The organism is Hylemonella sp. GW821-FHT12C09 (assembly GCF_058807395.1).
Map to the genome: position 1 here is coordinate 1 of NZ_JBXAQQ010000005.1, position 56,699 is coordinate 56,699.

Annotated in this window: 49 protein-coding genes, 1 tRNA gene and 1 riboswitch (1 of these 51 running past the window's edge); of the genes, 27 read left to right on the top strand and 23 right to left on the bottom strand. The window is 63.8% G+C overall.

The genetic code is table 11. The annotated features are described in order from the left end of the window. Nucleotides 1-662 precede the first annotated feature (662 nt). On the top strand, nt 663-1,136 hold the full coding sequence (locus AC1RRP_RS09575; protein WP_493035544.1) for an HAD domain-containing protein: 474 nt from the start codon (nt 663-665) through the stop codon (nt 1,134-1,136). A 163-nt stretch (nt 1,137-1,299) separates the two neighbouring features. On the opposite strand, the gene AC1RRP_RS09580 is transcribed toward AC1RRP_RS09575, so the two are convergent. From AC1RRP_RS09580 to ribD, 11 genes are all read right to left on the bottom strand, one after another. Beyond that, a complete protein-coding gene (locus tag AC1RRP_RS09580) occupies nt 1,300-1,767 on the bottom strand; it encodes a hypothetical protein (RefSeq protein WP_493035546.1) in 468 nt (155 codons plus the stop codon). After that, nucleotides 1,739-3,772 carry a hypothetical protein gene (locus tag AC1RRP_RS09585; protein ID WP_493035548.1) on the bottom strand — a complete coding sequence of 678 codons (2,034 nt, stop codon included), beginning with the start codon at nt 3,770-3,772 and terminating at the stop codon, nt 1,739-1,741. The genes AC1RRP_RS09580 and AC1RRP_RS09585 overlap by 29 nt, the downstream gene beginning before the upstream one ends. Further along, on the bottom strand, nt 3,762-5,501 hold the full coding sequence (locus AC1RRP_RS09590) for a site-specific integrase (RefSeq protein WP_493035550.1): 1,740 nt from the start codon (nt 5,499-5,501) through the stop codon (nt 3,762-3,764). Before AC1RRP_RS09590 ends, AC1RRP_RS09585 begins: the two co-directional genes overlap by 11 nt. After that, the gene (locus AC1RRP_RS09595) at nt 5,494-6,792 is read right to left on the bottom strand and encodes a tyrosine-type recombinase/integrase (protein ID WP_493035552.1); all 1,299 of its coding nucleotides are present in this window, start codon (nt 6,790-6,792) and stop codon (nt 5,494-5,496) included. The genes AC1RRP_RS09590 and AC1RRP_RS09595 overlap by 8 nt, the downstream gene beginning before the upstream one ends. 288 nt (nt 6,793-7,080) lie before the next feature. After that, complete coding sequence (locus AC1RRP_RS09600; protein WP_493035554.1) at nt 7,081-7,530, bottom strand: acyl-CoA thioesterase; 450 nt, start codon at nt 7,528-7,530, stop codon at nt 7,081-7,083. 105 nt (nt 7,531-7,635) lie between these two features. Then, nucleotides 7,636-8,820 (bottom strand): pyridoxal phosphate-dependent aminotransferase, encoded by a 1,185-nt coding sequence (locus AC1RRP_RS09605; RefSeq protein ID WP_493035556.1) that lies wholly within the window; start codon nt 8,818-8,820, stop codon nt 7,636-7,638. Nucleotides 8,821-8,830: 10 nt separating this feature from the next. Further along, nucleotides 8,831-9,331, bottom strand: a complete 501-nt coding sequence (nusB, locus tag AC1RRP_RS09610; protein WP_493035558.1) for a transcription antitermination factor NusB — start codon at nt 9,329-9,331, stop codon at nt 8,831-8,833. Next, complete coding sequence (gene ribH, locus AC1RRP_RS09615) at nt 9,328-9,804, bottom strand: 6,7-dimethyl-8-ribityllumazine synthase (RefSeq protein ID WP_493035560.1); 477 nt, start codon at nt 9,802-9,804, stop codon at nt 9,328-9,330. The genes nusB and ribH overlap by 4 nt, the downstream gene beginning before the upstream one ends. 16 nt (nt 9,805-9,820) lie before the next feature. After that, complete coding sequence (gene ribBA, locus AC1RRP_RS09620) at nt 9,821-10,936, bottom strand: bifunctional 3,4-dihydroxy-2-butanone-4-phosphate synthase/GTP cyclohydrolase II (RefSeq protein ID WP_493035562.1); 1,116 nt, start codon at nt 10,934-10,936, stop codon at nt 9,821-9,823. Then, nucleotides 10,933-11,574, bottom strand: a complete 642-nt coding sequence (locus AC1RRP_RS09625) for a riboflavin synthase (RefSeq protein WP_493035564.1) — start codon at nt 11,572-11,574, stop codon at nt 10,933-10,935. The genes ribBA and AC1RRP_RS09625 overlap by 4 nt, the downstream gene beginning before the upstream one ends. Before the next feature lie 24 nt (nt 11,575-11,598). Continuing rightward, nucleotides 11,599-12,705, bottom strand: coding sequence for a bifunctional diaminohydroxyphosphoribosylaminopyrimidine deaminase/5-amino-6-(5-phosphoribosylamino)uracil reductase RibD (gene ribD / locus AC1RRP_RS09630; RefSeq protein ID WP_493035566.1), 1,107 nt, complete (start codon nt 12,703-12,705; stop codon nt 11,599-11,601). Nucleotides 12,706-12,943: 238 nt separating this feature from the next. Between ribD and AC1RRP_RS09635 the strand changes: the two genes are divergently transcribed. The 8 genes from AC1RRP_RS09635 to AC1RRP_RS09670 all read left to right on the top strand — a co-directional run bounded on the left by AC1RRP_RS09635 (nt 12,944) and on the right by AC1RRP_RS09670 (nt 22,625). Continuing rightward, nucleotides 12,944-13,414: a type IV pilin protein gene (locus AC1RRP_RS09635; protein ID WP_493035568.1), complete on the top strand. Its 471-nt coding sequence runs from the start codon at nt 12,944-12,946 to the stop codon at nt 13,412-13,414. Then, on the top strand, nt 13,405-13,941 hold the full coding sequence (locus AC1RRP_RS09640; protein ID WP_493035570.1) for a GspH/FimT family pseudopilin: 537 nt from the start codon (nt 13,405-13,407) through the stop codon (nt 13,939-13,941). Before AC1RRP_RS09635 ends, AC1RRP_RS09640 begins: the two co-directional genes overlap by 10 nt. 1 nt (nt 13,942) lies before the next feature. Further along, nucleotides 13,943-14,380, top strand: coding sequence for a type IV pilus modification protein PilV (pilV, locus tag AC1RRP_RS09645; RefSeq protein WP_493035572.1), 438 nt, complete (start codon nt 13,943-13,945; stop codon nt 14,378-14,380). Nucleotides 14,381-14,424: 44 nt separating this feature from the next. Beyond that, a complete protein-coding gene (locus tag AC1RRP_RS09650; protein ID WP_493035574.1) occupies nt 14,425-15,585 on the top strand; it encodes a PilW family protein in 1,161 nt (386 codons plus the stop codon). A gap of 29 nt (nt 15,586-15,614) precedes the next feature. After that, complete coding sequence (locus AC1RRP_RS09655) at nt 15,615-16,205, top strand: pilus assembly PilX family protein (protein WP_493035576.1); 591 nt, start codon at nt 15,615-15,617, stop codon at nt 16,203-16,205. An 83-nt stretch (nt 16,206-16,288) separates the two neighbouring features. After that, nucleotides 16,289-21,220, top strand: coding sequence for a pilus assembly protein (locus AC1RRP_RS09660; protein ID WP_493035578.1), 4,932 nt, complete (start codon nt 16,289-16,291; stop codon nt 21,218-21,220). Between the two features lie 9 nt (nt 21,221-21,229). Beyond that, on the top strand, nt 21,230-21,937 hold the full coding sequence (locus AC1RRP_RS09665; RefSeq protein ID WP_493035580.1) for a hypothetical protein: 708 nt from the start codon (nt 21,230-21,232) through the stop codon (nt 21,935-21,937). Nucleotides 21,938-22,073: 136 nt separating this feature from the next. Next, nucleotides 22,074-22,625 carry a GspH/FimT family pseudopilin gene (locus AC1RRP_RS09670; RefSeq protein ID WP_493035582.1) on the top strand — a complete coding sequence of 184 codons (552 nt, stop codon included), beginning with the start codon at nt 22,074-22,076 and terminating at the stop codon, nt 22,623-22,625. A 1-nt stretch (nt 22,626) separates the two neighbouring features. On the opposite strand, the gene nrdR is transcribed toward AC1RRP_RS09670, so the two are convergent. The 3 genes from nrdR to AC1RRP_RS09685 all read right to left on the bottom strand — a co-directional run bounded on the left by nrdR (nt 22,627) and on the right by AC1RRP_RS09685 (nt 25,346). Next, nucleotides 22,627-23,076 (bottom strand): transcriptional regulator NrdR, encoded by a 450-nt coding sequence (gene nrdR / locus AC1RRP_RS09675; RefSeq protein ID WP_493035584.1) that lies wholly within the window; start codon nt 23,074-23,076, stop codon nt 22,627-22,629. Between the two features lie 9 nt (nt 23,077-23,085). After that, complete coding sequence (gene glyA, locus AC1RRP_RS09680; protein WP_493035586.1) at nt 23,086-24,330, bottom strand: serine hydroxymethyltransferase; 1,245 nt, start codon at nt 24,328-24,330, stop codon at nt 23,086-23,088. A gap of 35 nt (nt 24,331-24,365) precedes the next feature. Further along, nucleotides 24,366-24,505, bottom strand: a riboswitch (ZMP/ZTP riboswitch). A 37-nt stretch (nt 24,506-24,542) separates the two neighbouring features. After that, entirely contained in the window at nt 24,543-25,346 is an 804-nt protein-coding gene (locus tag AC1RRP_RS09685; RefSeq protein ID WP_493035588.1) for a transglycosylase SLT domain-containing protein, read from the bottom strand. Nucleotides 25,347-26,207: 861 nt separating this feature from the next. On the opposite strand from AC1RRP_RS09685, the gene AC1RRP_RS09690 reads away from it, so the two are divergent. After that, nucleotides 26,208-28,667: a DUF349 domain-containing protein gene (locus AC1RRP_RS09690; protein ID WP_493035590.1), complete on the top strand. Its 2,460-nt coding sequence runs from the start codon at nt 26,208-26,210 to the stop codon at nt 28,665-28,667. A gap of 18 nt (nt 28,668-28,685) precedes the next feature. Here AC1RRP_RS09690 and AC1RRP_RS09695 read toward each other — a convergent pair whose 3' ends face one another. From AC1RRP_RS09695 to AC1RRP_RS09725, 7 genes are all read right to left on the bottom strand, one after another. Beyond that, the gene (locus AC1RRP_RS09695) at nt 28,686-29,492 is read right to left on the bottom strand and encodes a M90 family metallopeptidase (RefSeq protein ID WP_493035592.1); all 807 of its coding nucleotides are present in this window, start codon (nt 29,490-29,492) and stop codon (nt 28,686-28,688) included. A 4-nt stretch (nt 29,493-29,496) separates the two neighbouring features. Then, entirely contained in the window at nt 29,497-30,303 is an 807-nt protein-coding gene (locus AC1RRP_RS09700) for a UDP-2,3-diacylglucosamine diphosphatase (RefSeq protein WP_493036061.1), read from the bottom strand. Nucleotides 30,304-30,317: 14 nt separating this feature from the next. After that, complete coding sequence (locus AC1RRP_RS09705) at nt 30,318-30,824, bottom strand: peptidylprolyl isomerase (protein WP_493035594.1); 507 nt, start codon at nt 30,822-30,824, stop codon at nt 30,318-30,320. Between the two features lie 8 nt (nt 30,825-30,832). Further along, nucleotides 30,833-31,426, bottom strand: a complete 594-nt coding sequence (locus tag AC1RRP_RS09710) for a peptidylprolyl isomerase (protein WP_493035596.1) — start codon at nt 31,424-31,426, stop codon at nt 30,833-30,835. Then, nucleotides 31,423-32,709, bottom strand: a complete 1,287-nt coding sequence (locus AC1RRP_RS09715) for a L,D-transpeptidase family protein (RefSeq protein ID WP_493035598.1) — start codon at nt 32,707-32,709, stop codon at nt 31,423-31,425. The genes AC1RRP_RS09710 and AC1RRP_RS09715 overlap by 4 nt, the downstream gene beginning before the upstream one ends. Before the next feature lie 53 nt (nt 32,710-32,762). After that, entirely contained in the window at nt 32,763-33,821 is a 1,059-nt protein-coding gene (locus tag AC1RRP_RS09720) for a nuclear transport factor 2 family protein (RefSeq protein WP_493035600.1), read from the bottom strand. Between the two features lie 79 nt (nt 33,822-33,900). After that, nucleotides 33,901-34,419, bottom strand: coding sequence for a tetratricopeptide repeat protein (locus tag AC1RRP_RS09725; protein ID WP_493035602.1), 519 nt, complete (start codon nt 34,417-34,419; stop codon nt 33,901-33,903). A 133-nt stretch (nt 34,420-34,552) separates the two neighbouring features. Between AC1RRP_RS09725 and cysS the strand changes: the two genes are divergently transcribed. From cysS to AC1RRP_RS09755, 6 genes are all read left to right on the top strand, one after another. Continuing rightward, entirely contained in the window at nt 34,553-35,929 is a 1,377-nt protein-coding gene (gene cysS, locus AC1RRP_RS09730; RefSeq protein ID WP_493035603.1) for a cysteine--tRNA ligase, read from the top strand. Continuing rightward, on the top strand, nt 35,911-36,570 hold the full coding sequence (locus AC1RRP_RS09735; RefSeq protein ID WP_493036063.1) for a DNA-3-methyladenine glycosylase family protein: 660 nt from the start codon (nt 35,911-35,913) through the stop codon (nt 36,568-36,570). The genes cysS and AC1RRP_RS09735 overlap by 19 nt, the downstream gene beginning before the upstream one ends. A 51-nt stretch (nt 36,571-36,621) precedes the next feature. Continuing rightward, the gene (locus AC1RRP_RS09740; RefSeq protein ID WP_493035605.1) at nt 36,622-37,599 is read left to right on the top strand and encodes an acetyl-CoA carboxylase carboxyltransferase subunit alpha; all 978 of its coding nucleotides are present in this window, start codon (nt 36,622-36,624) and stop codon (nt 37,597-37,599) included. A gap of 36 nt (nt 37,600-37,635) precedes the next feature. Beyond that, nucleotides 37,636-38,580 carry a tRNA lysidine(34) synthetase TilS gene (gene tilS, locus AC1RRP_RS09745; RefSeq protein ID WP_493035607.1) on the top strand — a complete coding sequence of 315 codons (945 nt, stop codon included), beginning with the start codon at nt 37,636-37,638 and terminating at the stop codon, nt 38,578-38,580. Nucleotides 38,581-38,683: 103 nt separating this feature from the next. Beyond that, a complete protein-coding gene (locus AC1RRP_RS09750) occupies nt 38,684-39,952 on the top strand; it encodes an aspartate kinase (protein WP_493035609.1) in 1,269 nt (422 codons plus the stop codon). A 49-nt stretch (nt 39,953-40,001) separates the two neighbouring features. Then, a tRNA-Ser gene (locus AC1RRP_RS09755) sits at nt 40,002-40,094 on the top strand. A gap of 200 nt (nt 40,095-40,294) precedes the next feature. Here the strand turns inward: AC1RRP_RS09755 and AC1RRP_RS09760 are convergent. Next, nucleotides 40,295-40,702 (bottom strand): RNA-binding S4 domain-containing protein, encoded by a 408-nt coding sequence (locus tag AC1RRP_RS09760; RefSeq protein WP_493035611.1) that lies wholly within the window; start codon nt 40,700-40,702, stop codon nt 40,295-40,297. 49 nt (nt 40,703-40,751) lie between these two features. Here AC1RRP_RS09760 and AC1RRP_RS09765 point away from each other — a divergent pair, with 49 nt between their 5' ends. From AC1RRP_RS09765 to AC1RRP_RS09810, 10 genes are all read left to right on the top strand, one after another. Then, nucleotides 40,752-42,227 (top strand): sigma-54 interaction domain-containing protein, encoded by a 1,476-nt coding sequence (locus AC1RRP_RS09765; protein WP_493035613.1) that lies wholly within the window; start codon nt 40,752-40,754, stop codon nt 42,225-42,227. Nucleotides 42,228-42,376: 149 nt separating this feature from the next. Next, entirely contained in the window at nt 42,377-43,585 is a 1,209-nt protein-coding gene (locus AC1RRP_RS09770) for a substrate-binding domain-containing protein (RefSeq protein WP_493035615.1), read from the top strand. 150 nt (nt 43,586-43,735) lie between these two features. Further along, nucleotides 43,736-44,500 carry an ABC transporter ATP-binding protein gene (locus AC1RRP_RS09775; protein WP_493035617.1) on the top strand — a complete coding sequence of 255 codons (765 nt, stop codon included), beginning with the start codon at nt 43,736-43,738 and terminating at the stop codon, nt 44,498-44,500. Continuing rightward, on the top strand, nt 44,497-45,222 hold the full coding sequence (locus AC1RRP_RS09780) for an ABC transporter ATP-binding protein (protein WP_493035619.1): 726 nt from the start codon (nt 44,497-44,499) through the stop codon (nt 45,220-45,222). Before AC1RRP_RS09775 ends, AC1RRP_RS09780 begins: the two co-directional genes overlap by 4 nt. An 85-nt stretch (nt 45,223-45,307) precedes the next feature. Beyond that, a complete protein-coding gene (locus tag AC1RRP_RS09785; RefSeq protein WP_493035621.1) occupies nt 45,308-46,285 on the top strand; it encodes a branched-chain amino acid ABC transporter permease in 978 nt (325 codons plus the stop codon). Between the two features lie 10 nt (nt 46,286-46,295). Further along, complete coding sequence (locus AC1RRP_RS09790) at nt 46,296-47,387, top strand: branched-chain amino acid ABC transporter permease (protein WP_493035623.1); 1,092 nt, start codon at nt 46,296-46,298, stop codon at nt 47,385-47,387. Nucleotides 47,388-47,413: 26 nt separating this feature from the next. Further along, the gene (locus AC1RRP_RS09795; RefSeq protein ID WP_493036065.1) at nt 47,414-48,556 is read left to right on the top strand and encodes an ABC transporter substrate-binding protein; all 1,143 of its coding nucleotides are present in this window, start codon (nt 47,414-47,416) and stop codon (nt 48,554-48,556) included. Between the two features lie 28 nt (nt 48,557-48,584). Further along, a complete protein-coding gene (locus AC1RRP_RS09800; RefSeq protein WP_493035625.1) occupies nt 48,585-49,454 on the top strand; it encodes an alpha/beta fold hydrolase in 870 nt (289 codons plus the stop codon). 65 nt (nt 49,455-49,519) lie between these two features. After that, entirely contained in the window at nt 49,520-50,176 is a 657-nt protein-coding gene (locus AC1RRP_RS09805) for a glutathione S-transferase family protein (protein WP_493035627.1), read from the top strand. A 177-nt stretch (nt 50,177-50,353) separates the two neighbouring features. After that, complete coding sequence (locus AC1RRP_RS09810) at nt 50,354-55,018, top strand: PAS-domain containing protein (RefSeq protein WP_493035629.1); 4,665 nt, start codon at nt 50,354-50,356, stop codon at nt 55,016-55,018. Here the strand turns inward: AC1RRP_RS09810 and hemH are convergent. Then, nucleotides 55,015-56,106, bottom strand: a complete 1,092-nt coding sequence (gene hemH, locus AC1RRP_RS09815; protein ID WP_493035630.1) for a ferrochelatase — start codon at nt 56,104-56,106, stop codon at nt 55,015-55,017. The genes AC1RRP_RS09810 and hemH overlap by 4 nt on opposite strands. A 19-nt stretch (nt 56,107-56,125) precedes the next feature. On the opposite strand from hemH, the gene AC1RRP_RS09820 reads away from it, so the two are divergent. Beyond that, a protein-coding gene (locus AC1RRP_RS09820; protein WP_493035632.1) for an HAD family hydrolase crosses the window boundary here: on the top strand, nt 56,126-56,699 show its 5' portion. Its footprint extends 161 nt past the window's final position; only the first 574 of its 735 coding nucleotides appear in the window; it begins with the start codon at nt 56,126-56,128; its stop codon lies off the right edge, out of view.

The following is a 56,699-nucleotide window of genomic DNA, read 5'->3' on the forward strand; positions in this document are numbered from 1 at the left end:
TCCTTCTTGTCCTCGTCATTGATATCTCCTGAACACATCATGTTATTGAATGTGTCCGGGGAATCGGGGGAAGCCCAGTGGGTTCTCTACGCCCCTTCGCAGAGCCCATAAAGCCAATGTAAAGGCGACTTACTAGAAGCCGGACGCGGTCCAGCGGCGTTTGATTCGAGTCGGACATACGGATTCAAGAATAACTGAGTGCCATTAGCATTTTCTCCGATTCGGCGGATGTGATCTGAGCGGGCGGCTGCGCTTGAATCCAGCTTGACATACAACAGATGAAGTCGCTAAGGGTGAGCCAACTACCGGCTCAGGACGCTTGCTTCCCGGCAAGCGAAAAAGTTAGTTGCGACTCTTGTCAGGAATCGAGCCTAGGCGGCAAGGGTTCTCGGTCCGGGATAGCGGTCAATCGCTGGCATGACATGGGTACCCACGGCGATCTCCAGTGACAGTGCGGTTGAGCGATCGCTTCGCGCTCTGAACCAGCCGGCCGGGCTGAGATTTGCCAAATGACCGGTACTGCCGTCAGGGGTCATTGGCGCTCCTAAACTAAGTGACGGCAGCCAGCCTGAAGAAGACGTCCAGGGGATCCACTAACCCGGTAGTATGTATGACTAAAAGGATGTGATAGCTAACCAACCCGCTTTCCTATAGAGACTGGAATGCTCACCAACCTCTACCTCTTTCTTGACTTTGATGGCGTTCTGCATCCTGAAGGCGTAGGCCCTGAACTCGAATTCTGTCATCTTCAAGGTTTCGAGAACCTGATGCGGCAATACCCTCAGGTGCGGATCGTCTTCTCTTCCTCGTGGCGCCTACACCTACCGTTTGAAAAGCTGATTTCTTTCTTTTCGAGTGATCTCCAGAGTCGAATTGTTGGCGTAACCCCGCATCTTCAGGAATTGGAGAGCAAACAAGGACACCGCCAAAGGGAATGTGAGCAATGGCTAACGTCAAACGCGCCTGGAGCCGCCTGGTTGGCTGTGGATGATCGCGCAAGCTACTTCGACGCCGTCTGTCCTCAGCTGGTTTTATTACCTCATATCCATGATGGAGGGACTGGGTTGGAGGGTGAAGCCCTGGTTTTGCTTCGGCGGCGAATAGACAAAGAGATTGGCTGCCTGGGGAGGTCCTAGCTCTGGACGCAATGATGACCGTTTTTAGGCTGACAGCGGCCGTTGAGCAACGTCCGCTTTGCAGCACTGCGCTTTGGCAAGGTGTCGAAACGACGATGGCACGGATACCTCATCGTTGGCGCCTACGTCAGCGAATTGGCTCGGATGGACCTTGACTATATTTTTATGGAGCCCCACGAGGGGTGCTTTTGGGCGAGCTCTTGGTTTGTGGAAATACTCCGACTCTCGATTGCAGGTCATTCATGCGCTCTTCTAAATCCCTCAATCTCCGGGTCAAGATGCCAATCTGCGCATTTGCCTCAACCAGCAGCCCGGCGGCAGCATCGCGTTGCTTTTTGAGGTCGGCTATCGTCTCCCGTGCGGCACGGCTGTGCTGTCGCTGTTTGAGCAGCTTCTGTCGCTCCGACTCCGGGAGTTCGCCCCCATGAGCCGCCAGGTAGTTCTGAATCTCGGCGACAAGCGACGGGAATCGGGACTTGCGAAGCGCAGATGGATCACACCCGGCTTCCTTTGCGACGTTGTTTTGGCTCACCCGGGTACCTGCTGGTAGCACTTTCGGCATACCGACTTTCAGGCGCTCAAATGCCGCGCAGAAATTGGCTTCAGCGGTCTTCGTTTTTGACGATTTCATAGTATTTCCTTATGGCACGCTTCTCTGCTTGCAGGCGTTTATGCCGTGGACTGTCAAGGTGAACGATCTTCAACTGATCGTCGATCACCTTTTCATATGTCATGATCTCGCGCTCTTTGGTGATATCCAGCAAAAGGTCGGGGCAACCCTTGCCGTCATCTCCCCCAAGGCAATGCGCGATGGCTTCATGCCCGCCATAAGGACAAGTACTGTTCTTGACGCAGAACCCTGCGCGTATGCACCGCGCGCCGATCTTGCCCTGCCGTGCCGCCTTGTCCAAATCAAGCGCTTCCGTGTCCTTAATGAAAGTGACAATCGCGACCTTTCTCTCTGGACCGAGCGGACTAATAAATTGGGGTGACTGCAATTTGCGAAGCTCCCGTCCGTATTCCTGATACATTGCCTTGAGAAAGAGTGTTCGGGTCTCTTGGTTTAGGTTCAATCGCGAATGATTGCGACCGTAGTAAAGGGTCATCACGCGAGTCTGGTGTTTCAACAGGAGCTGCAGGGATGGTTCGTCCACTAGGCCAGAGGACAGCATGTTGACCGCTCCGGTACGACGCAATTGGTGCCACCCGAAACGCCACTGTGCCCCTAGCTTGAATTCGTCCGAATTCAGGCTCGGAGTGATCAAGCGCACAGTTCGCAGGTCCTCTCTAGTGAGGGTGAGTTCCTTGGCATCAAATAACTGAGGATAGGATTTCATCAATTCCGAATAGCTCACCGCTCTTGGGCGTATGCGGTATGAATTGCTCTTTCCCCGGCTCCATGGTTCGTATTGATACGAGATCAGAAACGGGTTTGCCTTGTCGGCAGGCGTCAGGCCAATGCCGTCACGCTCGCTGGCGCACTGCATTCGCATCCCAGCAATATGTGTCATCGCCTCAACAGCCAACTCTGCGCTCCCGCTAACCGGCCAGCGGGCATCGGCATCCGGATCCGTCTTGGTCGTCTCGCCCCGTACCATGTAAATGTCGCCAAACCTCTCGTCCTTCTCTACCACGAGACAGTCTGCGCGCAGGTTCCAGCCTTCTTCGATTCGCATCAGCGAAAAGTTGAGCAGGTAGGACAATCCTGCCTTGGAGACCAGATCTAGGTATTGCGAAAACATTGCAATCTGCTTTTCCCCCTTCTCGCCGGTGAAGGGGCCAATCCACTTCTCAATCATTTTGGTGACGCCGAACCGGTCAGCTGTCAGCTTGAATGCGCCGTGAAAGTGGCACCCCTTTCGTCTATTTCTATCGCGAACCTGAAATGGTGACCTCGAACCGTCTGCCTTTGCATTGACCGCGCGCTTCAGTGACCCGTAGTTTGTCGCGTGGACATCGAGGCAAAACGCAAAGCACGCCGCCACCTGCTCCCGATGGGCAAGATACTCAGTCAGGCATTCGCGAATGCGAGAGACCTGATAAGACCAGATTCGTGGCGGGATATAGGGGGTCTGTTCCTCGTGGTGCTCGGGTGCGAGAGCAGCCAGCCGCGCTAACCCGTCCTTGTCCAACAAACAAAACCCGAGGTCATCGCGCGCATCCAAAAGTTCGTGCAGGACGGTAACTGCGAAGTCGAAAGATGATGGAGCCAGTGCCCTTGCTACCTTGTCGAGTACCCTCGGGAAGCGCATGAGGTCTGTCGCCACAATGCCTTCTTCGGTGCACGTTACGAAAATGGGCTTGATCACCGTGATCTTATACTTCAGCGAGTGTGCATTTCTACAGCCTTGGTAGCCGAATAGGAACCACGCTGCACACTGTCGCAAGATATCGCCGTTGGGCTTGTCCGTGCGCGCGCCCCTAGTCTTGCCATCCCCAAAATTCAGTTTTAGCGGTTTCCCGGCCCAGACATCGAGTGGCCAGACGGAATCGCTAAAGACGCATTGCGCTACTCCATTGGCATCCCGAATTGGTGACCAATCGGGGGGCGGCGGCCAGCTCGGCGGCCGAAAGTTTCTTGCCACCATATGCGCCAGTGGCCAATCGATCTGCAAGCCCAGTTGTTCAAGCTTCACGGTCGTTGCTCCCTGCCTGTCCATCTTCGATCATCCCAGCCCAGTCGGGGTGATATCGGCCTTCCGCAATGCGTAACTCCGCCTCCATGACCCACGCTGCCCGCTTCGAGTTGGAATCACGGATAAATGCCAGTTTGGCTGTCAGGCGGTCAATGGCCAGTTCGGCGGGGTGCTGAGCCAGTTCCTTCTTCGACTCGGGCTGTCGGTGGGATGCAAGCTCATAGGACTTGAGCAACCGGTAACTTGTCAGCGACCACACGTGATCCAGGCTGTCGATGTCCCGCTGGTGGGTACAGAACAGGCAGCCGGCTGGGGTCAGGCAGTCCGGCTTCGTGGCGGTTGCTGGAGCATCTGGGATCGACTCGGGTTCGCTGCCCTTGCAGGAACCTGGCCCTACTGCTGCCAGCGCTGGATCGTGCTTGGTCCAATAGCCTTTGATCTGCACCATAGCCCTTTGCAGGCTTGGTTTCTCATAGAAGCCGATCAGAGTTTTCTTGGCATGCTGTTTCTCCTCAGCCGTTAGGTCGGGATCGTTTGTACGTCTGAGCATCCAATTGACGTTAGTGTTGCGCAGAGCAGTCGGCGGCAGGTACTTGATGCCGGCGCGTTGGCAGCGCTCTTTGATCATGTCAAATTGGGGTGGTGTCTCGCTGTGGCGCCCATATCCGATCAGCGGAAACAGCAGGCCATCGGGATCATCCGGAAAGATGGTCGCGCGCCATTTCAGATAGCGATCGAAGACCTTACGATACGCCGAGTAAATCTCGAACACCACTGGTCCCCAGCGCCGATGCTTGTAGGTACGCACTTCAAAGCCATGTGTCGAGGGTTTGAACTTCCATTGATCCATGCGTACTTGATGCACCTGCGCCAGATTGATGGTCGGTTGCCCCATGAGCATGAACATCTCGCTCATGATGCGAAGATTGACTAGGGGATACCGAGTGCGCAGCGTGCGATCCGCTTCATATTCCTTGCGCTCCTTCGCTGACCTTTTCGCCAAATAATTCGCATGCCTAGAGTACTTGGGGTTCGGCGCTTTACGGGTCTCAGGCCGTTTTAATCCCGACCATTCCTTCAGCACCTTGCCATTTCGTAAGCCGATGCTTAGCGGCAACGGTCCCCAGACTGCATCGACACTGAGGCTATCCGCAATATCCAGTAGAAAGTGGCCGAACGCAAAGGTGTCCTCCAAATTCTGCTTGTCGGCCTTGGCGCTAACCGCGCGTAGGCCGCGTTTGGTTCTTCGCAATCGAGTCGTCTTGATGATGGGCTTATTCCGCCCGAGCACACGATCCACGATCGATCCCACAAGTTTCCCTTGGCTGTAGGCTGTTCTCTCGCTAAATCCTTCTCCGACCATCACACGTTGCAACAGTGCGTCGGTCCAGTGCTGGTAGCTGCTCGCGAACGATTCCAAATCGAGCGGGTTGCCGGTCTCATCGGCCCAGTGAAAGAAAACCCTAAGCGTGGTAAACCGCGTCTTTACAGTAGGTCGTCTGCCACCACGCCCTAGATAATTTGCGAGCGTCTCATGTATACGTTTGACCAGTTCGATGCGTTCCACCAAGGGGCGACCTAGTTCCCCGGCATCAATCATTCTGTCGACCACCCTGGCGTTCGAGCCTGCGCCTCCCTTGTATAGCAGCCAGCGCAAGTCCCAATGTGTTTCGTTCCTGCCATAGGTAATCGCGGGAAACGTCAGGTCGGGCAGATGAAATTCAAGCAAGGTCGCTCCCTCGGCGCGATCTCAGGCCGAGAAAGGCTTCGGTGAATTCGTTGGCGACCTCGATCTTGATAGGGGTCTGCTCGACGAATTTGATGTAACGGAGGGTTGTCTCGATGTCCTTGTGAAGCATGGCGTCGCTGACAAACGTCAAGACGGCCTTGGGGTCATATCCCTTCTCCAACAGGGTCACAGTGAGCCACGTGCCAAAGGTTGCCCGCGTCATGTGGAAGTGGAAGTGCTTCATGAACTTCAAACCAGCTTGTGTCGCTGCTCGACGCAAGTCGACCATCGCTCGGCCAATTGCCGTGCCCGACGCGGACTCACGGTCCGCGTAACGATGACCAAAGCGCGTCAGAAAGATGAGATCCCTGTTCCCTTGTGGTGCAAGGACTTCGCGTTTGAGGCGGCGCGGATCGGTCGCATAGTCGGACAGTGCATGGAATAGCCAGTCAGGGACCATGATGCGGCCCTGCACATCGAACTTGGTTGCCACGTAGGGCTTGTGACCGGGTCCCACGGCGAGGTAGATGAAACCGGGAACGGCCGGGTCAGAAACCGCGTTCTCGAGCGTACCTTTTTTCAAATCAGTAATGGTCTCAATGCGGGCACCCGAGTAGAAACCGAGCTGAAGCATTAGATTCAATTCGGCGCTGGCATGGCCCTCATGCTGCGTGAAAGACAGCAATTGGTCCATTTGCTCCTTGGTGATCGGAGTCAGCCCATCCTCCAGCCGCAGGCCGTGCCGCGCCCGATTGGGAATTGCCAGGTCGGTACTGGAGAGCAGCATCGTGCGTTCGAAGCCAACAGCGTCGTGGAAACGGTGTACGACCTGCCGCTCCTGCCAAAGGGGCGCATCCCGACCAATGAAGTCGTTGACGCGAGCATACCGATAGAAATGGATCGTGGCGTTCATGCGCTGGCTGGCGGTCGACGGGGCGAGCAAGCCATACTTGTCGCGCATCTCAATCAGTTTTTTGCGCCACCGGATCAGTACGCGGTCACGCTCCAGCATGGGGAAATGCCGCCAGTCCAAGCCCTCGGCCTCCAGCCATTCGGCGTACTTGTGCAAGTGCCTCAGATTGGACTGAACAGTCTTGAGATCAGTTTTGCCCGAGGTCGCACGTTCGTGTGCCCACAGATTTGCCTCTACCCAAGGCGTGCCATCGGCCCAGAACAGTTGCGGCAGGTTCCTGGTTGGTCGACAGGCGGTATCGTGCTCCCAAGTCACCTCGCCGTCATCCGCGACAGTGTGTCGATGTGGCTCATAGTCAATCAATTCCAACGAGGCCATCAGCCGGTCTGCCCCACCTGTGTTTAACGCACTAGCCTCTACAAGGTGGAAGTGCTGATCTTGAATCGCACCGCGATGTCGGCTGGCCGGGTGCTGCGATCCGCCCTGAGTGTTCGCACCTCGTCGACCGATACACAGCGTTGATTCGCGCCCGCCGAGGACAACTCGCCCGCCCATCGGCTCGCGCCCGTGGACGGCCCTACGGGTTCGTGAGTTCCCCACCGCTCCCCGACACTGACGCGCTTGTGCTGGACAACCCTTCTGGTTGCGCACACGCCGCTTGCCTTGCTATTTTTGTTCAATTGATTGTCCCAGTGCACGATCAAGATCCAGAGGAATCTCAGGTCGCCCTCGCTGGTTCAACGCTGTTCCAGTCACGATGGCGCTTAGCATGAGCCGGTTGTCTGGTTTCCGATAGATTGATTGATTGAATTGAAGGCGAATACGACCCTTGCGGTTGAGCGAAGTTCGAACTAAGAAGGTATCTCCACTGGTCAGAGAGGCCCTGAAGTCCGCTTCAATCCGAGTGACCACCAAACTGACGCCCTGTCGAGACAGTTCTCCAAACTTGATGCCGAGACTCATAAGAAACTCGTGTCGCGCGTGTTCCAAGTAGTTGAGATAGACCGCGTTGTTGACAACATGGTCCATATCACACTCGTAATCCCGGACCTTCAACTCAAGATCAGACACCTTCTCTAATGTGGTCGAAGCCTGATGGGGTGATACGATGAACATGTCCACATCGTAGCATCACGCAGCTGTGATGTCCATGCCTATATCACGCTCGTATCGGTGTCTTCCCAATAGACGCGGATCGGCAGTTCGTAGGCCATGCGGTTCCTAGCGGAGGAGTTGCCGCAAGCGCCCGACGGCAGCTTGCAGCTGGGGCAGGGCGCTGGCCGTGGAGAAGCGGATGTAGTGCTGCGTTTCGGCACTGCCGAAATCACGCCCCGGCGTGACGGCCACATGGGCCTGCTGCATGAGGGCGAAGCTCAGCTCCCAGCTGTCCTTGACGCCCAGCGTTTGGCAGGCCTGGGTGCAGTCGGCCCAGGCGTAGAAGGCGCCGTCGGGCATCACGGGCACCTTCAGGCCCAGTGCGTCCAGCGCCGGGATGAAGAAATCGCGCCGGGCCTTGAACTCAGCGCGGCGGCGTTCGTACTCGGCCAGGCTGTCGGCTTCGAAGCAGGCCAGCGCGGCGTGCTGCGCGATGGTGCTGGGGCAGATATAGAGGTTCTGCGCCAGGCGCTCGACCACAGGTACCAGCTCCTCGGGCAATACCAGCCAGCCCAGGCGCCAGCCCGTCATGCTGAAGTACTTGCTGAAGCTGTTGATGGAGATGATGTTGTCGTCGATCGACAGTGCGCTGTGCCCGTAGCGTTCGTCGTAGCTCAGTCCCAGGTAGATTTCGTCGACGAGGGTGATGCCGTCGTGCTCCTTCACCACCGCGTGGATGCGGCGCAGCTCGGCCGGATCAATGGAGGTGCCCGTCGGGTTGGAGGGCGAGGCCAGCAGCACGCCGCGCGTCTGCGGGCCCCAGGCCGCGCGCACCTGCTCGGCGCTGAGCTGGAAACGCTCGTCCGGCCCGGTGGGGATGAGCCGGGCGCTGCCCTCGGCAGCGCTGACGAAGTGCCGGTTGCAGGGGTAGCTCGGGTCCGGCATGAGGATCTCGTCGCCGGCCTCGACCAGGGCCAGGCAGGCCAGCTGCAGGGCGGCCGAGGCGCCGGCGGTGACGACGATGCGGCTGGCCGGCACGGTCAATCCAAAGCGTTGCGCGTACCAGGTGCTGATGCGCTCGCGCAGGGCAGGCAGGCCGGTGGCGTCGGTGTACTGGCTGCGGCCGGCGCGCACGGCGCGTTCGGCGGCGTCCTGCACCAGGGGTGGCGCCGTGAAATCGGGTTCGCCGATGTTCAGGAAGATCATGGGCGCGCTGCCTTGCGCCGCTTCGCGTGCCAGGGCCGAGGCGGCCTTGGCCACTTCCATCACGTAGAAGGGCTCGATTTTCTGGGCGCGACCTGCGATTCTCATGCGCCGGGTGTCAGCTCTTGGCCGGCTGGGCCTTGCCGCTGGCGCGATCGGCCGTCACCTCAGCAGCGCGCAGGGCGGGTGCCAGGCCATTGAGCACGCCGTTGACGTACTTGTGACCATCGGTGCCGCCGAAGGATTTGGCGAGCTCGATGCATTCATTGAGCACCACGCGCCAGGGCACATCCAGGCAGTGTTGCATCTCATAGGTCCCGATCCACATGACGGCGTGTTCGATGGGCGAGAGTTCGGCCAGCTTGCGGTCCAGCAGCGGGGTGATCAGGCGGTCGAGTTCCTCGGCCTGCGCCACGCAGCCGTGCAGCAGGGCGTCGTAATGCGCGGCGTCGGCCTTGGAAAAACCCGACAGGTCGCGGGTGAAGATGTCGATCTCGCTGGTCTCGTTGCGGCCGACCAGGTGCTGGTACAGGGCCTGCAGCGCGAATTCGCGGGCGCGGCTGCGGCCGGACTTGGCAGCGGATTTGCGCGGGGCGCCGGTGGCGGGAGCGGCGCTCATGCGACGTCTTCCAGCAGGTTGGCCATCTCCACGGCCACGCGGGCAGCGTCGCGGCCCTTGTCGGTCTGGCGCGCCACGGCCTGGTCCATGTTTTCCACCGTCAGGATCGCGTTGGCGATGGGCAGCTGGTAGTCCAGCGCGACGCGCGTGACGCCGGCGCCCGATTCGTTGGCCACGAGTTCGAAGTGGTAGGTCTCGCCGCGGATGATGCAGCCCAGGGCGATGAGTGCGTCGTAGCTGTTCTTCTCGGCCAGGGCCTGCAGGGCCAGCGGCACTTCCAGCGCGCCGGGCACCACGAGGTGGTCGATGTTCTTGGTCAACACCCCCAGCGCTGCGAGTTCGGCACGGCAGGCCTGGGCCAGGGCGTTGGTGATGCCTTCGTTGAAGCGGGCCTGCACAATGCCGATGGCCAGCTTGCGGCCGTCCAGCTTCGGATCGGTGGGTTGAAGATTGCCTTTGTCAGCGCCAAACATGTTGATTTCCTTGGTGTTATTTCTGCAGGTAGCCGGTGACTTCGAGGCCGTAGCCGACCATGCTGGGCAGGCGGCGCGGGTTGCCCATGAGGGTCATCTTGTGCACGCCGCAGTCGCGCAGGATCTGCGCCCCCACGCCATAGGTGCGCAGGTCCATGCGGCCGCGTTCGGGCCCGTGGCTGGAACGCGCCGTGCCCTCGAACTGGGCCAGCAGTTGCTCGGCGCTTTCGCCGCAGTTGAGCAGCACGACCACGCCCCGGTCTTCCGATGCGATGCGCTGGAGGCAGGCGTCCAGGCTCCAGGAATGCATGGTCCGGCCGATTTCCAGTGCGTCCAGCACCGAGAGCGGCTCGTGCACGCGCGCCAGCACCGTGTCCTGTGCACTCCACTGGCCGCGCACCAGGGCCAGGTGCACGCCCTGGCTGGGCTTGTCGCGGTAGGCGTGGGCGGTGAAGTCGCCGAAGGCGGTCTTGATGGGGCGGCTGCCGATCTTCTCGATCAGCGATTCGTTGCGGCTGCGGTGCTCGATGAGGTCGGCGATGGTGCCGATCTTCAGCCCGTGTTCGGCCGCGAAGGCCTGCAGGTCGGGCAGGCGGGCCATGGTGCCGTCGTCCTTCATGATCTCGCAGATCACGGCGGCGGGCGAGCAGCCGGCCATGGCCGACAGGTCGCAGCCGGCCTCGGTGTGGCCGGCGCGCATGAGCACACCGCCGTCCACGGCCTGCAGCGGGAAGATGTGACCGGGCTGCACCAGGTCTTCGGGCTTGGCGGTCGGGGCGACGGCGGCCTGTACGGTGCGTGCGCGGTCGGCGGCCGAGATGCCGGTGGTGACGCCGGTGGCGGCTTCGATGGAGACCGTGAAGGCGGTGCTGTAGACCGTGCCGTTGCGCGCGGCCATGGGCGGCAGGCGCAGGTATTCACAGCGTTCGCGCGTGAGGGTCAGGCAGATCAGGCCGCGGCCGAAGCGGGCCATGAAGTTGATCGCTTCGGGGGTGACGTGGTCGGCCGCCAGTACCAGGTCGCCCTCGTTCTCGCGGTCTTCCTCGTCCACGAGGATGACCATGCGGCCGGCGCGCATCTCGGCGACGATGTCTTCAACGGGCGAGATCGCCACGGGTGCTTTGGGGCTCATGTGCTTGCTTTCTGCGGGGTGGTGCCGGCGGCGAGCATGCGCTCGACGTAGCGGGCCACGGTATCGATTTCGAGGTTCACGCCCGAGCCCGCCTTGAGCGTGCCCAGGCTGGTGTTCTGCACCGTGTGCGGGATCAGGTTGATGCTGATTTCGCAGCCATGGCTGTTGTCGGCGACGCGGTTGACGGTCAGGCTCACGCCGTTGACGGTGATGGAGCCCTTGTAGGCCAGGTACTTTGCAAGTTCGGTCGGGGCCTGGATGCGCAGCTCCCAGCTTTCGCCCACCTGGGCGAAGTGGCTCACCGTGCCCACGCCATCCACATGGCCGGAGACGATGTGTCCACCCAGGCGGTCGCCGGCGCGCAGGGCTTTTTCCAGGTTGACCTGCGCGTCCTGGTCGAGACCGGTGGTCTTGGCCAGCGATTCGGCCGAGATGTCGATGGTGAACTGCTGCCGGGGAAGGTCCAGGCTGGTGACCGTCATGCAGGCGCCGTTGAGGGCGATGCTGTCACCCAGACCGACATCGTCCAGGAAAGCGGACGGGCAGGTGATCGCGAGGCGCTTGCCATGCTGTAAAGAGCTTCCCAGGTCGTGACTGGCGACGATGCGCCCCACGCCGGTGATGATGCCGGTGAACATCCCGCTATTTTCGCAGGGATTCGGCTAGAAACTGTCGCGCCCGGGAATTCTTGCCAATACCCGCAGATCAGGCCCGACCAGGGCGGTTTCGCGGTATTCCAGCGCCACAGCCTGAGCAAGCTCGCCCAAAGGTCCGATATTCACCATGCCCCGGCCGGCGCCCAGCAGCTTGGGGGCCAGGTAGACCAGGAATTCGTCCACCAGGCCTTCGCGGACCAGGGAGCCGTTGAGCTTGTGGCCGGCTTCCACGTGAAGTTCATTGATCTCACGCACGGCCAGGTCCTGCAGCATGGCGGCCAGGTCGACCTTGCCGCCGGGGCCCGGGCAGTGGACCACGGTGGCGCCCCGGGCCTGCAAGGCCGCCTTTTTCGCCTCGTCCGCTACGGCGGCGTAGATACAGAGCTGGCGTCCGGGGACGAAGAGCCTGGCGTCCAGCGGGGTGTCGAGCCGACTGTCCACCACCACCAGATGGGGCTGGCGCGGGGTGTCGACCAGGCGCACGTCCAGGCGCGGGTCGTCCTCCAGCACGGTGCCGATGCCGGTGAGCACGGCGCAGGCGCGGGCGCGCCAGGCGTGGCCATCGGCACGGGCCGGCTCGGCCGTGATCCATTGGCTGGTCCCGTTCTCCAGCGCGGTCTGGCCATCCAGCGAAGCGGCAATTTTCATGCGCACCCAGGGCGTCTTGCGGATCATGCGGCTGAAGAAGCCGATGTTGAGTTCGCGCGATTCCGCAGCGCCCGGGCCAAGCTCCACGGCCACACCCGCCGCCCGCAGGCGCGCAAAACCCTGGCCAGCCACCTGGGGGTTGGGGTCCTGGAGCGAGGCGACCACCTTGCCTATGCCGGCCGCCACCAGGGCGTCGCAGCAGGGGCCGGTGCGTCCCTGGTGGGCGCAGGGCTCCAGCGTGACGTAGGCTGTGGCGCCCCGGACCGTGTGCCCACGAGTCTTGGCGTCGTTCAGAGCCATGATTTCGGCGTGGGCGCCTCCGGCGCGCTGGGTATGGCCCTGGCCCAGGACCTGGCCGTCCGGGGCGACGATGACGCAGCCCACGCGGGGGTTGGGGGAGGTCAGGCGCAGGCTCTGGGTGGCGAGATCAATTGCCGTGGCCATGGCCTTGGGGTGTGGTGTCATGGCATGGTCGTCAGGGTCCCCGGGTTAGGGGGCTGGGTCCTTGTTGTGAGGGGGGCGGTGCCGGCAGACCCCGTCCCCAGCCGTTCAGCGACTCAAGGCCGCCATTCGTCACTTCGGTACGGGGTTCATGGTGCCGGCCACCTATTATGGTGCGTAAGTTCCCTTGCGTGACTGTTCTGCTGGTCGTCGGCAACGGGTGGCACTGGTCGGTTTGACTCAATTTTGCTGGAGATTCTCGATGCTCTCTCTCTTTACCCTTGCCGAGCGAGTAAACCACCGCCCCCAGGCGCGTCGCCAAACGGGTTTCACGCTGATCGAGGTGCTCATCGTCGTGGCCATCATCGGGATTCTGGCCGCTGTTGCCTTGCCGTCTTACAACGATTACGTGACGCGCGGAAAAATTCCGGAGGCGACGTCTCAGTTGGCGGTGACGCGGGTCCGGCTGGAGCAGTTCTACCAGGACAATAAAACCTACGCCGGCGCCCCCGATTGCCTTCAGGTGACGACCAAGTACTTCACCTTTCAATGCACGACACCAGGTTCGGCAACCGGCTATGTTTTACAGGCGACGGGTGTGGGAACCATGGCTGGTTTTGCCTACAACATTGACCAGACCAATCTCAGGACCACGGTCAGTGTTCCTGCCGGTTGGGCGTTGCCCAATCCCAATACCTGCTGGACGGTCAGAAAGGGGGGGGTGTGCAACTAAAACCTCTCCAGGCCGGTTTTACCCTGATCGAGTTGATGGTCGCCATCACCATACTGGCCATGCTCTTGGTCGCGGGGGTGCCCAGCTTCAGTGCATTCATCCAGAACAGGAAAATCCGCACGGCGGCGAGTGCTGTCCAGGATGGGCTGAATGTCGCCAAGTCCGAGGCGGTCAGGCGCAACACGAACATCAGCTTCGCCTTGGATGCTGCAGGCGGCTGGGTCGTGGGTTGCACGACGGTCACGGGGGCCGATTGCCCCGCATCGATTCAGGCCCGTCCTTCGGGCGAAGGCTCTGCTGGCATCGCGACGACCGCGACCAACCTCACCTTCAATGGCTACGGCAGGGCATCCTCCCTGGCCGCGGGAGCGAACGCCACCATCGATGTGAGCAATCCGCTGGGGGCTTGCGAGGCCGCGGGCGGCACCATGCGCTGTCTGCGCGTCGTGGTCACCCCGGGTGGGCAGATCCGCATGTGTGATCCCAAGTCGACGATATCGAATCCAACCTCCCCACAGGCGTGCTGATATGCAATCTCAGTCGTTTTCACCCAAGCGCATGCCGGCATCGCAGTCGGGCGTGATGCTGATCGAGGTCATGATCGCGATCCTGATATTTGCGCTCGGGGTGCTGGGCATCGTGAGCCTCCAGGCGGCCTCGGTGTCGCAGATTTCAGATGCCAAGTACCGTTCGGATGCGAGCTTTCTGGCCAACCAGCTCTTTGCCACGATGTGGGTGGGTGACCGGACGGTTGCGACCTTGCAGAACAATTTCAATACAGGCAAGCCGGCTTACGTGACATGGAAGAACAAGGTGACAGGTTCTCTCCCCGGGGTCGCGAGCAAGGCGCCTGATGTCGTGGTCTCGAACGATGGCATCGTCACGGTGACCATCTCTTGGCTGCCTCCGAGTGCGCCGGCTGGCACTGAGCACAACAAGTACGTGGCGGTCGCCCAAATCAGATAGGGGAAGATCAATTGACACGCTCTCAGTCAGTCACCATGCGTCGCATGGCCGGTTTCAGCCTGGTGGAGATCCTGGTGGCCATGGTCATCGGCCTGATCGCGACGCTCGTCGTGATGCAGGTGTTTTTCGGCTCCGAGGCGCGCGGTCGTTCGGCCGCTGGCAATGCAGATTCGCAGAGCAATGGGGTCATGACTTTTTATCAGATGCAAAGTCATATCCAGAAGGCGGGGTATGGCCTGGACTCCGTAGGGCTGTACAACTGTCTGGTGTCCTGGACGCCAGCCTCGGGAGCGCCTATCGACAAGGCCATCACCCTGGCCCCTGTGTCGGTGAATCCTGTGGGCACCAAGGCCGGGGTGAAATCAGCGCTCCTGCCGGCGGGCGACGCCAACACCGATACCTTGCTGGTGGTGTACGGCAATGGCAATGGTCAACCCCAGGGCAACCCCATCATCGACAAGTTGGGGGTGGTCTACACCATGCAGATGCCGGGTTCGTTTGCGGTGGGTGACCGGGTCATCATGGCCCTGGATACGGCCCCAGGATTTTGCGGCACCACGGTCCTGAATATCGATCGTGTGGCTGCGGTGGACGCCACCACGGTCACGCTGGTGACGGGAGACGCGGGTGTTGCCATGTTCAATCTGGGCAAGGGGCCCAATGGCGCCAACGTCACCCCCACCAGTGCCAACCCCAGCAATGGGCCGTCGATCCTCGCCTACGCAGTGCGCAACGGAAACCTGACGGTATGTGACTTCACGGTCCATGACTGCAGCCTGGCAGCGAACGCAAACTTGACGACGGTCTGGGTGCCCATTGCCAGCAACATCGTGAGCATGCGCGCCACCTACTGGAACGACACCAGTGGCGCCTGGGACGGCAGTTCCAGCACGAGCAATCAGACACAGCCCGCAACTGCATGCCTTTGGGCCAAGGTCAAGGCCATCAGTCTGGTCCTGGTGGCCAGGAACACGGAGCGCGACAAGGACGTGGTGACCACCACCACCTTGAATGGCGTGAGCGCGGCTGATGCCAATATGCCGGTCTGGGATCAGGACGGTGTGGCACCGCTGGTCGCCAACACAGGGGCTTTGGGTCCGAATGCGGCCGCCGATGAAGAGTGGAAGCACTACCGTTACAAGACGTTCCAGGCGCTGATTCCATTGCGCAACGTGAACTGGATGGGGAGGCCCACAGGATGCTAAATCACCCAATTCGCCGCCGCGACCGCTCCATGGGACACCAAGCCCAGTCGGGTGTGGTGCTGGCCATCATGCTGATCGTCCTGGTGGCCATGACCCTGGCGGCCATCTCCATGGTGCGCTCGGTCGACACCACCAATTTGATCGCAGGCAATCTTTCCTTCCAGCAGGCGGCGACCCATTCAGGAGATACCGGCGTGGAGCTGGCGTCGACTTGGCTGGCTGCCAATGCGGCGGGTGTGGTCCTGGAGACAGACGATCCGACCAATGGCTATGTGGCTGCCGGACTCAAGATCGCCCCCGATCTGACGGCCAATCCGCCGCAGTCATGGAATGATTACTGGGTCAACACCCTGGCTGCGCGTGCGGTGAAGGCGAACCAGGTGGATGCAGCGGGCAATACGGTGTCCTACATCATCGATCGCATGTGCAACAACGCCGGGTCTGCAACCGGTGGTGCTTCCTGCGTCGGCTCACCGGCGGTCACGCTGGCTTCCGGCAACAGTGAAGAGGCGGGCGAAAAGCAGCTCAATGCCTCGTCCGGTGTGTATTACCGCATCACGGTCCGGGTCGATGGGCCCAGAAATACCGTCAGTTATGTGCAGGCAGTCGTGTCCATGTAGTGACAGGCAAGGCCGGAGTTTCATCGATGAGCAGGCTCAAGGTTTCCGGTGTCCGATAGGGCGCCAGCAAAGGAGAAGTTTTCATGGCAATCAACCAAACAAGCAAAATCGCCAGCAAGGCGGCGGTGCTGGCTTTGCTGGGCTTGGCGGCGGCAGTTTCGGGGGCGACCGATATTTCGACGGTTCCTCTGAGCACCTACGCCGCCACTTCCTCCACCGATATCAAGCCGAATGTGCTGTTTATCCTGGACGACTCGGGAAGTATGGACTGGGACTTCATGCCCGACAATACCAATTCTGGTACCCAGTTCCGGTTCCGGAATTCGAGCTTCAACGGCATGGCCTACAACCCGGCCATCGTGTACAAGCCGCCGATCAATGTCAACAGCTCCGGCATCACCGACACGACGACCTACAAGAACATGACCGGTGTGGATACAAGCTCCGGTGGTGATGGGACCGCAAGCTCGGCCTCGCCCAACTGGAAGTCGGTCAAGAACGATGCGTATGGCGTACAAAGCACGAGCACGGACGACCTGTCCGCCCCGTCCAGCAGCAGGCTCTATTTCTACACGACAATTCCCGGGGAGTACTGCAAGACTGCCAGTTTGCGGGAATGTCAGACGGCGACCGCTCCATCGACGACCTACCCGTTTCCAGCTTACGTGCGCTGGTGCGATTCGACGGCGCTGACCAATTGCCGCGCGGCCTATGAAAGCGGCACCTTCTCCAATGTCCGCATGCCCTCGCCCCGCACCGGGACGGTGACCATCACGAGCGCGTCCACTGGCATAGTCACCGGTATCACGGTCGATTCGAAGCAGATCATGGCTGCTGCAACGGCGTCATCGTCAACAGCCAGCACGGTGGCGAGCCGCATCGTTGCCCAGATCAACGCCTGTACCTATGCGATTTCCGGGAATTGCCAAATCGTCGGTTATTCCGCCAGCGACAACGGCAGTGGTGTGGTCACCATCACGGCGCCGTTGCAGACCTCCAGTTCGCCCGTCGTGACATTCACGGGGACGGTCGCCTATACAACGGCGGCCTTCAGTCCGGGCACAGTCCCCGGGGAAAACCTGCGCACCACGATCACCTCGAGTGTCACCAGCTATCCCTATCCTGGTAGTACCACGAGGGCGTCCTCGCGTACCGACTGCGCTGGCACCACCTGCACCTTCCAGGAGGAGATGACCAATTACGCTAACTGGTGGACGTATTACCGTACGCGCATGCAGATGATGAAGACGGCCTCCAGCAATGCGCTCGCGGCGATCGACAGTGCGGCCGATATTGCTGCTGGTAAATCCAGATTCCGCCTGGGTTTCATGACCATCAACAACAACAACACGACCGATTTCGTCAACCTGGGCGAGTTCACGGGGGCCCAGAAGTACGCCTGGTACCAGAAGCTGATCAAGGCCAACCCCAACAACAGCACGCCCTTGCGTGAAGCCCTGTCGAAGGCGGGTCGCCTCTACGGGGGGCAGCTCACCACCCTCAATGGTGTGACGGTGACGGACCCGCTGCAATACTCCTGCCAGCAGAACTTCACGATCCTGTCCACCGACGGCTTCTGGAACGGCAACGCTGGCTACAAGCTGGATGGGAGTACGGCCGTAGGCAATCAGGACGGCGGCATGTCCGCCCCTTACGGAGATGGCGCAACGGTCCAGCTGCAGTCCCGCACCAGCACCTTGCAGACTGCCGCAGGCGCGCGCTACAGCCAGTCGACCAGCAACCTGCAATCGCGCACGTTGTCGAGCCAGGCGGCGCCTTTGCATCGGCAACGTACCTCGGCCGATAGTGGCGCAACCTGGACGGCCTGGTCTGATGTGACGTCTTGCACCATCGACACATCGGGCACAACCAGGACAGATTGCCAGTTCCCGACCAGCACATCGTCGGATAGCGGCACAAGCTGGACCAACTGGACTTATCTGGGCACGAATACGGCCTGCGTGGTCGACAATTCAGGCGGTAACCGACGGGCCTGCTCAGGAAGCGTGGCCGTCTACAGCAACTGGGGCAATGTGAGCACCTGCACGGCCACGGGGGGGGTTGAATGTCAGTACACGGCCTGGTCGACGGCTGTTCCCGTGGGCTCGTGTACCGCGGTGGCCAGGGACACGACCTCGCCTCACACGGTCGGGACTGCAGTCCAGTGCACGGACAACGGCACGACATTGACCTGGACGAATGCCACCAATACCTGCACGCAGTCGAGCACGACGAGCTGCCGTTACACCGCTTGGACCAGCTGGTCCAACACGACCTCGTGTACCGCGGTGGCGCAGGATACCGGGCCCACTTTCACTGTGCTGTCCGCACGCGGGTGTCAATCCCTCGCCACTGGTGGAACGTCGGATACCTTGGCAGACGTGGCGGCGTATTACTACGCCACCGACCTGCGCAGTGCGACCGCCACCGGCGCTGATGCGACGGGCACATGTACCGGCCCCATCATCTCGCCGAACACGACGCCCAATGACCTGTGTGCGGATAACGTCCCTGTCAATGGCCTGGATACGGCCAGGACGCAACACATGACGACATTCACGCTGGGCCTGGGGGCCCAGGGCAAGATGGTTTTTGCCCCCACGGATGGTTCCAATTACTGGAACGACACCAGTGGCGACTTCTATGACGTCAAGAACAAGACGACAGCCTCTCCCAGCACCGGCATCTGCTCCTGGCTCCCCAGCGGCACCTGTTATTGGCCCACCCCTGCTGCCGACAGCAATGCCAATATCGATGACCTGTGGCATGCGGCCATCAATGGCCGCGGCACCTACTTCAGCGCCAAGGATCCATCTTCTCTGGCGAGCAGCCTGACCAGTCTGCTGGCCAAGATATCGAACACGCCTCGCCCCGGTACTGCAGCGGCTGCGGCCAGCAGTAACCCGAACGTGAGCACCAGCGACAACTATGTGTTCAGCTCTTCGTACCGGTCGGTGGACTGGTTCGGCGAACTGGTTCGCCAGCAGATCACGACGGCGGGCACACTGACGGCACAGAACTGGTCCGCCATGCGCTTGCTGGATTGCGCGACCACCCCGTGGTCAGCCAACACGATCTATACCACTGGTAAAGTTTACCGTCAGGGTGGCAATTGCCATTTGGTCATGGGGGACTACACTTCGGGCGCGAGTTTTGATGGCTCGGCTACCGGGGTGGATGGGCAGAGCACGCGTCTGCTGAAGGAGGATGAAGCCTCTTCGACTTCCGGTGCCGTGACGGCGAAAACATCGCGCACCATTTACACCAACAGCGCGAGTGCCTTGATACCGTTCGAATGGACGAACCTGGTCACTGCGGGGCTGGATGGCAACTTCTCGCAAACCTACCTGACGGGCCGCCTGTCCCAGTTCTGTGCTTCGGGTGCCGATTGCCTGAGCAGCGCGAATCAGGCCAGCGCCAGTGGATCGACCCTCGTGAACTATCTGCGTGGTGATCGCACCAACGAAAAGACCTACTACCGGGAAAGGGCCCATGTGCTGGGTGACATCGTGGCCTCGGAGGCGCGTTACGTAAAGGCGCCTTTGTTCAACTACGTGGACCCCGGCTACAGCGACTTCAAGACCCTGATGAAGACGCGCGCCGGCGCGGTTTATGTCGGGGCCAATGACGGCATGCTGCACGCATTTGATGCCACCAACGGGCAGGAGCTGTGGGCCTATGTCCCGCGCCCTGTCCTGCCGAATATGCATGCCCTGGCCGACAGGAATTACTCCACCACCCACCAGTTCTTCGTGGACAACACGCCTGAGGTCGGTGAGATCTCCGTGCCCTGTACGCCGGTGTTCCCGGCGACCACCTGCAACCCATGGAAAACGATCCTGGTGGGGGGCTTGAATCGGGGTGGGAGCAGCTATTACGCGCTGGATATCACCGATCCAGCCAGCCCGAAGTTCATGTGGGAGTTCACGGCCAGCAGCATGGGCTACAGCTACGGCAACCCCCGGATCACCAAGCTCAAGGATGGGACCTGGGTTGTGATGCTGACCTCCGGCTACAACAATGCCGATGACAAGGGCTACCTCTATGTGGTCAATGCGCAAACCGGTGCCCTGGTCCGGACTTTCACGGCCGACCCGGGAACGGGCAAGAAGGGGAACCTCGCGCGCATCAGTGCCCATGCCAAGACCGCTGATACGAACAACACGGTGACTGCGGTTTACGGTGGCGACATTCTGGGTAACCTCTGGCGCTTTGACGTGAATGGCGACATGGGTGCCAGCGGATACGACACGCAACTGCTGATCAACGTCGTGGATGCCAGCGGAAATCCCCAGCCCATCACGGCCAAGCCGACGGTTTCCACGGTGGATGGCCAAACCGTGGTGTATGTCGGCACCGGGAGATTCCTGGGGGTTTCTGACATCAGCGATCCGCAGTTCCAGTCTTTTTATGCGGTGGTCGACAGTGGCGGCAGCACGACCTTGACGACGCCGCGTACCTCGGGCAGTGGCTTCGTCAAACAGGTACTGTCCGATGGCACATGCCCCACAACGGCGCCTTCCTCGGTCTGTGCGCAAGGACAGACGGTTCGCATGTCCACGTCGAACCCCGTGGACTGGACTTCGAACAAGGGCTGGTACATGGACTTTCTGGGTGCCGGTGAGCGCGCCAACACAGACCCCAGCCTCGGTCTCGGGACCCTGCTGTTCACAACCAACCTGCCTTCCTTGACCTCGGGCAGCGTGTGCGGTGACCCCAGCACATCGGGCGCGAAAAGCTTCCTGTATTCCTTGGATTACAAATCGGGGGGCGCTGTAACCAACTCTTCGGGGGTTGCTGGTGTGTCCTTGGGTGATGGCGCAGTGACCCGCCCGGTCATGATCCTGATGGCCGACGGCACGGTACGCGCGCTGACGCGTGTGTCCAACGGCCTGTCGAGTGGGGATAGCAACAGTACCGACCAGGGGCAGACCGTGATTACCACGCCGCCGATCTACAAGGGCGCAGGAAGCGGCCTGAGGCGCGTATCCTGGCGCGAACTGACGATGCAGTAGTGAGCTGACTTGGCACCGGCGGGGTTGATAACGGGAGAGACTGGACGCATTGACATCCTGAAGGGGGGGCTTGCGCTCCTGGCTCGGCATCGCATCAACCTGCTGGCCCTTGCGCTGTCCTGCCTGTTCCATGCGGTGCTGTTCTGGGGGCTTGGAACCGAAGTCCTGAGCGGCAGCGCACTTTTCGGTCTGCGCTCTTCCTCGACGGTCGTTCGCTTCGCCCGCATGCCACTAGACGATGCCAGCATGAAGGTCGGGGAGCGTCGGTCCGAACCATCCGCCCCGGACAGCACAAAGCCTGGGCCGGTGGAGAAGCCCCAGGCTTCCGATGATTCAAAGCCGGCCGATCAGGGCGCTGCCCAGCGTCTCTCGTCCGACCCGATGCCCGTGCTGGGCGGACCCTTGCCGGAGCTTCACTATTTCTCCCCCGACGAGTTGTCGGTCAAGCCCCAGCTCATCAGCGACACCGAGGTCTCCGGGCCTACCTTTATCCCTGACATCCTTCCACTGCCGGTATTGGTGCAGCTCCTGATCAATGAGCAGGGTGGGGTGGACAAGGTCATTTTGGGCGAAAACTTCCTGTCTGATGTCGCCAGGAAATACATCGTGGAATCTTTTTCGGGCATGAGGTTCAGCCCGGGCATGCTGGGGGCGCTTCCTGTGAAATCCCAGTTGCAGATCGTGGTGAACCTGGATCCGGCCATTCCCGTCAACTAGAGCCCCCGGGCCATCCTCGGCCTCAGCCTGGGGATTTTTGATTGAAGGCATCCCCAATTTTGGGGATGCCTTTTTTCTTTGGCATGAATTAACTTACGTCCAGCTGCAACGGCCTCGTTGTTGAAGGAGGGTGCTCATGGTGTCCTGTCAGACTGCTAAAGGGTATTCGCTGCCTGAGGTGATGGTGGTGATGCTGGTGTTCTCCTTGTGCATGACGCAGGCGGTCCCCGCCATGTCGAGAGTGGTGGACAACGTCCGGATAAAAACCGGGGTGTCTGCGTTCATGGACAGCCTGCACCTCACCCGTTCCGAGGCCATACGGCGTAACGCGCGCGTTGTATTGTGCAAATCGGTTTCCGGGAGCGCTTGCACGCCAACTGGCGCATGGGAGAGTGGCTGGATCGTATTTCAGGACGCGAATGGCAACGGGGTGGTCGATCCAGGCGAAGAGGTGCTTCGCAGAGAAGCCTCGTTGCCGTCGGGCTTGCGGATCGTCGGCAACACTACAGTCGATGACTACGTGGCGTATACGGGGCTGGGGAAAACCACCCTGAACTCAGGCGCGTTTCAGGCTGGCACCATTACGGTGTGCCAGCCATCGACACAGAGGGTCGATGGCTACCAGATCGTTATCAACAGCTCGGGACGAGCGCGTGTCGCCAGGGCAGCGTTGAACGCGTGCCTTTGATTCAGCGCCGCACCTCATCCACCAGCGTCTTGAACTCGTCGATGTCTTCGAAGCTGCGGTAGACGCTGGCAAAGCGCACATAGGCCACCTTGTCCAGCTTCTTGAGTTCGCGCATCACCAGCTCGCCGATACGGGTGGATGGCACTTCGCGGAGGCCAAGATTGAGCAGTTTCTCCTCGATGCGCTCAATGGCGCTGTCGATCTGTTCGGTGCTGACGGGCCGTTTGCGCAGCGCCAGCTGCATCGAGGCGATGAGCTTGCCGCGCTCGTACTCGATACGCCGTCCGTCCTTCTTGACGATGGACGGGAAATTGACGTCAGGCCGTTCGTAGGTGGTGAAACGCTTCTCGCAGGCGCCGCACTGGCGGCGCCTGCGGATGAAATCCCCGTCCTCTGAAATCCGGGTCTCGACGACCTGGGTTTCAGAGTTTCCGCAGAAGGGGCATTTCATCGGGGGTGCTTACTTGTAGACCGGGAAGCGGGCGGTCAGGGCGTTGACCTTGGCGCGCACGGCAGCGATGTTGGCCTCGTCACGCGGCTTGTCCAGCACGTCGGCAATCAGGTTGGCCGTCATGCGGGCTTCCTCGTCCTTGAAACCACGCGTGGTCATGGCCGGCGTGCCGACGCGCACACCGCTGGTGACCATGGGCTTTTCCGGGTCGTTCGGGATGGCGTTCTTGTTGATGGTCATGTGGGCGGCGCCCAGCACGGCTTCGGCTTCCTTGCCGGTGATGCCCTTGGAGCGCAGGTCCACCAGCATGACGTGGCTTTGCGTGCCGCCGCTGACGATGCGCAGGCCGCGCTGGGTCAGGGTTTCGGCCACGATCTTGGCGTTCGTCACCACCTGTTGCTGGTAGGTCTTGAAGCCGGGGTCCATGGCTTCCTTGAAGGCCACGGCCTTGGCGGCGATCACGTGCATCAGCGGGCCGCCCTGCAGGCCGGGGAAGATGGCGCTGTTGATGGCCTTCTCATGCTGGGCCTTCATCAGGATGATGCCGCCGCGCGGGCCGCGCAGGCTCTTGTGGGTGGTGGAGGTCACCACGTCGGCGTGCGGCACGGGGTTGGGGTAGACGCCGGCGGCGATCAGGCCGGCGTAATGGGCCATGTCCACCATGAAGATGGCACCCACGTCTTTCGCCACCTTGGCGAAGCGCGCGAAGTCGATGTGCAGGCTGTAGGCCGACGCACCGGCGATGATGAGCTTGGGCTTGGATTCGTGCGCCTTCTTCTCCATAGCGTCGTAGTCGATCTCCTCCTTGGCGTTCAGGCCGTAGGACACCACGTTGAACCATTTACCCGACATATTGAGGGCCATGCCGTGGGTCAGGTGACCGCCTTCTGCCAGGCTCATCCCCATGATGGTGTCGCCGGGCTTGAGGAAGGCCAGGAAGACGGCCTCGTTGGCGGAGGCGCCGCAATGCGGCTGCACGTTGGCGGCATCGGCGCCGAAGATGGCCTTGACGCGGTCGATGGCCAGTTGCTCGGCCACATCCACGTGTTCGCAACCGCCGTAATAGCGCTTGCCCGGGTAGCCCTCGGCGTACTTGTTGGTGAGCTGGGTACCTTGTGCGGCCATGACAGCGGGCGAGGCGTAGTTCTCGCTGGCGATCAGCTCGATGTGGTGTTCCTGGCGGGCGTTCTCGGCCAGGATGGCGGCCCAGAGTTCGGGGTCGGTTTGTTCGACGAGGATGTTGCGGTTGTACATGGCAGTCGGAAAAAACAGGTGTCCCCCGCTGGGGTGGGGGCTGCCCAGGCGAACGGCTGAACACGGGACAAGGCTTGTTGCCTCATCCCGTGGCACGCTTCCCGGTGGTCTGTCCACGTCAGCGCCACCCGACCCAAGGGGTAGGGCACACCTATCGCCAGTCGCGTGCCCGGCTAGTGTAGCGGAGAGCAGCGACCGGGCCGATCCGGAGGTCAGGAGTTGAGCAGGACGACGGTCTCAGTCGTCGCCGGTTTGGCCGGCGCCGTCACCGGGATGGGCTGGACGGTCTGGGTCGGGACGGCGCGCCCGGAGGCCACCTGGACCAGGCGCGCATGCTCGGCCAGCACCTTGGCAGCGTAACCGCCATCGTCCGGCAGGTTGGCGGCGCCGACGTAGATGCGCAGGCCCCCTTCGATGGAGCCGGCGCGCCGGACATATTCCTGCAGGACCAGGGCGCCGACACGCAGGTTGGCGACCGGGTCAAAGGCGGCCAGCTTGCCGCCGAAGGCCTCGTACTTGTCGCTGTGCACGCGGGTCATGACCTGCATCAGGCCCTGGGCACCGACCGGGCTCTGCGCAAAGGGGTTGAAGCTGGATTCGATCGCCATGACCGAGAGCAGCAGCAGGGGGTCGATGTCGATGCGGCGGCCGATCTCATAGGCCTCCATCACCAGCGCCGAAACCGGCTCCGGCGCGACACGGTATTTCTTGCTGAGCCAGTAGGCCACTGCAGCCTGCTGTTTGGGCAGTTCATGCGGGTGGGCCGCCGTGGCGCGCTCGACGGCCACGGGCTCGGGCTCGATACCGCCGGTTTCGAATTGGCGGTTCTGCAGCCAGTCCATCAGCTGGACTTCTCCCGCCTGGCGGAGTTCCGGGCGGGCGACCAGGGCAATGGTGGCAAAAAGGACAGCCAGCCCCAACAGCGCAAAGCTGTTGTGGATGGTGGCGAAGAAGACTTGGGAGATATGGCGCGCGACGGATCGCAGGCCCTGGCCCATTTCTTGAAACGCTGTCATAGCACTTCCTCATCTCGCGTGGTGCCGGATCTGGGGCTGTGAGTTGTTCACAGAACCAGACCGCAGTCAGCACGTCTGGGTTGGTACGCCATCTGGATCGGCCTGGCGACGTGTTGCCGGCATGTGATCCGATGTAGCCGGGGTCGGCAGCGGAGTGGGGTAATCCCTAGTTCAGGGTGAAACGAATTGTAAGACCCCATATATAACCAGTCAAGAATATCAATTTAATTAACATTAAATGCATAACAAACCGATTTCAAAGCAAAGATGCTTCAAGGTAATCCATATAAATCAATGACTTACATAATTGACATCAAAAACAGCCTTAGCTCTACTGTATTTTGTAACAGTGCCTCTCCGTCGTTTTCGAGTTCCTTGGCGAGGGTCGTCGGGTGGCAATCAGGACAGAGGATTTCATTGATACGGTGATTTGAATCCCGTGGCGGGCGAACTAGAGTGAGGAGGCCTGTCACATCAGGCATCTCTGCTGGAAGTAGCCGGCACACACCTTCAGGGTGCAGGTGCCAGCGCCAAACTGGCAATCAAATGGAAGCAATCTCTTGCTTCCTTCGCATTGCGGGACTCGACTCTCCCCTTTGCGATACCCAGACGGCATGGGCTTGTAGCCCGCCGTCAGGCCCGGCGGGCTGGCTCATGGCCACCCGGCCGGGCTTTCTGCTTGTGGGGGCAAAAATCCGCGAAGCGGATGCAAATGACGGCGACAATCAGCCTCTTCATTTGCCACCCCGAGTCTGTGCCGTGTCCCCGTCTTCTTCTGCCCAACGCAACGATACCCAAGCCCTCGATGAACTGACAGGCGGTGCTTTTTCCGCGCCTACGGCGGGGGAGCGTGCTGCCCGCGTGCGCACCTGGCTGCAGAGCATGCCAGCTGCGGATCAGATGCAGCTGGTCTACCGAGAACTCAGCGTCAAGGACAAGGGGGCGGCCAAACTCCTGCGCGAGAAGCTGGACGAGCTCAAGCGCCAGCGCGACCAGGAGGGCATGGCGGCCGACTGGGCACAGAAGGCGCAGGCCTTGTTGGACGCTGCCAAATTGAACCTGGCCGACGCCATGGCCTGGCAGCGTGATGCCGCCAAGGCCGGTGCGCCGCTGAGCCGGGAGCCGCTGGCCACCCTCAAGACCCGCCTGGCGGACCGCGTGAAGGCCATTGAGGATGTGCAGCACCGTGCCCAGGTGCAGCGCGAGGCCGCTGTGCTGTTGGCCCAGCGCATCGAGGTGCTGTCCACCAAGTCCTGGGTCGACGCCCAGGCGATCGCCGAAAGCCTGGCGACTGACGTGAATCATTGGCAGGCCGAAGCGGCAGCGCTGCCGGGTGACCCGCATTGGACCAGCATCGACCTGCGTTTTGCGCCGCAGTTGGAGGCCTCGCGTGCTCAACTGGCCCTGGTCTGGGAGGCTTTTAGCGCGGCGCTGGCCCAGGCGCGGGCAGCGGCGACCGATCCGGCCGCGCCTCTGCCCCAGGTGCCGGTCTGGGCCGATGAGTTGCGCAAGGCCCGCGGCCTGCCGGTCGAGGCCGTGTCGCCGCCGTCCAAGCCCAAGGTCGACCCCGAAACCCGTTCCCAGGCCATGGCGGCCGTGCGCGAGGTGCTGGGCCGGCTGGAAGCAGAAGTGGCGCAGGGCCACGGCAAGGCCAGTGCGGGCGCTGCCAATGCACTGCGCCAGGCGCTGAAAGAACACGGCCGTCATATAGACAGTCATCTGGATCGCCAGGCCCATGCCGCCTTGGGCGCTGCCGGTGAACTGGAAGGCTGGCAGCGCTGGCGTGCCGACCAGTTGCGCGAAGAGCTGGTGGGCAAGGCTGAGGCCTTGCTCAAGCGACCTGAAGGCCAGGCCCTGGGCGGGCGCAAGATGCAGGAGTCCTTGCGCGAACTGCGCGAGCTATGGAAACAGACCGACCAGGGCGGGGTGCCCAACCACGCACTCTGGAAGCGTTTCGACGAAGCCTGCAACCAGGCTTACAAGGTGGTCGAGGCCTGGCTGGAGAAGGTCAGGGCCGAGTCGGCCGAGCACAAGGCCAAGCGCCTGGCCCTGATCGAGGAGCTCAGGTCCTGGGGGGCGGCCCAGGCGGCTGTACCTGCCATTGACTTGAAAGCCTTCAACCGTGAGCTCCACCAGTTTGCCGAGCGCTGGCGTGAAGCCGGGCATTTGAGTGAAAAAGCGTTTGCCGAGATGCAGCCACAGTGGAAGGCCGCCATGCATGCCGCCGCGGCGCCCCTGGAAGCCGCCCAGCAACTCAGCTTGAAGAACCGGCACGCCATGATCGAGGAGGCGACGCAGCTCGGTGCTGCGCCCATGCTGCGCATCGATGCCGTCAAGGCGCTGCAGCAGCGCTGGCAAGCCGAGGCTCATGCCGTCCCGCTGGAGCGGCGCCAGGAGCAGAAGCTGTGGGACGCTTTCCGCAAACCGATCGACGAGGCCTTCGCACGCAAGAGCGCGTCGCGCGAGCAGGCGGTTGCGACCATGAGCGAACACGACAAGGGCGTGTTGCAGGCGTCCCAGGCGCTGGATGCGGCCAATGCCAGTGGCGATGCGCAGGCCATCCGCGCCGCCATGGTCGCGCTGGAAGCTGTGATCAAGGGGGCAGGGCAGGCGCCTGAGGCCGCTCCGCAACCGTCTCCCGCGACGGCGAGCGAAGAAGCCGTATCCCCGGCAGCCGCGCCCGTTCAGCCGCGCAAGCCGGTGGTGGCCGTGCGTGGCGATGACCGTCCGGGCATGAAACGCACCGAGCCGGCAGCACCCGCCGGGCGGGCACGACCCGGGGAGCGCCGCGATGCGCCCCGCCGTGACGAACGCCGTCCCGAGCGCGAAGGCCGGCGCGAGTTTGGTCGCGAGCGGGAAGGTCCGCGCCTGGGGGATGCCGCTTTCCGCGCCCAGCGCGATGCGCTGGACCATGCGCAGGCCGCCCTGAAGAAACTCGCGGTGCAGGCCCATGGTGAGGCGCTCACCCACTTGCTGGCGGCCTGGGAGCAGCGCGATGCGGCCCAGCTGCCGACAGTGGCCGAGATCGGTGGGCGTGTCACGCCGGCGGTGCGCAGCCTGTGGACCCAGGCGCTCTCCGCCGCAGCATCGGCCTCCGCCGACGAAACCCTGCTGCGCCTGGAGATTGCGGCCGAGGTGCCGACGCCAGCTGAACAACTGGACGCGCGTCGCGCCCTGCAGTTGCAGTTGCTGACGCGGCGCAATGATCCGACACCGGTGCAGACCTGGGGACAGGACGTGGCGCGTGTGCTGGCAGCTGCTTATGACGCCGGCCAGGCGCGTCGCCTGCAGCAGGCACTCAAGGCCTTGCTCAAGCGCTGAAGAGGCTCCCCGGCCTGCTCAGCGACCGGGCCGGAAGTAGGCGTCGAAGAGCGGCAGCAGCGTGCCGAACTCGTGCCCGAAGCGCGCGCGGTTCACGAAATAGGCTTCGCTGGCGACCGCGAAGAATTCGTCAATGGCTTCGGCCCCGTAGGGGTCGAGCCATGTGGGTTCGCTGCCAAAGCGTTCGGCCTTGATCACCGCCACACGGAAGGCGTCGTAAGCCGTTTGCAGCGTTGCCAACCAGTAGGCGCGTGCAGCCCGGGCGCTGGGCTGGCCCAGGAAGCCGGCCGACAGAGGCGGGCAGCCGTCGGCCACGCCGTCGCGCAGATCGAGCTTGTGCACGAACTCGTGGATGACCACGTTGTAGCCGGTCTCGCTGGACGCGGATATCACGTCGTGCCAGCTCAGCATCACGGGGCCCTCGTGCATGGCCTCACCGGCCAGGGCTTCCTCATACAGGTGCACCACGCCGTGCTCGTCCACCACCTCGCGCTGCGCCACGACCTCGGCTGGATGCACCACGATGCCGACGAAGTCGTCGTACCAGCGCAGCGCCCGGTCGCCGGGGCCGAAATGCAGCACCGGCAGGCAGGCCTGGGCGGCGATGGTGAGCGCCATGGCATCGGTGATGTGCAGGCCCTGGGCACCGTGGAATTCCTTGTCTTCCAGGAAGAGGGCGCTCAATTCGCGCAGCCGGATCAGTTCGGTACTGGCGAGCGTTTCCAGAAAGGAGCAGCCGGCCAGGGTCTGCTGCCAGAGTGCGTCGGGGATGGGCTTGCGCGGTCGGCGCTCGCGCCCGATCAGTCGGGTGAGCCACGCCCACATGGTGTCAGGCGATGTCGTTCGCAGGCAGCCGCAGCACCTGGACGGTTTCCGCCGGGCCGGATCGCTGCATGCGCAGCACTTCGGCGCGTGGCGGGCTGGCGCCGGCGTCCCAGTCGCTGAGCACGCGCCGACTCAGGCCTGGCCCCAGATCATGATCCGCCGGCCGGTGGGTGTGGCCATGGATGAGCTCTGGCGCGGCGGCGGACGCCAGCCAGCGGCGAGCCAGCGGCGCATCGACGTCGGCATAGGCGATGCCGCTGCGCTTGCGGCCTTCGCTCTGCTGGCGCATGCCGCGTGCAATGGCGCGCCGTTCGGCCAGCGGTTTGGCCAGGAAGGCCTGTTGCCAGGCGGTGGTGCGCACCTGGGCGCGGAACTGCAGATACTCTGCATCGTCCAGGCACAACGCATCACCATGTGTGAGCAGCCAGCGCTGCTCGCCGAGGACCAGTACCGTCGGATCATCGAGCAGGGTGAAGCCGCCAGCGCGGGCGCAGGCGTGACCGAGCAGGAAATCGCGGTTGCCGTGCATGAAGTGCACGGCACAACGTCCCGAGGCCGAGAGCATCACCTCGATGCAATGCCGCTCGAAGCGCGCATCCTCGTCTTGGTCCTGCTGCCCGTCATCGCCGACCCACACTTCGAACAGGTCGCCCAGAATGAACACTGCATCTGCGCGTGTCTGCGCCATGTAGCGTTCCCAGGCCTGCAGGGTGAGGGGGTCGCCGACCTGCAGATGCAGATCGGAAATGAAATCGACCACCCGCCAGCGCGCCGGTGCGTGCAGCTCGGCGAACCGGGGGGTGGGCATCATCATGCGGCCCGCGATCAGAGCGCGACGGCCTTCTCGATCACCACATCGTCCTTGGGGACGTCGCCATGGAAGCCTTTTTGGCCAGTCTTGACGGCGGCGATCCTGTCCACCACGTCGGTGCCGGCGACGACCTTGCCGAACACGGCGTAGCCCCAGCCCTGGGCCGAGGGGGCGGTGTGGTTAAGGAAGCCGTTGTCGGCGATGTTGATGAAGAACTGCGCCGTGGCCGAGTGCGGATCATTGGTGCGCGCCATGGCCAGGGTGTACTTGGTGTTCTTCAGGCCATTGTTGGCTTCGTTGTCGATCGGCTTGTCCGTGGCCTTCTGGGTCATGCCGGGCTCGAAGCCGCCGCCCTGGATCATGAAGCCGGGAATGACGCGATGGAACACCGTGCCGTCATAGTGGCCCTTGTTCACGTAAGTCAGGAAATTGGCCACGCTGTTGGGCGCCTTGGCGGCGTCGAGTTCGATCTTGATGGTGCCGAGGCCGGCGATGTGGAGTTCGACTTGGGGATTGCTCATGGTGGATCTCAGGGCAGCACGGTGGCCGCGTTGATGGTGATGGGGGTCTGGGGCACGTTCTGGTGCATGCCTTTGTCGCCGGTGGGCACGGCACTGATCCTGTCGACGACATCCATGCCTTCAACGACCTTGCCGAACACGGCATAGCCCCAGCCTTGCTGGGTGGGCGCCGTGTGGTTGAGGAAGGCGTTGTCAGCGACGTTGATGAAGAACTGCGCGGAAGCCGAGTGCGGATGCGGTGTGCGCGCCATGGCCAGGGTGTACCTGTCGTTCTTCAGGCCGTTGTTGGCTTCGTTTTCAATCGGCTTCTCGGTGGGCTTCTGTGCCATGGCGGCGTCAAAGCCGCCGCCCTGGACCATGAAGCCGGGGATGACGCGGTGAAAAACCGTGCCCTTGTAGTGGCCCTTGCGCACGTAGGCCAGGAAGTTCTCGACGGTTTTGGGCGCCTTGGCCGCATCCAGTTCGATCACGATGTCGCCAGCGCTGGTGGCCAGCTTGACGCGCGGCGATTTGGCCTGTGCCTGCACCGCACCGGCGAACAGCAGGCAGGCGCCGGCCAGCAACAGGCCACGGCGCAGCCCGGAGAAAAAAGTCAGACTCATCCAATGATTCCTTCAAAGAAAATTTTCCATTCACTGCCCTGGCGCACCCAGTACTGGCGTTTGGTCGGTCCGCTGCGTTCGCCGTCGGCGACTTCACCGAAGGTCACGACCATGGTGTCGTTGGCGTCAGTCCAGCGCAGGTAGGACAGGTCCTTGAGCTGGATGGGTTTGCCACGGGCCTTGTCGACCTCGCTGCGCAGCGCCGGCACCCATTCCGCCAGGGATTTGTCGTAGCTCTTGAAGTCAGGCGTGTAGAAGCTCAGCAACTGATCCAGGTCGCCGCGCGACTTGGCGCTGCGCCAGGCGCCCAGTGCATCCTCGAAAGGTTTGCGCTCGGCTTGTACGCTGTGCGGCGCAACCCACTCCAGCCTGGGCGAGATGACGACCGGCGTGGTGCGGATCTCGACCGTGCGGCTGAGAAACGCCAGATCAGGGTTGGACAGGACCACGCAGCCGTCGGAGGCCAGGGGCGCGCGTGAGAACTGGTTGGGTGGCGTGCCATGCAACCAGATGCCACGACCGGTCTTGCCGCGCTTGCTGTCGAGCACGTTGGGGTAGTTGATCGGCAGCGCCCCCGAACCGTAGAAGTCGCTCAATGACTTGGGGTCGAGATTGCTGATGATGAAGTACACGCCCAGTGGCGTGCGGGCATCGCCTTCGACCATCTTTTCGATGCCTGACTTGCCGACCGAGATGTAGAAATCGGCCACCAGTTTGAGTTGCTGCGGGGTGTTCTCGAAAAGGTACAGGCGGGAGCGCGAGGCATCGATGGCGATGGCGTGGCGGTTGCGCGGTGACAGGGCCAGGAATTGCGAGGGAATGGCGCCGACGGGCGGCCGTTCGCGCAAGGCCTTGATGCGCATCTGCGACTCATGGCGCAGGTCGCTCAGGGTGGTGCCAGCGTTGCCGCTGGCCAGGGCCGCAGGCACATCTCCGAAATCGCGCACGGGTCGGGCCTGGGTCGTCAGCAGGTCGCCGTAGACCAGTTGGGCCAGCTGGAAGTTCGGATGGTCGCGAACCAGGTTTTCGGCGCGCTCCAGGGCTTCCCGCGTGTAACCGGCGCCGGTCAACCTGTAGATCTCGATCAGGCGGGCCTCCGCCGCACCATTGACCTGACCGGCACCAGAGGCAGGTGAGGACATGAGCGCTGCCTGCATGGGCGTCTGCGGCGCAGCCATCGCCACGGTTTCGCCGCGCGACCGTTCGCCACGGGCGCTGGCAAGCGCCACGAGAACGATGGTGGTACCCAGGAGCAGCAGCAGAGGGCGAGAGCCTAGTTTCATGTCAGTACGGAATGTGTCCAGCGCAGCGGTGCCGAGGCCTGTACGTCGGGTTCTCAGCCGCCGCTGGATTCCTTGACGATCAGCCAGCGGTCGCCTGCCCTGACCAGTTCGAGCGTCTTGCGGCTCAATACCGCCAGTGCGTCGGCCTTGTAGTCCTGGCGGAATTTTGCCACGGCGCGGTTGCCTTTGACAGTGATTTGCAATTCCAGAAGGTTGACCGAAATGCGCGACTTGCCGGTGATGCGCAGTCTGCGGTCCTGTTCCCAGGCGCTGCGGCTTTGCTGGCCAGGCGTTTCGAAGCTTTTGTCGTAGGCCGCGAGATACTGGGTCATGTTCTTGTCGGTCCAGGCGCGAGCCCAAGCGCGCACGGCCAGTTCCACGTCGCGGTTGCTGTTGTCTGCAGCAGCAGGGGGCTGCGGCGGCGTGGCGGAGGGGGGTGGCACTGCTGCCGTTGCGGCTGCAACTGCGGGTTTGGTCGGGGCGGGGGCCACGGCCGCGACGGCTGGTTTGGTCTGCGCGGGCGCGACGGGCTTGCTCGCCGCTGTGCTGGGGGCGGCTGCCAGCACGGGCCGCGTCTGGCTGGCGGGTGCGGGGGAGAGTTCCCGGATCAGGGCCAGGCGGGCCGGGCCGGCCTGGGGGGCGCCGTCAAGCTGCAAGGCCTTGCTGTAGGCCTGGCTGGCCAGGCGGGCGTAGACGTCCGCGAGGTTCTCATGCGCGGTGGCGTAGCTCGGATTGGTGCGCAAGGCCTTTTCCAGCGCGATGCGGGCCTTGTCGTATTGCCCCTGGGCGGCATGGATGACCGCCAGATTGTTGTAGGGCTCGGGCAGCTCGGGATGGTCTTCGCTGAGCCGCGTGAAGGTGGCGATGGCATCGGCCGGCCGGCCCGATTCACGCTGGATCACGCCCTTGAACAGGCGCATCTGGGGGTCGCGCGGCTGGGCGGCGAGGTGGCGATCCACCAGGGTCTGGGCCTCGGCCAGTTTGCCCTCGCGCAGCAGCTGCGCCACGTCACTGTAGTCGTCGGCGTGTGCTGCACCCAGGGTCAGGCTGGTGGCCAGGGCCAGCAGGCGAACCAGCAGCAGAGTGGAAGAATGGGCACGACCGGGCTTCATGAACTGGACGAATTGTAGAGGGACAGGCCCCGAATGATGGCAGACAGCCGGACCGGCTGCAGCCGGCGAGAGGGGCGGATCACGGGCAGCTGGCACCCAGGGTCGCCAGTCGGGCCCTCAGGCCACTGTTGGTGGCATCGAGCTGCAGTGCCTTGCAATAGGCCTGCTGGGCGAGCCGGGCGTGGACGTCCCCCAGGTTTTCATGCGCCGTGGCATAGCCGGGATTGGCGCGAATCGCCATCTCGAGTGCGATACGTGCCTTGTCGAACTCGCCCTGCGCCGCGTGGATGACGGCCAGGCTGTTGTACGGCTCGGGCAGTTCCGGGTAGTCCTCGGTCAGCCTGGTGAAGGTGGCCAGCGCTTCAGCCGACTGGCCCGATTCGCGCTGGATGACCCCCTTGAAATAACGCATCTGGGGGTCGCGCGGCTTGGCGGCCAGGGCGCGGTCGACCCGGGCCTGGGCCTCGGCCAGTCGACCGGCGCGCAGCATCTGGCCGACCTCGCTGTACTCGTCGGCCACGGCCATGCCCGAGCCCAGGCAGGCGCTTATCGCGAGCAGGCGTAGCAATGCAAGAAGATGGGCGCGACCGGGCTTCATGAGGGCTGTGCTAGGGGTGGGGCATACCCGGTCCGGGGAAGCTGGCCGGGGCTTTATACTGCGTTCGATTGTAGCCCCCGTCCTAGTCCTCTGCCGGCGCGCCTGCCCTTGCGCGACGGTTTCTGATTGATCCATGAGTCTGCGCATATACAACACGCTGTCGCGTGCGCTGGAGCCTTTTATCCCGCTGGAAACCGGCCATGTCCGCATGTACGTCTGCGGCATGACGGTCTACGACCTGTGCCACCTGGGCCACGCCCGCGCCATGGTCGCCTTCGACGTGGTGCAGCGCTGGCTCAAGGCCAGTGGTCTGCGGGTGACCTATGTGCGCAACGTCACCGACATCGACGACAAGATCATCAAGCGCGCGCTGGAGAACGGTGAAACCATCCGTTCCCTGACCGACCGCATGGTCGATGCCCTGCACCAGGATGCCGACGCACTGGGCATCGAGCGCCCCACGCATGAGCCGCGCGCCACCGAGTACGTGCCGCAGATGCTCGGGCTGATCGGCACGCTGGAGCAAAAAGGCCTGGCCTACCGTGCCGGCAATGGCGACGTGAACTATGCCGTGCGCAAGTTTCCCGGCTACGGCAAGCTCTCGGGCAAGTCGCTGGACGAACTGCGTGCCGGCGAGCGCGTGGCCGTGCTCGACGGCAAGGACGACCCGCTGGACTTCGTGCTCTGGAAATCAGCCAAACCGACCGAGCCAGCCGAGGCCAAGTGGGACAGCGCCTACGGCCCGGGCCGCCCAGGCTGGCACATCGAGTGCTCGGCCATGAGCTGCGAGATGCTGGGGGAGACCTTCGACATCCACGGTGGGGGTGCCGACCTGCAGTTCCCGCACCACGAGAACGAGATGGCCCAGAGCGAAGGCGCCACCGGCAAGCCGCTGGCCCGCTACTGGATGCACAACGGCTTCGTGCGCGTGGACAACGAAAAGATGTCCAAGTCCCTGGGCAATTTCTTCACCATCCGCGAGATCCTGGCCAGGTACGACCCGGAGACGGTGCGCTTTTTCATCATCCGCGCGCATTACCGCAGCCCGCTGAACTACAGCGACGCGCATCTGGACGATGCGCGCGGCGCCCTCAAGCGTCTGTACACGGCCCTGCACGCGGTCAAGCCCGCGACCGTGCAGATCGACTGGCTCGACGCCCATGCGGCGCGCTTCAAGGCCGCTTTGGACGAGGACTTCGGCACACCCGAGGCGGTGGCCGTGCTGTTCGAGCTGGCAACCGAGGTCAACAAGACGGGCTCGGCGCAACTGGCCGGCCTGCTCCAGGCCCTGGGCGGCTGCCTGGGGCTGTTGCAGGACGATCCCGAGGCCTTCCTGAAGGCCGGCACGACCCTGGACGAGGTGGCCATCCAGGCCCTGATCGCACAGCGGGCCGCCGCCAAGCAGGCCAAGGATTTCGCCGAGGCCGACCGCATCCGCAAGGCCCTGCTGGAGCAGGGCATCGTGCTCAAGGATTCGCCGGCCGGCACCACCTGGGAGGCAGCCCAGTGAGCCCGGCACTCGCCCCCAAGGTCTACACCCCCGACTACTGGGAAGAGGCCTGCAAGCACCTGATGAAAAAAGATCGGGTGATGAAGCGCCTGATCCCGCAGCATGGCGACGCCTGCCTGCAGACCCGGGGTGACGCTTTCACCACACTGGCGCGCAGCATCGTGGGCCAGCAGATCTCGGTCAAGGCGGCGCAGACCGTCTGGGACCGGTTTTCGGCATTGCCCCGGCGCATGACGCCGGCCAACGTGCTCAAACTGAAGGTGGATGACATGCGCGCTGCCGGCCTGAGCGCGCGCAAGGTCGAGTACCTGGTGGACCTCGCCCTGCATTTCGACAGCGGCGCCATCCGTGCGCCGGCCTGGAAGGACATGGACGACGAGACCATCATCACCGAACTGGTGGGTATCCGCGGCATCGGCCGCTGGACGGCCGAGATGTTCCTGATCTTCCACCTGATGCGGCCCAATGTGCTGCCGCTGGACGACGTCGGCCTGATCAACGGCATCAGTCGCAGCTATTTCTCCGGCGAGTCCGTGAGCCGCAGCGACGCCCGCGAAGTGGCCGCCGCCTGGGCACCGTTTTGCAGCGTTGCAACTTGGTATATTTGGCGCTCGCTCGATCCGCTACCGGTCGAGTATTGAAGTCTGGGGCCCGGGCTTCGGGAGCGGGCACATAAAACAAGGAGTTTCTCCATGGCCAAGAAGACATTTCTCGATTTCGAACAGCCGATTGCCGAGCTCGAAGCCAAGATCGAAGAGCTGCGTTATGTGCAGACCGAATCCGCTGTCGATATCAGCGAGGAGATCGACCAGCTCAGCAAGAAGAGCCAGCAGCTGACCAAGGACGTCTACAGCGACCTCAATCCCTGGCAGATCACGAAGATCGCCCGTCACCCCGAGCGTCCCTACACGCTGGACTACGTCAACGAGCTGTTCACCGACTTCGTCGAGATGCATGGCGACCGCCACTTTGCGGACGACCTGAGCATCGTGGGCGGCCTGGCGCGTTTCAACGGCACGGCCTGCATGGTGATCGGCCAGCAGAAAGGCCGTGACACCAAGGAGCGCGGCCTGCGCAACTTCGGCATGAGCAAGCCCGAGGGGTATCGCAAGGCCCTGCGTCTGATGAAAACGGCCGAGAAGTTCGGCCTGCCAGTCTTCACCTTCGTCGACACCCCCGGCGCCTACCCCGGCATCGACGCCGAGGAGCGTGGCCAGTCCGAGGCCATCGGCCGCAACATCTTCGAGATGGCGCAGCTGGAAGTGCCCATCATCACCACCATCATCGGCGAGGGCGGCTCCGGTGGCGCGCTGGCGATCTCGGTGGGCGACCAGGTGCTGATGCTGCAGTACTCGGTCTACTCGGTGATCAGCCCCGAGGGCTGCGCCTCCATCCTCTGGAAAACTGCCGAGCGCGCGCAGGATGCGGCCGAGGCGCTGGGCATCACGGCGCACCGTCTCAAGGCCCTGGGCCTGGTCGACAAGATCGTCAACGAGCCGGTGGGCGGCGCGCACCGCGACCCCAAGCAGATGGCGGCCTTTCTCAAGCGCGCCCTGGGCGATGCCTATCGCCAGGTGGCCGACCTCAAGGTCAAGGAGCTGCTGGAGCGCCGTTATGAGCGTCTGCAGAGCTATGGCCGCTACACCGACACCAAGACCAGCGGTAAGTAAGCCCCCGTCCTGCGCGGCCCGGCGGCGGGTGTGCGCATGACGCGCAGCCTGGTCCAGGCTGTGCAGGACTTTCAGCCTGATCTACCCCTCGCGGTGGCCTACAGCGGCGGTGCCGATTCCACAGCGCTGCTGCTGGCCTGTGCCGAGCGCTGGCCGGGGCAGGTCAGCGCCATCCACATCCATCATGGCCTGCAGGCCGCAGCCGACGGCTTCGAGTCGCATTGCCGCGAGGTCTGCATCCGTCTGGGCGTGCCCTTGCTGGTGCAACGCGTTGATGCCCGCCCTGCACCCGGCCAGAGCCCCGAAGAAGCCGCCCGCAGTGCCCGCTACGCCGCCCTGCGCCAGTCTGCCGAGGCACACGATCCGCCGATCCGGCACATCGCCCTGGCCCAGCATGCCGACGACCAAATCGAAACGCTGTTGCTGGCGCTGAGCCGCGGCGCCGGCCTGCCGGGCCTGAGTGCCATGCCGGCACAGTGGGAGCGCGACGGCATCTGCTACTACCGGCCGTTGCTGGAGGTCAGCGGTGCCGAGTTGCGACGGGGCTTGCGCGCGCGTGGCGCAAGCTGGGTGGAGGATCCGACCAACGCCGACGAGCAGTACACACGCAACCGCATCCGCGTCCGCCTGCTGCCGGCGCTGGAAGCGACCTTCCCCCAGTTTCGCGACACCTTTGCCCGCAGTGCCGCCCATGCGGCCCAGGCTCAGCGTCTGCTGGACGAGCTGGCCGCCGAGGACCTGACGCGTGTGGGGGCGCCGCCGCAGATCCTGGCCGTGCAGCAGTTGTCCCGGGAGCGCCAGGCCAATGTGCTGCGCGCCTGGCTGCGCAACAGCCATGCCACGACCCCCAGTGCGGCGCAATTGCAGGAGTTGCTGGACCAGGTGGGTGCCTGCACCACGCGTGGCCACCGCATCCACCTGAAGGTGGGGAGTGGCTTTGTGGAACGACAGGGACCGGTGCTGACTTGGTACAATCCCTAGGGGTTGCCCCTGGCGGTGTTGCCGCGGCGGCAGCTCACTCACCCTAGTAGATACCGGCGCTTCGCCACCCAGGCGGGGCCAGCCATCCAATCCAGATATTTCAATGGCACTGATCGTTCACAAGTACGGCGGCACGTCCATGGGCTCGACCGAGCGCATCCGCAATGTCGCCAAGCGCGTCGCCAAATGGGCCCGCGCCGGTCACCAGATGGTGGTGGTGCCCTCGGCCATGAGCGGCGAAACCAATCGCCTGCTCGGCCTGGCCAAGGAGCTGGCGCCCGCGAAGTCCAATGAGGCCACCAACCGCGAACTCGACATGCTGGCCGCTACCGGCGAGCAGGCCTCCAGCGCACTGCTGGCCATCGCGCTGCAGGCCGAAGGCATGGCTTCGGTGAGTTATGCCGGCTGGCAGGTGCCGATCAAGACCAACAGTGCCTACACAAAGGCACGCATCGAATCCATCGACGACCAGCGTGTGCGGGCCGATCTCGCCCAGGGCAAGGTGGTCATCGTGACCGGCTTCCAGGGTATCGACGAGCAGGGCAACATCACCACGCTGGGCCGTGGCGGCTCCGACACCTCGGCCGTGGCCGTGGCGGCGGCCATGAAGGCCGACGAGTGCCTGATCTATACCGACGTCGACGGCGTCTACACCACCGACCCGCGTGTCGTGCCCGAGGCTCGCCGCCTGCACACCGTGAGCTTCGAGGAGATGCTCGAGATGGCCTCCATGGGCTCCAAGGTGCTGCAGATCCGCTCGGTGGAATTTGCCGGCAAGTACAAGGTGCCGCTGCGCGTGCTCTCCAGCTTCACGCCCTGGGACATCGACATCAACGAGGAAGCCAAGTCCGGCACCCTGATCACCTTTGAGGAAGACGAGAAAATGGAACAAGCCATTGTTTCCGGCATTGCATTCAACCGCGACGAGGCCAAGATTTCCGTGGTCGGCGTGCCCGACAAGCCCGGCATCGCCTACCAGATCCTGGGTGCCGTGGCCGAGGCCAACATCGAAGTCGACATGATCATCCAGAACATCAGCAAGGATGGCAAGACCGACTTCAGCTTCACCGTGAACCGCAACGAGTTTGCGCGTGCCATGGACCTGCTCAAGGACAAGATCGTCCCGGCGCTGGGCGCCTCGGAGGTACTGGGCGACACCAAGATCTGCAAGGTCAGCATCGTGGGCATCGGCATGCGCAGCCACGTGGGCATCGCCAGCAAGATGTTCCGCTCGCTGAGCGAAGAGGGCATCAACATCCAGATGATCTCCACCAGCGAGATCAAGACCTCGGTCGTGATCGACGAGAAGTACATGGAACTGGCCGTGCGCGCCCTGCACAAGGCCTTCGACCTAGACCAGCCCGCGGCCTGAAATTGCGCTGATCGAGGGCGGGATTCATGCGATAATCCCGCTACCTTTTGGAGACGTGACCGAGTGGCCGAAGGTGCTCCCCTGCTAAGGGAGTATGGGGTGTAGAGCCTCATCGAGGGTTCGAATCCCTCCGTCTCCGCCAAAAGAAAAGCCCCGCCTCGTGCGGGGCTTTGCTTTTGGCGGAGACGAGAGGGTGAGAACCCTCTGGTTCGTCCAGAAACAGTCTGGGGGACTGTTTCTGGACGTGCGAAGCACGGGGGCGCAGCCCCGAGAAATTCGCGCAAGACGAATTTCGAGCAATCCCGCGTTGTTCCGGTAGAGATCGGTGGCCAGCAAGCCGACTCACGAATCCGCGGAAGCGCTCCACCGTTCCCCCCACCCCGCCTTGTCCATCTGGCGCCGATCCCGCTTGGTCGGCCGCCCTTGCTCAATGCTGAGTGCAGGCTCTGCGGCAAGACGGTGCTGCTCGGCCGCCGCTTCGCGCGCCAGCCGGCTGGCCTCGGTTTCTTCATAGAGCTGCTGCGCCACGGGAGCCGGGCCGCGCTGGCCGCTCAGGCCTTGCACCTTGACGATGTGGGTGATGGCGCCCTGGCGCACGCTGACCAGGTCGCCGGGTCGCACCTCGCGCGCCGGCTTCACGTTCTGCTCGTTGACCAGCACGCGCCCCCTGTCGATCTCCTCAACGGCCAGCGAGCGGGTCTTGTAGAAACGCGCCGCCCAAAGCCATTTGTCGATGCGCAGAGCGTTCATCAGGGAAAGCGGGGAGAGCGAAACATGCGGGTCACTGTACCATTGCCGCATGGAAAAAAAGGACGTCCTGCCGCGCGATGCCCAGAGCATCCTGGAGCTGGCCGCCCGCTCCATGTTCGACCTGTTTGCCAACGCCAGCGAGGGCATGCTGCTGGTGGACCGCCAGGGCAAGGTGGTCTGGATCAACGAGCAGTACAAGCGTTTCCTGCCGGCTCTTGGGTTTGCGCGGGTCGAGGATTTCGTGGGCCATCCGGTGGCCAGCGTGGTGCACAACACGCAGCTGCACCATGTGCTGGAAACCGGCAAACCCATCCTGATCGACCTGCTGAGCAATCGCGCCGGCACCTTCGGCGTGAGCCGCATTCCGCTGCGCGACAGTTCGGGCGAGGTCATCGGTGCCCTGGGCATCGTGCTGTTCGATCATCCCGAGACCAATCTGCAGCCGCTGATCAACAAGTTCGCGGCCTTGCAGCGTGAACTGGATGACGCAAGGCGGGAACTGGCCAGTCAACGCAGCAGCGGCCAGCGCCGTGCCAAATACACCTTTGCCAGCTTCGTGGGGGGCAGCCCGGCCGTGGTGGAACTCAAGCGCCTGGCGCGCCGCGCCGCGCAGTCGGGCAGCCCGGTGCTGCTGCTGGGCGAGACCGGCAGCGGCAAGGAGCTGCTCGCGCACGCCATCCATGCCGTGTCCTCTCGTCCCAACGGACCCTTCGTGACGGTCAACATTGCCGCGGTACCCGACACCCTGCTGGAGGCCGAGTTCTTCGGGGTGGCGCCAGGGGCCTACACCGGTGCCGAGCGCAAGGGTCGCGACGGCAAGCTCAAGCTGGCCGACGGCGGCACGCTGTTCCTGGACGAGATCGGCGATATGCCTCCCGGCCTGCAGGCCAAGCTGCTGCGTGCCCTGCAGGAAGGTGAGTTCGAACCCCTGGGCTCCAACCGGCTGCTGCGTTTCGAGGCCAAGGTGATTGCTGCGACCTCGCGCGACCTGGTCCGCCTGGTGCGCGAAGGCAAGTTCCGCGAGGACCTGTACTACCGTCTGAATGTGCTGCCCATCCGCGTGCCGCCGCTGCGTGAACGCCGTTCCGACATCCCGGCGCTGGTTGAGGCCCTGGGCGAAGAACTGGCCCAGCGCAGCGGCCTGCCGCAGCCCGAGTACACGCCCGAGGCCATGGACCTGCTGACAGCTCAACTCTGGCGCGGCAATGTGCGCGAGCTGCGCAATGTGCTGGAGCAGGCCGCCTTGCTGGGCGACTCCAGCCGCATCGACGGCGAACGGATCACACGGGTGCTGCGTGAAACCGGGATCGAGCAACTGGAAGCGCCGCTGTCGGCCGCGGTACCGGCCCGTGCTGCGCTGGGGGGTGGGGTGCGGCCACTGGCCGAGCAGGTTGCGGAGCTAGAACGTTCGGCCATCGCTGCAGCCATGAGGGCCTGTGGCGGCAACAAGGTCGCTGCAGCCAGGATGCTGGGGATCTCGCGTGCCACGCTTTATGAGCGCCTGGAAGCGAGTGTCTTGAATTAAGGCAGATGTATTTATTTCAGACAATTAAACGTCTGGAATCAATACATTTGATGCGCAGCGTAAAGAAAAAATCCAATGAAATCAATAGTTTGTGATGTGGCATGGTATCTGCAAGGATGAACCCATACCATTCACATGAGGAGACCTGTATGCAACGTCGTCAATGGATCATCCGCAGCGGCCTGATCGGCGCCACCCTGGCCGCCACCTTCCTGGCGGCTGGCGTCCACGCCCAGGGCAAGGACATCCGCATCGCCCACATCTACAGCAAGACCGGTGCGCTGGAAGCCTATGGCAAGCAGACCCAGACCGGTTTCATGATGGGCCTGGACTACGCCACCGGCGGCACCATGACCGTGGCCGGCCGCAAGATCGTCGTGCTGGAGAAAGACGATCAGGGCAAGCCGGACCTGGGCAAGAGCCTGCTGGCTGCCGCCTATGGTGACGACAAGGTGGACCTTGCGGTCGGCCCCACCGCCTCGCCCGTGGCCCTGGCCATGCTGCCTGTGGCCGAGGAATACAAGAAGATCCTTCTGGTGGAGCCCGCCGTGGCCGACTCCATCACCGGCGACAAGTGGAACAAGTACATCTTCCGCACCGGCCGCAACAGCAGCCAGGACGCCATCGCCAACGCCGTGGCGCTGGACAAGCCGGGCGTGAGCATCGTCACCCTGGCGCAGGACAATGCCTTCGGCAAGGACGGCGTCAAGGCCTTCCGCGAAGCAATCAAGAAGGCCAAGCTCGTGCACGAGGAGTTCCTGCCGCCGGCCACCACGGACTTCACCGCCGGCCTGCAGCGCGTCGTGGATCGTCTGAAGGACCAGCCGGGACGCAAATTCGTCTGGGTCGTCTGGGCCGGCGCCAACCCGCCCTTCAACAAGTTTGCGGAACTGGAGCTGAAGAAGCGCTTCGGCATCGAACTGGCCACGGGCGGCAATATCCTGCCGGCCATGGTGGCCTACAAGCAGTTCCCGGGCATGGAGGGCGCGGCCTACTACTACTTCGGCATGCCCAAGAACCCGGTCAACGAAGCCATGGTTTCGCGCCACTACAGCCAGTTCAAGACCCCGCCGGACTTCTTCACGGCCGGCGGTTTCAGTGCGGCCATGGCCGTGGTCACGGCACTCAAGAAGAGCAATGGCGATACGGCCACCAACACGCTGATCGCCACCATGGAAGGCATGAGCTTCGAAACGCCCAAGGGCAAGATGACCTTCCGCAAGGAAGACCACCAGGCCATGCAGAGCATGTACCACTTCAAGATCAAGGCCGATCCGGCTTTCGCCTGGGGTGTGCCCGAGCTGATCCATGAGATCAAGCCGGAAGAGATGGCCATCCCCATCCGCAACACGCGCTGATCGAGTGCCCGGCTACTGCGCGCGCCGATGGCGGCGTTGCGCAGTGCTCGAAATCCTCACGTACCTGAGTACGTTCCGGTTGCTGCGCGCTGTGCGCCTTGCCCTCGACACGCTCGCTACGCCGCTCCCTCAATCGAGACTCTATCTATCATGCTGGAAACCCGCGATCTCACGATCCGCTTCGGCGGACACGTGGCGGTCCATGCCGTCTCGTGCAGCTTCGCGCCGGGCACCTTGACGGCCATCGTCGGACCCAACGGCGCGGGCAAGACTACCTATTTCAACCTGATCTCGGGCCAGCTGACGGCTTCCGCGGGGCAGGTGCTGTTGGGCGGGCGTGACTTGTCGCGTCTGCCGGCTTCGGCGCGCACGCGCGCCGGCCTGGGGCGAGCCTTCCAGCTCACCAATCTGTTCCCGAACCTCAGTGTGCTGGAGAACGTGCGCCTGGCCGTGCAGGCCACGCTGGACGGACCGCACCGCCGCGGCCTCAATCTGTGGAGCATCTGGAGCGCCCATGCGCGCCTGAACGCACGGGCGCACGAGATCCTGTTGTCGGTGGCCATGGCCCACCAGCAGGACGTGACGGTGGCCAGCCTGCCGCACGGTGACCAGCGCAAGCTGGAGGTGGCGTTGCTGATGGCGCTGGACCCGCAGGTCTATATGTTTGACGAGCCCACGGCCGGCATGAGCCATGACGAGGCACCGGTGATCCTCAACCTGATTCGCAAGCTGAAGCAGGACAAGACCAAGACCATCCTGCTGGTGGAGCACAAGATGGATGTGGTGCGCGAACTCGCCGACCGCATCATCGTGCTGCACAACGGCACGCTGGTGGCCGACGGCGAACCGGCCGCGGTGATGGCCTCACCGGTGGTGCAGGAAGCTTATCTGGGCGTCGCCAAGGAGCCCGCATGAGCGATATCCTGCTCAAACTCGAAGGCGTGCAGACCCACATCGGGGCTTATCACATCCTGCATGGTGTGGATCTGCAGGTGCCGCGGGGCCAGCTCACCCTGTTGCTGGGCCGCAATGGCGCCGGCAAGACCACCACGCTGCGCACCATCATGGGCCTGTGGTCGCCCTCGCAAGGCCGCATCACGTTCGACGGCCAGGACATCACGGCCCTGCCGACGCCGGCCATCGCTGCGCGGGATATCGCCTACGTACCGGAGAACATGGGCATCTTTGCCGACCTCACGGTCAAGGAGAACATGCTGCTGGCCGCGCGTCGGGCGCGTCGCGCCGCCGACATGGATGAAGCGCGCCTGCAGTGGATCTTCAAGCTGTTCCCCGCCATGGAGAAGTTCTGGAACCATCCGGCGGGCAAGCTCTCGGGCGGACAGAAGCAGATGCTGGCGGTCTCACGCGCCATCGTCGAGCCGCGTCGCCTGCTGATCGTGGACGAGCCCAGCAAGGGCCTGGCGCCCGTGATGATCGACAACATGATCGCAGCCTTCCAGCAGCTCAAGGCCGGTGGCGTGACCATCCTGCTGGTCGAGCAGAACATCAACTTCGCCAAGCGCCTGGGCGACAGCGTGGCCGTGATGGACAACGGTCGGGTGGTCCACGCCGGCACCATGCAGGCCCTGGCCGGGGACGAGGCATTGCAGCAGTCGCTGCTGGGCTTGGCGCTATGAGCACGAGCGCCGCAGGGCCGTCCCAAGGTGCGAGCGCCCCCATGGTGGGCAGCGCAGTACACAGAGTGAAAAGTGTGGGGGCACCATGAAAGACTTCGACTACAAGCCCCTGCTGCTGGTGCCGCTGCTGGCGCTGGCCGCACTGCCGCTGGTCGGTTCGGGCTCGACCTGGCTCAGCCTCACCGTGGCAGGGCTGGCCATGGGCATGATTGTTTTCATCATCGCCTCGGGCCTGACGCTGGTCTTCGGCCTGATGGACGTCCTGAACTTCGGCCACGGCGTCTTCATTGCGCTGGGCGCCTTCGTCGCCACCACGGTCCTGGGCCTGATGGGCGACTGGACCGGTTCGCAGGAGCTGTGGCGCAACCTGCTGGCCGTGCTGCCGGCCATGGTGGTCGCCATGCTCGTGGCGGGCGCGGTTGGCCTGGCCTTCGAGCGCTACATCGTGCGGCCGGTCTACGGCCAGCACCTCAAGCAGATCCTCATCACCATGGGCGGCATGATCATCGGCGAGGAACTGATCAAGGTGATCTGGGGTCCGCAGCAGATTGCGCTGCCCTTGCCTGAAGCCATGCGTGGCGCGGTGCTGCTGGGGGATGCGGCGGTCGAGAAATACCGCCTGATTGCCGTGGTGGTCGGCCTGGCGGTGTTCGCCGCGCAGGCCTGGACCCTGTCGCGCACCAAGATCGGCCTGCTGATCCGCGCCGGTGTGCAGGACCGCGAGATGGTCGAGGCCCTGGGCTATCGCATCCGCCGCCTCTTCGTGGGCGTGTTCGTCATGGGCAGTGCCCTGGCCGGCCTGGGCGGCGTGATGTGGGGCCTGTACCAGCAGAGCGTCATTCCGCAAATGGGTGCGCAGGTCAATGTGCTGATCTTCATCGTCATCATCATCGGCGGCCTGGGCTCCACGGCGGGCGCCCTGATCGGCGCGCTGCTGGTGGGCCTGATGGCCAACTACACCGGCTTCCTGGTGCCCAAGGTGGCCTTGTTTTCCAACATCGCGCTGATGGTCGCCATCCTGCTGTGGCGACCGCAGGGGGTCTACCCCGTGGCCAACCGTTAAGGAGCAACACATGTTTGCTCGACTCATCTCCAACGATCTTCCGCGCAGCCGCATCCTGGCTGTCGTGCTGGTCCTGCTCCTGCTCGCGCTCGCTGTCGCGCCTTTCATCGTGCCCGGCGTCAAGGCGCTCAACGTGGCGGCCAAGATCCTGATCTTCCTGGTGCTGGTCGCCAGTTTCGACCTGCTGCTGGGCTACACCGGCATCGTCAGCTTTGCGCACACCATGTTCTTCGGCATCGGTGCCTATGGCATCGCGATCGCCACGACCCATCTGGGGCCCACCTGGACGGCGCTGGGGCTGGGGCTGCTGGCCGCGCTGGCGCTCACGCTGCTGCTGGCCCTGGTGATCGGCCTGTTCTCGCTGCGCGTGCGGGCCATCTTCTTCGCCATGATCACACTGGCCGTGGCCGCGGCCTTCCAGACCCTGGCGTCGCAGCTGTCGGAGTTCACCGGCGGCGAGGACGGCTTGAGCTTCAAGCTGCCGCAGGTGCTCTCACCCAGCTTCGAATTGTTCGAAGCACCCGTGCTCGGCACCATGGTCGACGGCAAGCTGATCTCCTATTACCTGCTCTTCATGGTGGCCCTGCTGCTGCTGCTGGCTCTGCTGCGCATTGTCAACTCGCCTTTTGGCCGCGTGCTGCAGGCCATCCGCGAGAACGAATTCCGCGCCGAGGCCCTGGGTTACCGTGTCGTGGTCTACCGCACGCTCTCCAGCGTGCTCTCGGCCCTGTTCGCCTGCCTGGCCGGTGCCATGCTGGCGCTCTGGCTGCGCTACAACGGGCCGGACACCTCGCTTTCCTTCGAAATCATGATGGACGTGCTGCTGATCGTGGTGATCGGCGGTATGGGCACGATCTACGGCTCGGCCATCGGTGCGGCGCTGTTCGTGGTGGCGCAGAGTTATCTGCAGGACCTCTTGCGTCTGGGCAGCGAGGCCGCCGCCGGCATGCCGCTGCTGGCCGCCTTGCTTTCCCCCGACCGTTGGCTGCTCTGGCTCGGTCTGCTTTTTGTCTTGTCGGTTTACTACTTCCCTACCGGGGTCGTGGGACGTTTGCGGGCACGCAGCCTGCGCAAAACCAAAGCGGGTCCTGAGCCCGCATAAAACAGAAGGAGACAAGCATGTTGGGAATGTCATCGGGGGCCGCGCATCTGCGGCGTGGAATGGCCTGCCTGTTCTTTGTGCTGGCGGTGACGCCGGCGGTGCGGGCGGCCGAGCTGACGGTGGTGCAGGTCGCCCCCTTGAGCGGGGTGCTGGCCAGTACGGGCCAGCAGATGGTGCTGGGTGGCAGGATCTATTTCGAATGGGTCAATGACAACGGCGGCATCCATGGCGCGAAGATCCGCCATGTCGTGCAGGACGACGGCTACAAGGTGGACGAGACCGTGCGCCTGACCCGCGAGGCTCTGCAAAAGCCCGATGTCATCGCGCTCTTCGGCTTTGCCGGAACCGCCAATGTGGCCAAGCTGCTGAGTGACGGCGTGCTGGAGACCGGTGGCGCGCCCCTGGTGGCGCCTTATACCGGGGGCGAGGCCCTGCGCAAACCTTTCAATCCCTACATCTTCCATGTCCGTGCGGGTTATGCCGACGAGGCCGAGCACATGGTCAACCAGGTCGTCACGCTGGGCATGACACGCATCGCCGTGATGTACCAGGACGATGCCTTCGGCAAGGCCGGCCTGGCCGGCGTGGAGGAGGCGGCAGCCCGGCGTGGTCTGAAGCTGGTGGCTGCGGCGCCTTATGAACGCAACACCGACCAGGTGCATGGGGCCGTGCGCGTCATCGCGGCAGCCGAGGCGCAGGCGGTCATCATGATTTCGGTGAATCGCTCCACGGCGGCCTTTGCCAAGCAGTACCGGGCGGCGGGCGGCGGGGGCCAGCTTTTCAACATATCTGTGGTCGACCCCGCCGAGCTGGTGAAGCTGGCCGGCGTGCAGGCTGTGCACGGCCTGGGTATTTCGCAGGTGGTGCCGTACCCCTACATGGCCAACAAGCCGGTGGTGCGCGAATACCAGGCGCTCTTGCAGAAGTATGGCCAGGGGCAGGCCCCCAACTACACCAGCTTCGAGGAATTCCTCGGGGCCAAGGTGCTGGTGGAGGGTTTGCGCCGGGCCGGGCCCAATCCGACGCGGGCCCGTCTGATCCAGGCGCTGGAGACCCTCAACAGCTTCGACCTCGGCGGCACGCGGGTGAGTTTTGCGCCGGGCAACCGGGTCGGGTCGCGTTATGTCGAGGTGACCGTGATCGGCGCCTCGGGCAAGCTGCTGCGTTGACCGGCATTCAGACACAGGGAGATCTCGCATGACACCGGCATCCCATTACGTCCGCTGCGCCGGACGTGAAATCCACTACACCGAATGGGGTGCCGGACAAACGCGCACCGTGATCGCCTGGCACGGCCTGGCGCGCACCGGGCGCGACATGGATGAGTTGGCCGAATACCTGAGCGTCCAGGGCTACCGCGTGATCTGCCCTGACACCCTGGGCCGTGGCCTGAGCCAATGGAGCCCTCAGCCGCAGCTGGAATACAACCTGGCCTTCTATGCGCGCCTGGCGGCCGATCTGTTCGAACAACTGGGTATCGCCTCGGCGCATTGGGTGGGCACCTCCATGGGCGGGGCCATCGGCACGGTGTGCGCCGCAGGCCGCCTGCAGCCTCAACTCAAGGCCCGCATCCGCAGTCTGGTGCTCAACGACAATGCCCCGCAGCTGGCCGACGCCGCCATCGCTCGCATCCGCGCCTATGCCGGCAGTCCGCCGGCTTTCGAAACGGTCTGCGAGCTGGAAGCGTTTTTCCGCCAGGCCTACCAGCCCTTTGGCTGGCTCAGCGACGCGCAATGGCGGCGTCTGACCGAGACCTCGACGCGCCGTCTGCCCGATGGCCGGGTGACCCCGCACTACGACCCGGCCATGGTGCAGCAGTTCGTCCATCACCCGGATGACTACCTGCTCTGGGAGCATTACGACCTGATAGACACCCCGATGCTTATGCTGCGCGGGGCAGAATCGGATCTGGTGCTGCGCGAGACGGTGGAGCACATGCGCACCCGGGGCCCGGGCCGTAGCGGCCGCCTGCAGGTGATCGAGGTGCCGGGCTGTGGCCACGCGCCGGCGCTCAATGTGCCCGGTCAACTGGATGCCGTGCTGGATTTCATTCGCCGCCACGACTGAGCTGCAGGCGAGATCCGGGTCCAGGGGCTTGGGCACAATGCGGGCTGTCCAATTGAGGAGGCTTCATGGCATTGACAATCTACGGCATCCAGGCGTCCCGCACGGTCCGGCCGCTCTGGGTGGCCACTGAACTCGGCCTGGCGTTCGAGCACGTGCAGACGGATTACAGGGCGGGCGCCACGCGTACGCCGGATTTTCTGGCGCTCAACCCGAACGGCCATATTCCGGTGGTCGTGGACCACCGGCCCGAGGGCGATGTGACGGTCTGGGAGAGCATGGCCTGCGCGCTCTACATTGCGCGCCAGCATGGTCGCCCCGATGGTCTCAACCTGGTACCGGCCACGCCGCGCGAGGATGCCGAGGCCCTGCGCTGGAGCTTCTGGACCGTCACCGAGGTGGAGAAGGATGCACTCACCGTGCTCATGCATCGCCTGGTGATGCCGGTCGAGCAGCGCAAGCCCGAGCTCGCAGACGCGGCCGAGTCGCGCCTAAAGGTGCCCTTGCGTGTGCTGGAGCAGCACCTGGCACAGCAGCAGGCGCGGGGGGAGTCCCATCTTGCTGCGGCACGCTTCACCGTGGCCGACCTCTGCGTGGCTAGCGTGCTGCTGTGGGTGCGTGCCGCCCGCGAATTGATGGCGCAGTTTCCCCTGGTCGGCGCCTGGTTGCAGCAGTGCCTGGGCCGGCCTGCCTACGAATCCCTGCGGCATCCCCGGAAGTCCTGAGCGCGGCGACAGTGGCAGGGTCCGCACGGGGCCGGGCTGACACGATGGCCGTCCCAGGAACTCTGCTATCGTGCACGCAGACCCCGTGGGACGTTCTTGATCCAGCTCAAGCCCGACTTTTCGCCGGGTGGCGAGAATCTGCCTGCAGGGCGTGATCATCACATGCCTGCCTGTGACATGAAGCAGTCCGCTGACCCGTCCCGCACCACTTCCACCAGCCTCCCTTCGGCTTCCTGGTTCCCATTCCGCCTTGGCGCGGGTGCGGCCTGGCTCCGGCATCCGGTCTTCCTGCCCTTGCTGATCCTGCTGCTGGGCAGCGTGTTGACGGCAGCGCTGGTGCGCATGGAGGCGATGCATCAGGCCGAACGCCTGCAGAACCATTTCGACGACGAGGTGGAAAGCCTGGTCGACAATATCGAGCGTCGTTTCCAGCTGGTTTCCAACGGACTGGGGGGCGCGCGCGGCATGTACGCCGCCATCGATCCCGTGCGCCGCGCCCAGTTTGCGGCCTATGTCGCAGAGCGTCGGCTCGACGTGGATATCCCGGGGGTCCGGGGTTTCGGCTTCATCGAGCGGGTGCCACGCAAGCAATTGGCGGCCTTTGTGCAGCTCGAGCGCGCCGACGCCGCACCGGATTTCGAGCTGAAGACCAGCGGGAATGCCGAGGACCTGTATGTGATCAAGCTGATCGAGCCGCTGGCGCGCAACCGCGAGGCCCGGGGCTTCGATGTCGGCGCCGAGGCGGTGCGCCGGGAGGCGGTGGAGCGCGCCGTGCGGACCGGCACCACGTCCCTCAGTGCAGCGATCCGGCTCGTCCAGGACGGTCAGGCCAGGCCAGGCTTTCTGTACCTGGCGCCGGTTTACCGGCCCGGCATGCCGCTGGCGACCGAAGCGCAGCGGTTTGCGGCTCTGCGGGGCTTGGTCTACGCGCCGATCGTGATGGAAGAACTGATGCAGCCCGGCCTGCAGAACCTGCGCAACACGGGCCTGGACTTCCAGATTCTCGAAACCGGGCCCCAGGGCGAGAGCACCACGCTCTTCAGCTCCCAGGCCTCGGATGCTTCGGTCAGCCATCAGCCCCGCTTGACGTCGCGCAAGCCACTGCTGATCGGTGGCAGGCCACTGACCTTGCGGGCCAACACCCTGCCCGCCTTGGAGAGCAGCATCAATACGGGAGTGCTGATCGGTGGCGGCATCGGGGGATTCGCGCTCAGCGGGCTGCTGGCCTGGGTGGTCTGGCTCTTGGCCAGCGCACGCCAGCGTGCCCAGCGGCTGGCCGGGCAAATGACCGTTGAACTGGAGCGGCTGGCCCGGGTGGCCCGCCACACGACCGATGCGGTGATCATCACCGATCCGCAGGGGCGCATGACCTGGGTCAACGAGGCCTACACCCGTATCAGCGGTTACAGCCTGCAGGAATCCCTGGGGCATAAGCCGGGCCGTCTGTTGCAGTCTCCACAGACCGACCCCGAAACCGTGGCCCGTCTGGCAGGTCACCTGCGAGCGCTCGAGCCCTGCCGTGTCGAGATCCTGAACCGCCACAAGGAGGGCCGTGAATACTGGCTGGATCTTGAAATCCAGCCGCTGTACGACGAGGCCGGCCAACTCAGTGGTTTCATGGCCGTGGAGCGCGACATCACCGAGCGGCTCAGCCGCGAAAAGGCCCTGCAACGGGCCTTGAGCGACAACGAGCAGCTGATGCGGGCCATCGACGAGTTCGCCATCGTCTCGATGACCGATCGTCAGGGGCGCATCACCCAGGTCAACGCGTTTTTCGAGAACATCAGCGGCTACAGCCGCGAGGAACTGATCGGACAGAATCACCGCATCCTGAAGTCCGGTGTGCAGGATGAAGATCTCTGGCCGCGGGTCTGGGCCACGCTGATCGAGGGCCGGATCTGGCGCGGCGAGGTTTGCAACCGGGCCAAGGATGGCCACCTGTACTGGGTCGACACGCTGATCATGCCGTTTACCGACGCCGCGGGCGTGGTGGAGCATTACATCTCGATCCGAACCGACGTCACGGCCTTGCGGCAGGCCGTCACGGACCTGCGCCACGGCAATGAGCTCATGCGCACCATCATCGAGAACATCCCCTGCGGCCTCAGCGTGGTGGACAGCGAGCTGAACATTCCGATCTACAACAGCCTGTTCCTGTCGCTGCTTGACGTGCCGCCGGCGTTGCTCGAACGCCCACCCCTGTCCTTCGAGTCCATCATCCGCCTGAATGCGCAGCGCGGTGAGTACGGCCCGCAGGGAGACACCACGGTCGACATCCTGCTGCAGCGCGCGCGCAACCCGCAACCGCGCCTGTTTCGGCGCGAGCGCCCGAACGGATCCATCCTGGAGGTGCGCGGGGCCAACCTGCCCGGGGGCGGCTTCGTCACCACCTACACCGACGTCACGACCGAACATCGCAGCAAGCAGGAACTGGAGGAGTACAAACGCATCCTGCACAGCGCCATGGACGCGCTGGACGAGGCCTTTGTCATCTACGACCAGGAAGACCGCCTGCTCTACTGCAATGAAAAGTACCGCGCGCTCTACCAGACCTCGGCCGACCTGATCGTGCCCGGTGCCCGTTTCGAGGACATCGTGCGCACAGGGGCCGAACGCGGCCAGTACCCCGAAGCGAACGGCCGCATCGACGAGTGGGTGGCCGAACGCCTGGTTGCACATCGCCGGCACCGGCAGTTCGTCGTGCAGCGCCTGGACGACGGGCGCTGGTTGCGCATTCTGGAGGCCCGCACGCCCGATGGTTACCACGTGGGTTTTCGCATTGACATCACCGAGCTCAAGCAGGCGGTGGAGGCGGCCGAGACCGCATCGCAGGCGAAGGGAGAGTTCCTGGCCAACATGAGCCACGAGATCCGCACGCCGCTCAATGCCGTGCTCGGCATGTTGCAGCTGCTCCAGGGGACCGAGCTCGATCCGCGCCAGCGAGACTATGCGGCCAAGACCGAAGGGGCCGCGCGTTCGCTGCTGGGCTTGCTCAACGACATCCTGGACTACTCCAAGGTCGAGGCCGGCAAGATGATGCTGGATCCCCACCCCTTCGCGCTGGACCTTCTGCTGCGCGAACTCTCGGTCGTTCTCTCGGCCAATCTGGACAGCCGGCCGCTGGAGGTGTTGTTCGATATCGATCCCGATACGCCGCGGCAGCTGGTCGGAGATGCCCTGCGCCTCAAGCAGATCCTGATCAACCTGGCCGGCAATGCCATCAAGTTCACCGAACGCGGCGAAGTGGTGCTGAGCATCCGGGTGCAGGCCCGCACGGCCGGCGCGGTGCGGCTGCGCCTGGCTGTGCGTGACAGCGGCATCGGCATTGCACCAGAGCATCAGGCCAGGATCTTCGAGGGGTTCACGCAGGCCGAGTCGTCCACCACCCGCCGCTTCGGCGGCACAGGCCTGGGGCTGGCCATCAGTCAGCGCCTGGTGGCCATGATGGGAGGGCGGCTGGAACTCCAGAGCGCAGCGGGGCAGGGCAGCACCTTCTTCTTCAGCCTCGATTTGCCGCTCCCTGCCGAGCCAGCGCAGCAGCCGGTTGCGCCTGTGCCGTCCCGGGCGCAGCCCTGGCTGGGCCGCAGCGGCGGCAAACCGCCCAGGGTGCTGGTGGTGGATGACAACCCGGTGGCGCGCCAGCTGCTGGCCGGCATGGGGCGCACGCTGGGCTGGTCGGTGGAGGAAAGCAGTGACGGTGAGGTCGCCTGGCAGTTGCTGCAGCAGGCCGCCGCGCAAGGCCAGGGCTACCAGGCTTGTTTTGTCGACGCGCAGATGTCCGGCATGGGCGGACGGACCCTGTGCCGCGCCATCCGCCAGTCCTGCGGCTCGGGGCCGCAGGCACCGCTGCTCATCCTGGTGGGGGCCAGCGCCCAGGACCTGCTGTCGGTGCGATCGGCCGCGGAGCGAGAAGGGGTCGACGGCTTCCTGCTCAAGCCGCTGACCGCTTCCATGCTGCTCGATGCCGTGGTCGAAGCGTCAGCGGGTGGCACCCAGCCCCCTGTCAACGCGCCAACGCCCCGGGGACTGACGGGCAAGCGACTGCTGCTGGTGGAGGACAACCCGATCAACCAGCAGGTGGCTGCCGAGTTGCTGCAGGCCCAGGGTGCGCAGGTGCAGATCGCCGGCAACGGACGGGAAGGCGTGGATGCCGTGGCGGCGGCCCGGGCCGCAGGTCGCCTTTTCGATGCCGTGCTGATGGACGTGCAGATGCCAGTCATGGATGGCCTCACGGCCGCCGGCCTGATCCGCACCGAACTCCGGCTGTCTGACTTGCCCATCATTGCCATGACGGCCAATGCCCTGCCGGCCGATCGCGAACGCAGCCTGGCTGCCGGCATGAACGCGCATGTGGGCAAGCCCTTCGAGATCGACCCATTGGTGGACCTGCTGCAACGTTTCACCGGCCCCGGGGCTGAGCGCCCGGCGCTTGCCGTGCCGGCGCCGGCCTCGGTGTCGCCGTCCGGGTCGGCGCCCTTGCTGGAGCGCCCGGCGGCCGTGCGGCGGCTGGGCGGCAACCAGGACCTGCTTGACCAGGTCACGCGCAGCTTCACGGCGGGGCTGGATCAGCAGCTGGCCGACTGGCTCCAGGAACTGCGACAGCCGATGATGATGCAGGAGGCGCTGCGGCGCATGCACTCGCTCAAGGGTCTGGCGGCCACGGTGGGGGCCACGCGCCTGGCCGCGCTGGCGGCTGCGGCCGAGTCGGCCTGTCGCGAGGGCACAGCCGCCGCCGGTGCCCAGGCCTGGCAGCAGCGCTTCGAGGCCACGATCCAGGACACCCTGGCGGCGCTGCGCGCCGAAATGGATCTTGACGGGGACCGGACCGCCAGCGCAGCCTAGTTCTTGGCGCCCAGCGTCAGTGCGGCGGCCCGCGAGGCTGCCAGCGCCGCGGCATCCGGGGCCTGGTGCGTGGGCCAGCCGCCCAGGTGCCGTTCACACAAGTGCCCCATGGCGGCGATCCATTCGGGGCTGTCGTTCAGGCAGGGGATGTAGTGGAAGGCCTCGCCGCCGGCGTGCAGGAAGGCTTCGCGAACTTCCTGCGCGATCTCCTCCAGCGTCTCCAGGCAATCGCTGGTGAAGCCGGGGCAGACCACGTCGATGCGCTTGACCCCGGCCTGCGCCATCCGGATCACGGTCGGCTCGGTATAGGGCTCCAGCCACTTGGCCTTGCCAAAGCGCGACTGGAAGGTCACCGTGTACTGCTCCTTGCCCAGGCCCAGTGCCTGCGCCAGCAGGCGCGCGGTCTTGTGGCACTCGCAGTGGTAGGGGTCACCCAGGTGCAGGGTGCGCTCGGGCACGCCGTGAAAGCTCATGACCAGCTGGTCGGGCTGGCCATGTGCCTGCCAGTGGGCGCGGATGCGTTGCGCCAGTGCGCTGATGTAAGCGGCATCGTCGTGGTAGCGGTTGATGAAGCGCAACTCGGGGATGGTGCGCACACGATCAGCCCAGTGATAGACGGCATCGAACACGCTGGCCGTGGTGGTGCCCGAGTACTGCGGGTAAGCCGGCAGCACCAGCACGCGGGTGGCGCCCTCGGCCTTCAGCGCGTCGAGCTGCGCGGCCATGGACGGGTTACCGTAGCGCATGGCGTAGCGCACCGTGACGTGGTGGCCCTGCTGCTGCATCCATGCCTGCAGGCGCTGTGCCTGCCTTTCGGTCCAGACCTTGAGCGGCGAGCCTTCAGGCGTCCAGATCGTGGCGTATTTGGCCGCCGATTTGGCCGGGCGCAGGCGCAGGATGATGCCATGCAGGATCAGCCACCAGATCGGCCGGGGGATCTCCACCACACGGTGGTCTCCCAGGAACTCGGCCAGGTAACGGCGCAGCGCAGCGGGTGTGGGAGCGTCGGGTGTGCCCAGGTTGCACAAGAGGATGGCCGTGGTCGGCGCCTGGCCATGGGTGTACGCGGGTTCTTTTTTGAATGCCATGCGGTATTCTCGCCCACCTATGCAAGCCACGCTCGACGCCTCCCGGATCAAGGCCATTTCCCTCGACCTCGACGACACCCTGTGGCCGATCTGGCCGGTGATCACCCGCGCCGAACTGGCCCTGCAGGACTGGCTGCGACCGCATGCGCCAGTCACCGCCGAATTTCTGACCGATGGCGAACGGCGCCTCGCCCTGCGCCGCGAGGTCCAGGCCAGCCGGCCCGAGATCGGGCACGACCTGCGCACCCTGCGCCAGGAGCTGATCCGCCTCGCCCTGCAACGCCATGACGAGGACACCACGCTGGTGGCGCCGGCCTACGAGGTCTTCATCGCCGAGCGCATGCGCGTCGAACTCTACGCCGATGCGCGCCCGGCGCTGGCCTGGCTGGCGCAGCGTTACCCGGTGGTGGCCCTGTCCAACGGCAATGCCGATGTCCAGCGCATCGGCCTGGGCGAGTATTTCCAGGCGGGCTTCAGCGCGCAGGAGTTCGGCGTGGGCAAGCCCGATCCGCGTTTCTTCCACGCCGCTGCCCGGGCCGTGGGCGTCAAACCGCACGAGGTGCTGCACGTGGGCGACGATGCCGCGCTGGATG

Excerpts from the sequence above, each read along its gene's own strand:
- AC1RRP_RS09725 (WP_493035602.1), bottom strand. The coding sequence starts at position 34,419 with ATGAAGCCCGGTCGCGCCCATCTTCTTGCATTGCTACGCCTGCTCGCG.
- AC1RRP_RS09655 (WP_493035576.1), top strand. The coding sequence starts at position 15,615 with ATGGGACACCAAGCCCAGTCGGGTGTGGTGCTGGCCATCATGCTGATC.
- AC1RRP_RS09670 (WP_493035582.1), top strand. The coding sequence starts at position 22,074 with ATGGTGTCCTGTCAGACTGCTAAAGGGTATTCGCTGCCTGAGGTGATG.
- AC1RRP_RS09780 (WP_493035619.1), top strand. The coding sequence starts at position 44,497 with ATGAGCGATATCCTGCTCAAACTCGAAGGCGTGCAGACCCACATCGGG.
- nrdR (WP_493035584.1), bottom strand. The coding sequence starts at position 23,076 with ATGAAATGCCCCTTCTGCGGAAACTCTGAAACCCAGGTCGTCGAGACC.
- AC1RRP_RS09750 (WP_493035609.1), top strand. The coding sequence starts at position 38,684 with ATGGCACTGATCGTTCACAAGTACGGCGGCACGTCCATGGGCTCGACC.
- AC1RRP_RS09600 (WP_493035554.1), bottom strand. The coding sequence starts at position 7,530 with ATGTTCATCGTATCACCCCATCAGGCTTCGACCACATTAGAGAAGGTG.
- AC1RRP_RS09715 (WP_493035598.1), bottom strand. The coding sequence starts at position 32,709 with ATGAAACTAGGCTCTCGCCCTCTGCTGCTGCTCCTGGGTACCACCATC.
- AC1RRP_RS09800 (WP_493035625.1), top strand. The coding sequence starts at position 48,585 with ATGACACCGGCATCCCATTACGTCCGCTGCGCCGGACGTGAAATCCAC.
- AC1RRP_RS09650 (WP_493035574.1), top strand. The coding sequence starts at position 14,425 with ATGGCCGGTTTCAGCCTGGTGGAGATCCTGGTGGCCATGGTCATCGGC.
- ribD (WP_493035566.1), bottom strand. The coding sequence starts at position 12,705 with ATGACACCACACCCCAAGGCCATGGCCACGGCAATTGATCTCGCCACC.
- AC1RRP_RS09765 (WP_493035613.1), top strand. The coding sequence starts at position 40,752 with ATGGAAAAAAAGGACGTCCTGCCGCGCGATGCCCAGAGCATCCTGGAG.
- AC1RRP_RS09705 (WP_493035594.1), bottom strand. The coding sequence starts at position 30,824 with ATGAGCAATCCCCAAGTCGAACTCCACATCGCCGGCCTCGGCACCATC.
- AC1RRP_RS09805 (WP_493035627.1), top strand. The coding sequence starts at position 49,520 with ATGGCATTGACAATCTACGGCATCCAGGCGTCCCGCACGGTCCGGCCG.
- AC1RRP_RS09795 (WP_493036065.1), top strand. The coding sequence starts at position 47,414 with ATGTCATCGGGGGCCGCGCATCTGCGGCGTGGAATGGCCTGCCTGTTC.
- AC1RRP_RS09770 (WP_493035615.1), top strand. The coding sequence starts at position 42,377 with ATGCAACGTCGTCAATGGATCATCCGCAGCGGCCTGATCGGCGCCACC.
- AC1RRP_RS09625 (WP_493035564.1), bottom strand. The coding sequence starts at position 11,574 with ATGTTCACCGGCATCATCACCGGCGTGGGGCGCATCGTCGCCAGTCAC.
- AC1RRP_RS09790 (WP_493035623.1), top strand. The coding sequence starts at position 46,296 with ATGTTTGCTCGACTCATCTCCAACGATCTTCCGCGCAGCCGCATCCTG.
- AC1RRP_RS09605 (WP_493035556.1), bottom strand. The coding sequence starts at position 8,820 with ATGAGAATCGCAGGTCGCGCCCAGAAAATCGAGCCCTTCTACGTGATG.
- ribBA (WP_493035562.1), bottom strand. The coding sequence starts at position 10,936 with ATGAGCCCCAAAGCACCCGTGGCGATCTCGCCCGTTGAAGACATCGTC.
- AC1RRP_RS09695 (WP_493035592.1), bottom strand. The coding sequence starts at position 29,492 with ATGTGGGCGTGGCTCACCCGACTGATCGGGCGCGAGCGCCGACCGCGC.
- glyA (WP_493035586.1), bottom strand. The coding sequence starts at position 24,330 with ATGTACAACCGCAACATCCTCGTCGAACAAACCGACCCCGAACTCTGG.
- AC1RRP_RS09775 (WP_493035617.1), top strand. The coding sequence starts at position 43,736 with ATGCTGGAAACCCGCGATCTCACGATCCGCTTCGGCGGACACGTGGCG.
- AC1RRP_RS09700 (WP_493036061.1), bottom strand. The coding sequence starts at position 30,303 with ATGATGCCCACCCCCCGGTTCGCCGAGCTGCACGCACCGGCGCGCTGG.
- AC1RRP_RS09760 (WP_493035611.1), bottom strand. The coding sequence starts at position 40,702 with ATGAACGCTCTGCGCATCGACAAATGGCTTTGGGCGGCGCGTTTCTAC.
- ribH (WP_493035560.1), bottom strand. The coding sequence starts at position 9,804 with ATGTTTGGCGCTGACAAAGGCAATCTTCAACCCACCGATCCGAAGCTG.
- AC1RRP_RS09720 (WP_493035600.1), bottom strand. The coding sequence starts at position 33,821 with ATGAAGCCCGGTCGTGCCCATTCTTCCACTCTGCTGCTGGTTCGCCTG.
- AC1RRP_RS09740 (WP_493035605.1), top strand. The coding sequence starts at position 36,622 with ATGGCCAAGAAGACATTTCTCGATTTCGAACAGCCGATTGCCGAGCTC.
- cysS (WP_493035603.1), top strand. The coding sequence starts at position 34,553 with ATGAGTCTGCGCATATACAACACGCTGTCGCGTGCGCTGGAGCCTTTT.
- hemH (WP_493035630.1), bottom strand. The coding sequence starts at position 56,106 with ATGGCATTCAAAAAAGAACCCGCGTACACCCATGGCCAGGCGCCGACC.
- nusB (WP_493035558.1), bottom strand. The coding sequence starts at position 9,331 with ATGAGCGCCGCTCCCGCCACCGGCGCCCCGCGCAAATCCGCTGCCAAG.
- AC1RRP_RS09810 (WP_493035629.1), top strand. The coding sequence starts at position 50,354 with ATGAAGCAGTCCGCTGACCCGTCCCGCACCACTTCCACCAGCCTCCCT.
- AC1RRP_RS09595 (WP_493035552.1), bottom strand. The coding sequence starts at position 6,792 with ATGGCCTCGTTGGAATTGATTGACTATGAGCCACATCGACACACTGTC.
- AC1RRP_RS09685 (WP_493035588.1), bottom strand. The coding sequence starts at position 25,346 with ATGACAGCGTTTCAAGAAATGGGCCAGGGCCTGCGATCCGTCGCGCGC.
- AC1RRP_RS09785 (WP_493035621.1), top strand. The coding sequence starts at position 45,308 with ATGAAAGACTTCGACTACAAGCCCCTGCTGCTGGTGCCGCTGCTGGCG.
- AC1RRP_RS09660 (WP_493035578.1), top strand. The coding sequence starts at position 16,289 with ATGGCAATCAACCAAACAAGCAAAATCGCCAGCAAGGCGGCGGTGCTG.
- AC1RRP_RS09635 (WP_493035568.1), top strand. The coding sequence starts at position 12,944 with ATGCTCTCTCTCTTTACCCTTGCCGAGCGAGTAAACCACCGCCCCCAG.
- AC1RRP_RS09580 (WP_493035546.1), bottom strand. The coding sequence starts at position 1,767 with ATGAAATCGTCAAAAACGAAGACCGCTGAAGCCAATTTCTGCGCGGCA.
- tilS (WP_493035607.1), top strand. The coding sequence starts at position 37,636 with ATGACGCGCAGCCTGGTCCAGGCTGTGCAGGACTTTCAGCCTGATCTA.
- AC1RRP_RS09710 (WP_493035596.1), bottom strand. The coding sequence starts at position 31,426 with ATGAGTCTGACTTTTTTCTCCGGGCTGCGCCGTGGCCTGTTGCTGGCC.
- AC1RRP_RS09575 (WP_493035544.1), top strand. The coding sequence starts at position 663 with ATGCTCACCAACCTCTACCTCTTTCTTGACTTTGATGGCGTTCTGCAT.
- pilV (WP_493035572.1), top strand. The coding sequence starts at position 13,943 with ATGCAATCTCAGTCGTTTTCACCCAAGCGCATGCCGGCATCGCAGTCG.